Annotated in this window: 65 protein-coding genes and 2 pseudogenes (2 of these 67 only partly in view); 30 read left to right on the plus strand and 37 right to left on the minus strand. The window is 64.5% G+C overall.

The features are described 5' to 3' along the window. Positions 1-305 carry the end of a ribonuclease FAU-1 family protein gene (locus LDH66_RS09380; protein WP_226480788.1) on the plus strand. Its footprint begins 1,135 nt before the window's first position, so 305 of the gene's 1,440 nt are visible here — the last part of the coding sequence; the start codon falls outside the window, past its left edge; the stop codon is at positions 303-305. 336 nt (positions 306-641) lie between these two features. On the opposite strand, the gene LDH66_RS09385 is transcribed toward LDH66_RS09380, so the two are convergent. The 4 genes from LDH66_RS09385 to LDH66_RS09400 form a co-directional block, all read right to left on the minus strand. Then, a complete protein-coding gene (locus tag LDH66_RS09385) occupies positions 642-896 on the minus strand; it encodes a hypothetical protein (RefSeq protein WP_226480789.1) in 255 nt (84 codons plus the stop codon). A 145-nt stretch (positions 897-1,041) separates the two neighbouring features. Continuing rightward, entirely contained in the window at positions 1,042-1,500 is a 459-nt protein-coding gene (locus LDH66_RS09390; RefSeq protein ID WP_226480790.1) for an NUDIX hydrolase, read from the minus strand. Between the two features lie 106 nt (positions 1,501-1,606). Continuing rightward, entirely contained in the window at positions 1,607-2,596 is a 990-nt protein-coding gene (locus tag LDH66_RS09395; protein WP_226480791.1) for a bile acid:sodium symporter family protein, read from the minus strand. A gap of 188 nt (positions 2,597-2,784) precedes the next feature. Beyond that, complete coding sequence (locus LDH66_RS09400) at positions 2,785-2,919, minus strand: DUF7560 family zinc ribbon protein (protein WP_226480792.1); 135 nt, start codon at positions 2,917-2,919, stop codon at positions 2,785-2,787. A 260-nt stretch (positions 2,920-3,179) separates the two neighbouring features. Between LDH66_RS09400 and LDH66_RS09405 the strand changes: the two genes are divergently transcribed. After that, positions 3,180-3,953, plus strand: a complete 774-nt coding sequence (locus LDH66_RS09405; RefSeq protein WP_226480793.1) for an SDR family oxidoreductase — start codon at positions 3,180-3,182, stop codon at positions 3,951-3,953. Between the two features lie 25 nt (positions 3,954-3,978). On the opposite strand, the gene LDH66_RS09410 is transcribed toward LDH66_RS09405, so the two are convergent. After that, positions 3,979-4,413 carry a hypothetical protein gene (locus LDH66_RS09410; protein ID WP_226480794.1) on the minus strand — a complete coding sequence of 145 codons (435 nt, stop codon included), beginning with the start codon at positions 4,411-4,413 and terminating at the stop codon, positions 3,979-3,981. Positions 4,414-4,518: 105 nt separating this feature from the next. On the opposite strand from LDH66_RS09410, the gene LDH66_RS09415 reads away from it, so the two are divergent. The 3 genes from LDH66_RS09415 to LDH66_RS09425 all read left to right on the plus strand — a co-directional run bounded on the left by LDH66_RS09415 (position 4,519) and on the right by LDH66_RS09425 (position 5,559). Then, positions 4,519-4,863 carry a helix-turn-helix domain-containing protein gene (locus tag LDH66_RS09415; protein WP_226480795.1) on the plus strand — a complete coding sequence of 115 codons (345 nt, stop codon included), beginning with the start codon at positions 4,519-4,521 and terminating at the stop codon, positions 4,861-4,863. Position 4,864: 1 nt separating this feature from the next. Further along, on the plus strand, positions 4,865-5,185 hold the full coding sequence (locus tag LDH66_RS09420) for a DUF7521 family protein (RefSeq protein ID WP_226480796.1): 321 nt from the start codon (positions 4,865-4,867) through the stop codon (positions 5,183-5,185). Between the two features lie 104 nt (positions 5,186-5,289). Next, positions 5,290-5,559, plus strand: a complete 270-nt coding sequence (locus LDH66_RS09425; RefSeq protein ID WP_226480797.1) for a hypothetical protein — start codon at positions 5,290-5,292, stop codon at positions 5,557-5,559. 43 nt (positions 5,560-5,602) lie between these two features. Here LDH66_RS09425 and LDH66_RS09430 read toward each other — a convergent pair whose 3' ends face one another. Further along, positions 5,603-6,709 (minus strand): aldo/keto reductase, encoded by a 1,107-nt coding sequence (locus tag LDH66_RS09430; protein ID WP_226480798.1) that lies wholly within the window; start codon positions 6,707-6,709, stop codon positions 5,603-5,605. Between the two features lie 124 nt (positions 6,710-6,833). On the opposite strand from LDH66_RS09430, the gene LDH66_RS09435 reads away from it, so the two are divergent. The 3 genes from LDH66_RS09435 to LDH66_RS23280 all read left to right on the plus strand — a co-directional run bounded on the left by LDH66_RS09435 (position 6,834) and on the right by LDH66_RS23280 (position 8,397). After that, entirely contained in the window at positions 6,834-7,049 is a 216-nt protein-coding gene (locus LDH66_RS09435) for a hypothetical protein (RefSeq protein ID WP_226480799.1), read from the plus strand. Positions 7,050-7,169: 120 nt separating this feature from the next. Next, entirely contained in the window at positions 7,170-8,066 is an 897-nt protein-coding gene (locus LDH66_RS09440) for an acyltransferase (RefSeq protein ID WP_226480800.1), read from the plus strand. A 223-nt stretch (positions 8,067-8,289) separates the two neighbouring features. Further along, on the plus strand, positions 8,290-8,397 hold the full coding sequence (locus LDH66_RS23280) for a DUF7563 family protein (protein ID WP_425492899.1): 108 nt from the start codon (positions 8,290-8,292) through the stop codon (positions 8,395-8,397). 69 nt (positions 8,398-8,466) lie between these two features. Here the strand turns inward: LDH66_RS23280 and LDH66_RS09445 are convergent, their stop codons facing one another. The 3 genes from LDH66_RS09445 to LDH66_RS09455 form a co-directional block, all read right to left on the minus strand. After that, positions 8,467-10,122: a preprotein translocase subunit SecD gene (locus LDH66_RS09445; RefSeq protein WP_226480801.1), complete on the minus strand. Its 1,656-nt coding sequence runs from the start codon at positions 10,120-10,122 to the stop codon at positions 8,467-8,469. Continuing rightward, a complete protein-coding gene (gene secF, locus LDH66_RS09450) occupies positions 10,119-11,003 on the minus strand; it encodes a protein translocase subunit SecF (RefSeq protein WP_226480802.1) in 885 nt (294 codons plus the stop codon). Before secF ends, LDH66_RS09445 begins: the two co-directional genes overlap by 4 nt. A 165-nt stretch (positions 11,004-11,168) precedes the next feature. After that, positions 11,169-11,642 (minus strand): DUF5812 family protein, encoded by a 474-nt coding sequence (locus LDH66_RS09455; protein WP_226480803.1) that lies wholly within the window; start codon positions 11,640-11,642, stop codon positions 11,169-11,171. Positions 11,643-12,196: 554 nt separating this feature from the next. Between LDH66_RS09455 and LDH66_RS09460 the strand changes: the two genes are divergently transcribed. Both LDH66_RS09460 and LDH66_RS09465 read left to right on the plus strand, forming a co-directional pair. Beyond that, positions 12,197-13,492: a glucose-6-phosphate isomerase gene (locus LDH66_RS09460; RefSeq protein ID WP_226480804.1), complete on the plus strand. Its 1,296-nt coding sequence runs from the start codon at positions 12,197-12,199 to the stop codon at positions 13,490-13,492. A 102-nt stretch (positions 13,493-13,594) separates the two neighbouring features. Next, positions 13,595-14,716 (plus strand): CPBP family intramembrane glutamic endopeptidase, encoded by a 1,122-nt coding sequence (locus LDH66_RS09465; protein ID WP_226480805.1) that lies wholly within the window; start codon positions 13,595-13,597, stop codon positions 14,714-14,716. Positions 14,717-14,778: 62 nt separating this feature from the next. Here the strand turns inward: LDH66_RS09465 and LDH66_RS09470 are convergent, their stop codons facing one another. Together LDH66_RS09470 and LDH66_RS09475 are read right to left on the minus strand one after the other, a co-directional pair. Beyond that, positions 14,779-15,237 (minus strand): NOB1 family endonuclease, encoded by a 459-nt coding sequence (locus tag LDH66_RS09470; RefSeq protein WP_226480806.1) that lies wholly within the window; start codon positions 15,235-15,237, stop codon positions 14,779-14,781. 4 nt (positions 15,238-15,241) lie between these two features. After that, positions 15,242-15,487, minus strand: a complete 246-nt coding sequence (locus LDH66_RS09475; protein ID WP_222916334.1) for a PRC-barrel domain-containing protein — start codon at positions 15,485-15,487, stop codon at positions 15,242-15,244. Between the two features lie 235 nt (positions 15,488-15,722). On the opposite strand from LDH66_RS09475, the gene infB reads away from it, so the two are divergent. After that, positions 15,723-17,522 carry a translation initiation factor IF-2 gene (gene infB / locus LDH66_RS09480; protein WP_226480807.1) on the plus strand — a complete coding sequence of 600 codons (1,800 nt, stop codon included), beginning with the start codon at positions 15,723-15,725 and terminating at the stop codon, positions 17,520-17,522. Between the two features lie 96 nt (positions 17,523-17,618). After that, the gene (locus LDH66_RS09485; RefSeq protein ID WP_226480808.1) at positions 17,619-17,822 is read left to right on the plus strand and encodes a hypothetical protein; all 204 of its coding nucleotides are present in this window, start codon (positions 17,619-17,621) and stop codon (positions 17,820-17,822) included. A gap of 4 nt (positions 17,823-17,826) precedes the next feature. On the opposite strand, the gene LDH66_RS09490 is transcribed toward LDH66_RS09485, so the two are convergent. Further along, positions 17,827-18,201 (minus strand): cyclophilin-like family protein, encoded by a 375-nt coding sequence (locus LDH66_RS09490; protein WP_226480809.1) that lies wholly within the window; start codon positions 18,199-18,201, stop codon positions 17,827-17,829. Positions 18,202-18,249: 48 nt separating this feature from the next. Continuing rightward, complete coding sequence (locus LDH66_RS09495; protein ID WP_226480810.1) at positions 18,250-19,179, minus strand: PH domain-containing protein; 930 nt, start codon at positions 19,177-19,179, stop codon at positions 18,250-18,252. A 116-nt stretch (positions 19,180-19,295) separates the two neighbouring features. Here LDH66_RS09495 and LDH66_RS09500 point away from each other — a divergent pair, with 116 nt between their 5' ends. Together LDH66_RS09500 and pyrG are read left to right on the plus strand one after the other, a co-directional pair. Further along, positions 19,296-19,721, plus strand: coding sequence for a hypothetical protein (locus LDH66_RS09500; RefSeq protein ID WP_226480811.1), 426 nt, complete (start codon positions 19,296-19,298; stop codon positions 19,719-19,721). 155 nt (positions 19,722-19,876) lie between these two features. Further along, positions 19,877-21,538, plus strand: a complete 1,662-nt coding sequence (gene pyrG / locus LDH66_RS09505) for a glutamine hydrolyzing CTP synthase (protein ID WP_226480812.1) — start codon at positions 19,877-19,879, stop codon at positions 21,536-21,538. A gap of 303 nt (positions 21,539-21,841) precedes the next feature. Here the strand turns inward: pyrG and LDH66_RS09510 are convergent, their stop codons facing one another. Both LDH66_RS09510 and LDH66_RS23285 read right to left on the minus strand, forming a co-directional pair. Continuing rightward, positions 21,842-22,483 (minus strand): hypothetical protein, encoded by a 642-nt coding sequence (locus LDH66_RS09510; protein ID WP_226480813.1) that lies wholly within the window; start codon positions 22,481-22,483, stop codon positions 21,842-21,844. 285 nt (positions 22,484-22,768) lie between these two features. Beyond that, positions 22,769-23,304: pseudogene (locus LDH66_RS23285) on the minus strand (IS6 family transposase). Positions 23,305-23,400: 96 nt separating this feature from the next. Between LDH66_RS23285 and LDH66_RS09515 the strand changes: the two are divergent. The 3 genes from LDH66_RS09515 (at position 23,401) to LDH66_RS09525 (ending at position 25,426) form a co-directional block, all read left to right on the plus strand. Next, on the plus strand, positions 23,401-23,844 hold the full coding sequence (locus LDH66_RS09515; RefSeq protein ID WP_226480814.1) for a DUF5518 domain-containing protein: 444 nt from the start codon (positions 23,401-23,403) through the stop codon (positions 23,842-23,844). 335 nt (positions 23,845-24,179) lie between these two features. Next, complete coding sequence (gene guaA / locus LDH66_RS09520; protein WP_226480815.1) at positions 24,180-25,097, plus strand: glutamine-hydrolyzing GMP synthase; 918 nt, start codon at positions 24,180-24,182, stop codon at positions 25,095-25,097. Next, positions 25,094-25,426: a DUF7126 family protein gene (locus LDH66_RS09525; protein WP_226480816.1), complete on the plus strand. Its 333-nt coding sequence runs from the start codon at positions 25,094-25,096 to the stop codon at positions 25,424-25,426. Before guaA ends, LDH66_RS09525 begins: the two co-directional genes overlap by 4 nt. 498 nt (positions 25,427-25,924) lie before the next feature. Here the strand turns inward: LDH66_RS09525 and LDH66_RS09530 are convergent, their stop codons facing one another. The 6 genes and pseudogenes from LDH66_RS09530 to LDH66_RS09555 form a co-directional block, all read right to left on the minus strand. Then, entirely contained in the window at positions 25,925-26,671 is a 747-nt protein-coding gene (locus tag LDH66_RS09530; RefSeq protein WP_226480817.1) for a 5-formyltetrahydrofolate cyclo-ligase, read from the minus strand. Position 26,672: 1 nt separating this feature from the next. Further along, on the minus strand, positions 26,673-27,239 hold the full coding sequence (locus tag LDH66_RS09535) for a MogA/MoaB family molybdenum cofactor biosynthesis protein (protein ID WP_226480818.1): 567 nt from the start codon (positions 27,237-27,239) through the stop codon (positions 26,673-26,675). Between the two features lie 142 nt (positions 27,240-27,381). Continuing rightward, positions 27,382-27,666, minus strand: a pseudogene (locus LDH66_RS09540) (transcriptional regulator); the annotation flags it as partial. A gap of 1 nt (position 27,667) precedes the next feature. Continuing rightward, on the minus strand, positions 27,668-28,294 hold the full coding sequence (locus tag LDH66_RS09545; protein ID WP_226480820.1) for a hypothetical protein: 627 nt from the start codon (positions 28,292-28,294) through the stop codon (positions 27,668-27,670). Continuing rightward, positions 28,291-29,292, minus strand: a complete 1,002-nt coding sequence (locus LDH66_RS09550; RefSeq protein WP_226480821.1) for an ABC transporter ATP-binding protein — start codon at positions 29,290-29,292, stop codon at positions 28,291-28,293. Before LDH66_RS09550 ends, LDH66_RS09545 begins: the two co-directional genes overlap by 4 nt. After that, positions 29,280-30,137, minus strand: a complete 858-nt coding sequence (locus tag LDH66_RS09555; RefSeq protein ID WP_226480822.1) for an ABC transporter permease — start codon at positions 30,135-30,137, stop codon at positions 29,280-29,282. Before LDH66_RS09555 ends, LDH66_RS09550 begins: the two co-directional genes overlap by 13 nt. 141 nt (positions 30,138-30,278) lie before the next feature. Here LDH66_RS09555 and LDH66_RS09560 point away from each other — a divergent pair, with 141 nt between their 5' ends. Both LDH66_RS09560 and LDH66_RS09565 read left to right on the plus strand, forming a co-directional pair. Next, entirely contained in the window at positions 30,279-31,304 is a 1,026-nt protein-coding gene (locus LDH66_RS09560; protein ID WP_226480823.1) for a zinc-binding dehydrogenase, read from the plus strand. Between the two features lie 115 nt (positions 31,305-31,419). Then, a complete protein-coding gene (locus LDH66_RS09565; RefSeq protein WP_226480824.1) occupies positions 31,420-31,731 on the plus strand; it encodes a DUF7977 family protein in 312 nt (103 codons plus the stop codon). A gap of 74 nt (positions 31,732-31,805) precedes the next feature. Here LDH66_RS09565 and LDH66_RS09570 read toward each other — a convergent pair whose 3' ends face one another. Then, complete coding sequence (locus LDH66_RS09570; protein WP_226480825.1) at positions 31,806-32,123, minus strand: DUF7853 family protein; 318 nt, start codon at positions 32,121-32,123, stop codon at positions 31,806-31,808. A 229-nt stretch (positions 32,124-32,352) separates the two neighbouring features. Between LDH66_RS09570 and LDH66_RS09575 the strand changes: the two genes are divergently transcribed. Together LDH66_RS09575 and LDH66_RS09580 are read left to right on the plus strand one after the other, a co-directional pair. Next, entirely contained in the window at positions 32,353-33,435 is a 1,083-nt protein-coding gene (locus LDH66_RS09575; RefSeq protein WP_226480826.1) for an alkaline phosphatase family protein, read from the plus strand. Continuing rightward, entirely contained in the window at positions 33,435-34,169 is a 735-nt protein-coding gene (locus LDH66_RS09580) for a class I SAM-dependent methyltransferase (RefSeq protein WP_226480827.1), read from the plus strand. Before LDH66_RS09575 ends, LDH66_RS09580 begins: the two co-directional genes overlap by 1 nt. A gap of 114 nt (positions 34,170-34,283) precedes the next feature. On the opposite strand, the gene LDH66_RS09585 is transcribed toward LDH66_RS09580, so the two are convergent. Further along, positions 34,284-34,553 (minus strand): DUF7571 family protein, encoded by a 270-nt coding sequence (locus tag LDH66_RS09585; protein ID WP_226480828.1) that lies wholly within the window; start codon positions 34,551-34,553, stop codon positions 34,284-34,286. A 192-nt stretch (positions 34,554-34,745) separates the two neighbouring features. Between LDH66_RS09585 and LDH66_RS09590 the strand changes: the two genes are divergently transcribed. Next, the gene (locus tag LDH66_RS09590; RefSeq protein WP_226480829.1) at positions 34,746-34,952 is read left to right on the plus strand and encodes a cold-shock protein; all 207 of its coding nucleotides are present in this window, start codon (positions 34,746-34,748) and stop codon (positions 34,950-34,952) included. A 137-nt stretch (positions 34,953-35,089) separates the two neighbouring features. Here LDH66_RS09590 and LDH66_RS09595 read toward each other — a convergent pair whose 3' ends face one another. Continuing rightward, positions 35,090-35,527 (minus strand): PadR family transcriptional regulator, encoded by a 438-nt coding sequence (locus LDH66_RS09595; protein ID WP_226480830.1) that lies wholly within the window; start codon positions 35,525-35,527, stop codon positions 35,090-35,092. A gap of 259 nt (positions 35,528-35,786) precedes the next feature. Here LDH66_RS09595 and LDH66_RS09600 point away from each other — a divergent pair, with 259 nt between their 5' ends. Beyond that, complete coding sequence (locus LDH66_RS09600) at positions 35,787-36,038, plus strand: ArsR family transcriptional regulator (protein ID WP_226480831.1); 252 nt, start codon at positions 35,787-35,789, stop codon at positions 36,036-36,038. 346 nt (positions 36,039-36,384) lie between these two features. Next, the gene (locus LDH66_RS23290; RefSeq protein ID WP_226480832.1) at positions 36,385-36,669 is read left to right on the plus strand and encodes a HalOD1 output domain-containing protein; all 285 of its coding nucleotides are present in this window, start codon (positions 36,385-36,387) and stop codon (positions 36,667-36,669) included. Positions 36,670-36,686: 17 nt separating this feature from the next. On the opposite strand, the gene LDH66_RS09610 is transcribed toward LDH66_RS23290, so the two are convergent. From LDH66_RS09610 to LDH66_RS09640, 7 genes are all read right to left on the minus strand, one after another. Next, entirely contained in the window at positions 36,687-37,046 is a 360-nt protein-coding gene (locus LDH66_RS09610) for a DUF7344 domain-containing protein (protein ID WP_226480833.1), read from the minus strand. A 67-nt stretch (positions 37,047-37,113) separates the two neighbouring features. Beyond that, the gene (locus LDH66_RS09615; protein WP_226480834.1) at positions 37,114-37,773 is read right to left on the minus strand and encodes a helix-turn-helix domain-containing protein; all 660 of its coding nucleotides are present in this window, start codon (positions 37,771-37,773) and stop codon (positions 37,114-37,116) included. 402 nt (positions 37,774-38,175) lie between these two features. Further along, a complete protein-coding gene (locus LDH66_RS09620) occupies positions 38,176-39,231 on the minus strand; it encodes a glucosidase family protein (protein WP_226480835.1) in 1,056 nt (351 codons plus the stop codon). Then, the gene (locus LDH66_RS09625) at positions 39,228-39,950 is read right to left on the minus strand and encodes a class I SAM-dependent methyltransferase (RefSeq protein ID WP_226480836.1); all 723 of its coding nucleotides are present in this window, start codon (positions 39,948-39,950) and stop codon (positions 39,228-39,230) included. The genes LDH66_RS09620 and LDH66_RS09625 overlap by 4 nt, the downstream gene beginning before the upstream one ends. A gap of 1 nt (position 39,951) precedes the next feature. Beyond that, on the minus strand, positions 39,952-41,322 hold the full coding sequence (locus LDH66_RS09630; protein WP_226480837.1) for a glycosyltransferase family 4 protein: 1,371 nt from the start codon (positions 41,320-41,322) through the stop codon (positions 39,952-39,954). 247 nt (positions 41,323-41,569) lie between these two features. Beyond that, positions 41,570-42,130 (minus strand): NUDIX hydrolase, encoded by a 561-nt coding sequence (locus tag LDH66_RS09635; protein WP_226480838.1) that lies wholly within the window; start codon positions 42,128-42,130, stop codon positions 41,570-41,572. Positions 42,131-42,205: 75 nt separating this feature from the next. After that, on the minus strand, positions 42,206-43,177 hold the full coding sequence (locus LDH66_RS09640) for a diacylglycerol/lipid kinase family protein (protein WP_226480839.1): 972 nt from the start codon (positions 43,175-43,177) through the stop codon (positions 42,206-42,208). Between the two features lie 42 nt (positions 43,178-43,219). Here LDH66_RS09640 and LDH66_RS09645 point away from each other — a divergent pair, with 42 nt between their 5' ends. Then, complete coding sequence (locus LDH66_RS09645; protein WP_226480840.1) at positions 43,220-43,936, plus strand: PHP domain-containing protein; 717 nt, start codon at positions 43,220-43,222, stop codon at positions 43,934-43,936. Positions 43,937-44,018: 82 nt separating this feature from the next. Here the strand turns inward: LDH66_RS09645 and LDH66_RS09650 are convergent, their stop codons facing one another. Beyond that, positions 44,019-44,297 carry a hypothetical protein gene (locus LDH66_RS09650; protein ID WP_226480841.1) on the minus strand — a complete coding sequence of 93 codons (279 nt, stop codon included), beginning with the start codon at positions 44,295-44,297 and terminating at the stop codon, positions 44,019-44,021. 370 nt (positions 44,298-44,667) lie between these two features. Further along, entirely contained in the window at positions 44,668-45,081 is a 414-nt protein-coding gene (locus tag LDH66_RS09655; protein ID WP_226480842.1) for an Lrp/AsnC family transcriptional regulator, read from the minus strand. 102 nt (positions 45,082-45,183) lie between these two features. Between LDH66_RS09655 and carA the strand changes: the two genes are divergently transcribed. Continuing rightward, the gene (gene carA / locus LDH66_RS09660; RefSeq protein ID WP_226480843.1) at positions 45,184-46,263 is read left to right on the plus strand and encodes a glutamine-hydrolyzing carbamoyl-phosphate synthase small subunit; all 1,080 of its coding nucleotides are present in this window, start codon (positions 45,184-45,186) and stop codon (positions 46,261-46,263) included. A gap of 249 nt (positions 46,264-46,512) precedes the next feature. Here carA and LDH66_RS09665 read toward each other — a convergent pair whose 3' ends face one another. The 3 genes from LDH66_RS09665 to LDH66_RS09675 form a co-directional block, all read right to left on the minus strand. Continuing rightward, positions 46,513-47,484 carry an ABC transporter substrate-binding protein gene (locus LDH66_RS09665; protein WP_425492913.1) on the minus strand — a complete coding sequence of 324 codons (972 nt, stop codon included), beginning with the start codon at positions 47,482-47,484 and terminating at the stop codon, positions 46,513-46,515. 381 nt (positions 47,485-47,865) lie between these two features. Beyond that, entirely contained in the window at positions 47,866-49,038 is a 1,173-nt protein-coding gene (locus tag LDH66_RS09670; RefSeq protein ID WP_226480845.1) for an ABC transporter substrate-binding protein, read from the minus strand. A gap of 133 nt (positions 49,039-49,171) precedes the next feature. Beyond that, positions 49,172-49,933, minus strand: a complete 762-nt coding sequence (locus LDH66_RS09675; RefSeq protein WP_226480846.1) for an SIMPL domain-containing protein — start codon at positions 49,931-49,933, stop codon at positions 49,172-49,174. Positions 49,934-50,063: 130 nt separating this feature from the next. Between LDH66_RS09675 and cysK the strand changes: the two genes are divergently transcribed. From cysK to LDH66_RS09690, 3 genes are all read left to right on the plus strand, one after another. Beyond that, positions 50,064-51,026, plus strand: coding sequence for a cysteine synthase A (gene cysK / locus LDH66_RS09680; protein ID WP_264182238.1), 963 nt, complete (start codon positions 50,064-50,066; stop codon positions 51,024-51,026). Positions 51,027-51,266: 240 nt separating this feature from the next. Continuing rightward, positions 51,267-51,596, plus strand: coding sequence for a DUF7577 domain-containing protein (locus LDH66_RS09685; protein WP_226480963.1), 330 nt, complete (start codon positions 51,267-51,269; stop codon positions 51,594-51,596). Between the two features lie 219 nt (positions 51,597-51,815). Next, positions 51,816-52,130, plus strand: a complete 315-nt coding sequence (locus tag LDH66_RS09690) for a HalOD1 output domain-containing protein (protein ID WP_226480847.1) — start codon at positions 51,816-51,818, stop codon at positions 52,128-52,130. A 59-nt stretch (positions 52,131-52,189) separates the two neighbouring features. On the opposite strand, the gene LDH66_RS09695 is transcribed toward LDH66_RS09690, so the two are convergent. Continuing rightward, positions 52,190-52,942 carry a hypothetical protein gene (locus LDH66_RS09695; RefSeq protein WP_226480848.1) on the minus strand — a complete coding sequence of 251 codons (753 nt, stop codon included), beginning with the start codon at positions 52,940-52,942 and terminating at the stop codon, positions 52,190-52,192. 401 nt (positions 52,943-53,343) lie between these two features. Here LDH66_RS09695 and thsB point away from each other — a divergent pair, with 401 nt between their 5' ends. Further along, on the plus strand, positions 53,344-53,829 hold the beginning of the coding sequence (thsB, locus tag LDH66_RS09700) for a thermosome subunit beta (RefSeq protein WP_226480964.1). It continues 1,173 nt past the right edge of the window; only the first 486 of its 1,659 coding nucleotides appear in the window; its start codon is at positions 53,344-53,346; its stop codon lies beyond the right edge, outside the window.

Here is a 53,829-nt window from a genome sequence, read left to right on the forward strand (position 1 = left end):
CCTCGGGCGACGTCGCCGTGACGAAGTTCCGCGAGGGGCGCTGGTGGTATCCGACGACGTACAAGGCCGCCGACGGCACGTCGAAGGGGACCTACGTCAACGTCTGTACGCCGGTCGAGCTGTTCCCCGACACGGTCCGGTACGTCGACCTCTACGTCGACGTGATCCGACAGGGCAACGGGACGGTCGAAATCGTCGACGCGGACGAACTCGAGGCCGCCGTCGACGACGGACTGGTCTCCGAGGACCTGGCCGAGAAAGCGATGGACGTAGCGGAAGCCGTCGAGCGCGCGCTCTCGAAATAGGATTTCGTCTCGATCTGTGCTTTCGATGGGTCTCGCACTCGAGAGAGCCGTGAATGGAACGAGTAGGGCAGGAACGTGATCCCGACAGAGACGAGTGCCCTGCTACCGTGTCAACGGGGAATCGCCACGTCCTCCCCAGCCGATTCGCTCGGTCATTCTTCCCTCGCTCATCCCTCGCGCGGCCTCGTCGGCCGCCCTCACTATCGTTCGGACGGCCGCCAGCACGCGCCACCACACGGCGGTCGGCTGAGACAGAGTGAGATGCCGGTGCTTGTACTGACCGCTGTAGAGTGATGAACTTGAGAAGCGAGGCGATGACGTCCCCCGGTCGCGATCTTATTCCGACCGGTCGTCGGGCGCGTGGATCTCGTCGTCGAGGACGATCTCGAGGCGGCCGTCCGCGAACAGTCGGTCGATCTGGCCGTGCGTAAATTTGCCGTCGCAGTCCTCGCCGACGAACGTGACGAGGCGGTCGGTCTGCTCGACGACGGTCGCGAGCGAACTCCCGGTTCGGTAGTGGTAACGAACGGTCGCTCCGGGGTGGAGCGCCTCCGCGGTGACGCTGAGGTACTCCCGGCGGTGGAGGGTCATTACCCGGAAACGCCCTGAAATCGGTATAGGCTTTCTGGCTGCTGCCTGCGCCGCTTTGATGCGTTCCAACCGGGACCGATCAAACGCGAGGGTCTCGAGGGCTTCGAGAGCGTCGAGGGGCCTCGAAGCGGTCCGTTCGGGTCGCTCAGTCCGAGGCGCTCGCGACCGCCTCGGGTCCGGGAACGGTCGGGAGCAGGCCGACGTACTCGTCGAGGTCGAGCGCGAACTCACCGTCCCCGACGGTCGTCGGCCGAACCCAGCGGAACTCGAACTCGGACCCGTGTTCTCCCCCGCCGTCGGTGACGGTGTGAGTCCACCGATCTCGGGGCTCGTGCACCCTCGAGTGGAAGAAGTGACGCACGTACCGCCTGCCTTCGCGTCGCGTCCAGATATCGGTCGTCAGGCGTCGGGTCCCGTTCAACGTCACGAGGCCGCTCTCCTCGCGGACCTCCCTGAACAGCGCCTCCCGCGGTGATTCGCCCGTCTCGAGCGTTCCCTTCGGGATCTGCAGTCCGTCGTGTCCGGGCCCCTCGAAGACCAAAAGCTCGCCCGTCCCGCGCGTGATGTACGCGCACGCCTTCTGAACGTACGTGACTTCGTTCATGATACCAAGTAACACACTGTTCCGCCGTAAAAACCTATCATAGGTGTGATTAAAGGACTATAAGGAAATCATGTGATCGGTTCGGCCCCCGATATCTCCGAGCGTCTCAGTCGGAGGCGACGGCCGGTTCCCCCTCCCCGACGGGCGCGTCGCCATCGAGTCGCGTGAACAGGGTCGCGAGCGCCGGCCCGGAGACGTTGTGCCAGACGCTGAAGAGCGCCGGGATCAGCGCGGCGCTCGGACTGAAGTGAGCCGTCGCGAGCGCGACCGCGAGGCCGCTGTTCTGCAGACCGACTTCGAACGCGCACGCTCTGGCTCGGTCTTCGGCCATGTTCGCCGCGTGGCCGACGGCGTAGCCGGCTCCCAGCCCGAGGCCATTGTGCAGCACGACTGCGAGGAAGACCAGAACGCTCGCGCCGAGGATCGTCTCGACGCTGAGTCCGACGACGGCCGCGACGATGGCGACGATTGCGACCACGCTGATCGCAGGGAAGATCGAGAGCCCCGCCCGCGCGACCGCCGGCGCGTACTCGTCGAGCACGTAGCGCAACGCGAGACCGCCGATGACCGGGAGCAGGACGACCTGCACGATCGACGTCGCCATCTCGGCGAACGTGACCGTGATCGACTCGCCCGCGAGCAGGACGATCCACGCCGGCATCACCAGCGGCGCGGCGATCGTCGTCAGCGACGTGATCGACACCGACAGCGCGACGTCGCCGCGACCGAGATAGGTCATCACGTTCGACGCGGTGCCGCCCGGCGCTGCGCCGACGAGGATCAGTCCGATACCGATCTCTTCCGGCAATCCGAGCGCGACGACGAGGGCGTAGGCGATCGTCGGCATCAGAATCCACTGGCCCATCGCCCCGATGAAGACGTCCCGCGGCCGCTCGAGGATCCGGCGGAAGTCCTCGGGGGTCAGCGTCAGCCCCATTCCGAGCATGATGATGCCCAGCAGCGGGGTGATGTATGGCGCGATCCAGGTGAACGCCTCGGGCGAATACAGTGCCAGCGGAGAGACGACCAGTACCCAGACGACGAAGTACTTACTTGTGAAATTACCTATCAGTTCCAGGGAGCGCTGTAACGTCATTCTCCCCTCACCACACTGGAAAGCATGCTCAGGCGTCTGTAGGTATGTTATATTAATACTACGGCTTCCGTGTTCGATCGTGTCCGCCTCGATACATGCGGCCGGCCGCAGTCAGCGACGGGCGGCGAGAGGACACGGCGCTCGAGCGACGAGTACGGAACCGCATGCGAGCGTCGATCGCAACGGAATCAGGTCGCGAAGTTGTCTTCGGCCACCGGCCGTCCGCAAACGGGGCAGCCGTTCGCCAGCGTCGCCTCGCGCATCGGGTCAGTCACCGGGATCTCTCGGCGACAGTCGGGGCAGGTAAATTCGTACGGTTTCATGGATCTGGGTGGTGTGCTCGCCGACTAGTTGTTCGCTCCCGTTCCGGATAGGGAGGTAACCCAGATATAGAGGGACGTATATAGGCGGCACGCCGGCGGCCGTATCGCTCACCGCCGAGTTCCGATCACGAGTGCGTGACACGGCTGCTCGAGGCCGACCGCTCGCGGCGACCGGTACGAGAGCGCTCGGACGTGAGTCGTTTCCCTCGCCCGTCTCACGGGTAACTACATTGGTCCTTCGGGACGAATCCGGAGCCGGGATGCCCACTCGAACCCTTCTCACGGGCGCGACCGGAACGCTCGGGACGGCGCTGCGCCCTCGGTTGCGAACTGCGGGCCGCGACGTTCGGGCGGCGAGCCGTTCGCCGCCGTCCGACGGCGATGACGGTGCCTGGATCGCAATGGACCTGACCGACGGGACTGGCGTTCGCGAAGCCGTCGACGATGTCGACGTGGTCGTCCACGCGGCGACTGCGCCCCAGGGCGACACCGAGGCCGTCGACGTTCGCGGCACCGAACGGCTGCTCGAGGCGGCGGCCGACGCCGGCGTCTCGAATTTCCTCTACGTCTCCATCGTCGGCGTCGACAAGATCCCCTTCTCGTACTACGAGCACAAACTGGCGGCCGAGCGGGCCGTCGCGGCCAGCGCGGTCCCGTCGACGATCGTCCGCGCGACGCAGTTCCACTCGTTCGTTGCCGACATTCTCGAGACGGTCTCAAAACTGCCGGTCTGGCCGCTGCCGACGGGAATTCGGCTCCAGCCGATCGACGCGGGGGAGGCGGCGGACGCGATCGTCGAGCGCGCGATCCCCGAGTCGGCCGGCCGAGTGCCCGATATCGGTGGACCAGAGGTACGGACCGTCAGAGACCTCGCGACGACCTACCGCGACGTGCGCGGCCTGCGGCGACCAATCGTCCGCCTTCCACTTCCCGGCGAGACCGCGGCCGCGTTCAGAGCCGGCGACGGGCTCTGCCCGGATCGAACCGTCGGGTCGGTGACGTGGAAGGAGTGGGTCACGGCCAGATACGACTGATCGTTGCACGCGCGCCCCGTCCCGCTCACCAGAGGTTCGCCGCGACGAACGCGATCTGGACGATCACGAGCACCGCGAGGACCGCCAGCACGCACAGTTCGTAGTACCCGCGGTGACGGTCGAACTCGGGGGTGCCCTCGAGGACGGTTCCGAGCGCTCGGAGTCCGAGGTAGGTCGCTGCCACGAGCGCCGGGAAGAGCGCCAGCGCCACGGCCGTCGGCGCGTACTCCGGCCCGTAGTAGGTGCCGACGGTCCAGCGAATCCGAACGCTGTCCCCGAGTACCCGGGCGGACGCGAGACTCACTGCGACGCTTGCAAGCACGAGCAGGACGCCGCCGGCTGCCGTCGGTCGAAGCCGGCCGCCGGCGGGACTGGCACACAGCGCGGCCAGCCGCGTCACGACGCGGCGAAATCGGTGGGCGATCCGTCCGACCGTTTCCGAGCGACGAGTCGATGGCATCGTATTCGTCCGAACGGGACGCGGGACGAAAACCCGACCCGCACGACTGCAGCCGCTGCAGTCGTGGAAATCCCTTTACGTTCGTTCTCGGTACACGTCGGTACCGTGAGTGAGGAGCCGGATGTCGAGACGATCGGGACCCTGCTAGAGGACCCGACAGTGCGAACGATCCTCACCGAGACGAGCCAGAAACCCATGTCAGCGAGTACTCTGAGCGACCACTGCGACGCGTCCCGACCCACGGTGTACCGGCGACTGGAAGACCTCCGCGAGTGCGATCTCCTCGTCGAACGGACGAAGCCCGATCCCGACGGGGGCCACCACCGGACCGTCTACTCGACGAACCTCGAGCGGATCACGGTCGAGCTCCGAGACGACGGATTGCGCCTCCGTATCGACCGCCGCGAGGACATGGCGGACCGGTTTACGAGCTTAATCGAGGGGATGTGACGTGCGCTCGATACCGATCCAGCTCTGGGAGGCGTCCCCGGCCGAGTGGGTCGCGACGTTCGTGCAAGCGACCGACGTCCTGAGTGCGCTCATCGGCCTGTTCATCGCCTATCAGGCCTATCGCGGCTACCGGCGAAACGACAGTCGGCCGATGCTGGTCATCGCCGTCGGCTTCCTCTTTGCGCTCGCAGTCCCCTTCCTCCTCGTGGTTCTCTACGTGCTGGTCCCGTTCCTTTCGGAGACGTTCGTCGCCGTCCTCAGTCAGCTCAGCCAGATCTCGGGACTGCTCGCGATCCTGTACGCGCTCAGAATGCCGGCGTAACCCCGTCTCTTCCACCGGATCTCTTCGGGCAATCGACCGAACGGTTTAGGCGATACGAACAGACAAGGTGAACCGTTAAGTCTTGGTGGGCGTTAGCACGACTAATGAGCACGTTACACGACGAGATGTCCGACGTTCGGTCGGAGGTCGACGACGTGCGAACGCACCTCAGAGAGGAGGTCCCGGACCTGTTCGACTTCGACGTCACGGTCGGCAACATCACGTACAACGCGAACAGCAACAGCGTCTCGGTCACCGTCGAACCGAGCTCCGGAGCGCGAGAACAACTCTCCGATCAGTTCGGCGGCGTGAACGTGAAGACGGAGGGAAGACTCGAACTCGAGTTCCGGTTTACCGAAGCCGCGTCGGAGTAGGCCGGTTCGGCGGACCTGCCGCTCCCGCTCGAGGGCGGTCCGATCAGTCGGCCGCGAGCTTGTCGAGGCCGGCCGACTCGATGTCCGCGCCGTCGACCGACGAGCGCAGCGAGTCCATCCCGTCGTCGCGGTCGATGTCGAAGTCGTTCTCGTACAGCTCCGCGACGCGGGTCATCTCCTCCGCGGAGAGTTTGGGTACGTCGCTGGCGGCCGCCCACTCGTCGATATCGGCTTTCGTGCGGAACGTCGGCGTCACGGTCGCGACGGGATCGTGGCTCAGGAGCCACGCGATCGACGCCTGGCCCATCGTGCGCTCGCCGTCTCGCTCTCGCGAGCCCTGCTCGCTCGAGCCGGCCGCGGAGCCGTGCTCCGCGCGCTCCAGGAACCGAAGCCGCTCGAGTTTCTCCCAGCCGGTCTCGTACCACTCGTCGGGACGGAAGCCGCGGTGATCGCCCTCACCGAGTTCGGTCTCGGGCGTGACCTGCTCGTTTAAGATGCCCGAGGAGTGGGGGACGCGGGGGATCAGGCTGGTCGACGAGCCGGTCCGCTCGATCGTCTCGAGGAAGTGGTCGCCGACCTCCTGCTCGAGCATGTTCCAGACCAGTTGGACCGAGTCGAACTCCTCCTCGATCGCGAGGTCGCCCTCGGCGAGCCAGCCGATCGAGGGACCGAGCGCGAGGCCGGTGGCCTCGATCAGGCCCTCTTCCTCGAGTTCGTCCAGTAGCTCGAGCACGTCGGGAGTGATCTCGTCGACGTCCGCGTTGTGGAGTTGGAGCACGTCGACGGAGTCGACGCCGAGACGGTCGAGGCTCTTGTGGACGGCGTCCCGAAGGTACTCCGGATCCATCTCCTTGGGGAGTTCGCCGTGGCCGGCCTGGGGGTTGTCGTAGAAGTCGTAGCCGACCTTCGTCGCGATCGTAACCTCGTCGCGGACCTCGGCGAGCGCCCGCCCGACCAGTTCCTCGCTGTTGCCGTGACCGTAGACGTCGCCCGTGTCGAAGTAGGTGATCCCCTGCTCGACGGCGTACCGCAGCATCTCGATCGCGTCGTCGTCCGAGCGGTCGCCCCACCAGTCAGTTCCGACGGTCCACGCGCCGAAACCGACTTCGCTGACCTCGACTCCGGAGTCGCCGAGTTCGCTGTGTTGCATGTTCGGCCCTTCGTAGCGGGGGAACTTATGGTGAACGGAACGGTCGAGCGACCGGTCCGAACGGGTTCGGGACGCCGATCGCTCGAGTCGAATCCTTCTTGCCCCGCGGCTGACAACTGTGGGTATGGACGGTTCCCGCGCTCGGCCCCGGCGTTCCGGCCGACTCCTGTTGGCGGTCCTCCTCGCTCTCGTCCCGCTCGGACTCCTCGTCGCGCGATACCTCGAGATTCCCGGGGACCGCGTCACGATCGGCGCTGTTGCGGGGGGCATTCTGCTCGTGGTCGGCGCGCTCGCACTGCCCGCGCTGCTCCTCTCGAGTTGGCAGTCGACAGAGGAGTGACCGCGAGGTCTCGATCAGCTCATCCGAGCCGACCGAACGGGTAACCCTCACGCCAGTGGGTCCGGCAACCGGGACCGCACAACCGAACCCCTATGAACTCGGCGAGCAATACCTCGGAGTATGACAAAGCGGTACGTGTCGCTCCCCGAGGAGGCGGAAACGGGGATGCGCGAGTTCATCGACGAGGTCGATCGACGACTCTCGAGCGACGAGGACACCTGCTCGGTCGTCGAGGACGTCCTGATCGACCTCTCGGGCGACCGCGAGGCCTACGAACGCTGGCAGGACGGCGAGTCCGTTTCGGCGGCCGAGCGCGTCCGTCTGCAGAGCTACGATCCCTGTAACACGACCCTCGAGAGCGAGTACTACGCCGAGAAAGACGAGGAGCAGTTCCGCCGCTCGAAGCACCTCCAGTGGCTCTGGCGACAGTTCGACAGCCTGCCGATCGCGGACAACGTCGAGTTCGCCCTGCGGTTCCGACGGATGCTCGCTGATCACCTTTTCGAGGACTGCGGCGATAACTGTCGCTTCTTCAAGGGAATCTCGTTCACCTACGGTCACAACATCACGATCGGGGACAACACGGTCGTCCACGACGACGTCCACCTGGACGACCGCGGGAAACTCACGATCGGTGACCGCGTCTCGATCTCTGACGGCGTCCACATCTACAGTCACGATCACGACGTCGTCGACCAGACCGAGGTCCGCAACTACCACACCATCGTCGAGGACGACGTCCGCCTCACCTACGACGCGATGGTCCGCGCCGGCTGCAAGGTCGGCGAAAACGCCATCGTCGGCGCGCGCGGCATCGTCCAGAACGACGTCCCCGCCCACCACATCGCGATCGGGATGCCGGCCAAGAGCGTCAAAATCAAACCCGGCTGGGAGGACGTCGCCACGCCGATCGACGACGCCGGCACCAACCGACAGGACGAGCGCCACCTCGCGTACGACCTCCCCGACGACCTCGAGGTCTTCGACGAGTTCCAGCGCGACCTGCAACAGCCCTAGTATCGCCTCGGGAGCAGCCCGTCGGACGGCCGGCGACCGTTGCACGTGCTGACCGTCGTTTCGACCGGCGGGCGAGGCAACGGTTCTGTGATCGGGGTTCTGCGATCGATCTCGAGCACGCGATAGCACTGCGTGTATTCGGTCGAGTCCGTCCTCGAGCGCCGGTTGCGAGCGCAGGCTAGCCGCTATTTATCGTCCCGCCGTTCGGTACGATGGTGATTTGATGCCGATCTGTACTACCTGTGAGAACCCCGTCTCGTACGATTTCGCGCGCGTTTACGGAGAGAACGGAGCCGTCGACTGGTGTCCGCGGTGTCGCAATACGCACTGAGGCGGATTACGGATCGATTGTTCTGAGAAGTTTCGGGCTGAAAGAGCCGACTGACGGAATCGAGACGCGTCAGCGGTCGGTCAGCAGGCGTCGCAGGATGTCACCGTAGGCGGGCCGGGTGATGAGTACCCCGATGAGCACGCCGAGGATGGTGATGATGGCGAAGCCCTTCAGATCCCCGAGGCTCAGGACCGCGAGCGGCGAGAGGGCGACGATTGTCGTCGCCGCGGCGGCACCGATGACCCAGAACGCCTTCCGGAACCGCGACTGGAAGACCCGCACTGAGCTGACGTCGCCTTCGTCCATCACCTCGTCGGCGATGATCACGAGGTCGTCGACCCCGGTCCCGACGACGGCGATGAATCCGGCGACGTGGGAGAGGTCCAGCGGCATGCGTATCAGCGCCGCGAACCCGAGTAGGATCACGACTTCCGCCAGCGCCGTGACGATCATCGGGAGGGCGATGCGCGCGTCCGTGTATCGAGCGTAGACGACGCCGCTGACGGTGAGAACCGAGAGCAGTCCGATCAGCAGCGAGTACTGCTTGAACTGGTCGGCGTGGCCCGGCGTGATCGAGTAGACCTGGGCGCTCTCGGGACTCAGGTCGAGTGGCGCACGCAGGCTCCCGGCCCGGAGGTTAACGGAGAGCGACTGGGCCTCCTGTTGACTCGGCGCGCCCATCTGGAAGGTCGGATCGTTAGTCCAGGTACCGGCGATCATCCCGTCGGCGAGGCTCCCCATCGAGTGGGCGTCGACGACCTCACCGTCCGAGACCGTCAGCAGACAGTACTGTTGGCCCTCGTGGTCGAAGCTGACGGTTCCGTTCGCTTCGGGGAGGTTACACGCGCCCTGTGGCGTATACCCCTCGTCGAGGAAGCCGTATCGATCCATGTCCCGTTGGAAATTCTCCGCGGGTTCACCCTCCTTTACCTGCACGGGGACCATGTATCCCTGGGACTGCCCTTGCGGACCCTGTGGCTGCCGGGGCGGGTCGACGTTGGCGATGTCGTCGTGGGTCAACACTGTCTCGTTCCGCTGGGTCCCGTTTTCGTCCGGGAAGTAGGCGACGACCTCGACGACCCCGCGCTCGGAGAGCAGCGAACGGAGTTCGTCGGAGCCCATGTTGGGGACTTCGACGACGATGTAGTTGTTGCTGCGCGTGGTCTGCTCGTAGACCGAGCCGCCGGAGAGCCCGGCCTCGTTGATTTTCGTCTGGAGCGTCCCGATCATCTCGTTACGGGTCTGCTCGGTGACGCCGTCGCGAATGTCGTCCTCGGACGCGTCGACGTCCGCCGACTGCAGCGCCGCGGCGAACTCCGCTCGTGTCACGTTGTCGGTGAAGACTTCGGCAGTGACGCTCCCGTCGTCGTGGACGGTGACTCGGGCGTCGGCCTGGTCCAGATCGAGTTCCTCGTACAACGTCGACTCGACCTCCTCGATGCGGTCCCCGTCGACCTGTCCGCTGTCACTGACCGCGCCGGTCTCGATATCTTCGGCGGTCATCCCGACGACGGGGGCTCTGATCCGGGTGCCGCCGTCGAGGCTGAGACCGAACTCGAGGTTGGTCGGACCACTGTCGACGCTCTCGTTGGCGGCGCTCTCGTTGGCGACGCTGTCGTCAGCGACGATGCCGCCGGGGACGAACAGCGCGATGACCGCGAAGGCGAGAAACGCCACGAGCAGGAGGACCCGCCAGTTCTCCTTGATGCCGTCTATCGGGCTCATGACCGTACCCCCTCGAACTTGTACCAGCGAAGTAAGCTCAGGTTCAGCATGTAGGTGTTCATCAGGTCGGCCGCGAGGCCGACGAACAGGATGATTCCGATCGATGCCAGGAGATCGATGCCGAGCACGAACGCCGCGACGCCCATCACGAGCATCGCGGCCATCGACGTGACGGTCATCGTGACACCGGTCCGCATCGCACGATGAGTACTCTCGTAGAAGTCACCGCTCCGACGCAGGACGTGGTTGTTCAACAGGATGTCGGAGTCGACCGAGTATCCGATGAGCATGAGCAGGCCGGCCACCGTCCCCAGCGAGAGCGAAATCCCGGCCAGTCGCATGAACGCAAGCGGGATCACGAGGTCGGAGAACGCGGAGATGACGATCGCGATCGACGGCACGAACGTCCGAAAGAGGATGAAGGCGATCGCGCTCATTCCGACGAACGCGACGACGAGGCCGAGCATGGCCGTGCGCTGACTCTCCTGGCCGAAACTCGCCGCGGTCGACGAGACCGACTGGACGATATCGCCGTTACCGGCCGGTTCCAGGTTCGATTCGGCCTGCTCTCGAAGCGTCGCCGAGTCGGAATCGGAGAACTGCACGATGTACTGGTTGTCGGTTCCCGTTCCGCCGACTTGTCGCACGGTTTCCGGTTCCGCGTCGAACGCCGCCCCGATATCGTCCTGGGGCGTCGACGTCTGCACCGTCAGTTCCGTCCCACCGGCGAAGTCCATTCCCATCGGGACCGGCGAGCCCAAGACGAGAAACGAACCGACGAGGACGAGCAGTGCCACTGCGAGGACCGCGAGCGGGACCGCCGCGAGCTGGCGGTTACTGTACCGGGTGTATTCGATCTCCGGTACGTCGAAATACGCCATATAACCGACCACTGGTATCCCCCCGAAGTAAGCCTTCTCAATTCCGACAGTCTGACCCCCACATTACGTGAGTGAGTCTCTGACGGTGAGGTCCCGGTGACCGCGCCGGCATTCAGTTCCGCAGACGGCACCGACGGGTCCGGCCGGTACGACTCGTGACCCGGGTTAGTCGGGGAGGTATCGCACGCTCAGTACGCCGTCGTCGGCCGACCGCCGCACTTCTACGCGGACCGCCTCGAGCCGGGCCGCTCGCGAGATCGTCTCCTCGTCCGCGAGCACGTCCTGCGCTGCGGGCTCGACCTCGCCCTCGGGCACGCTGAAAACGTGTATCTCGCCTGTCCCGGCCCGTTCTTCCTGTACCAAGTCGCCGAGGTCGGCCTCGGCCGCCAGTTCCTTCTCGTGCGTGGTCGGCTCGAGGTCGCTGTCGACCAGCTCGATCGTGCGCCTGTCCGCGACATCGATCACCTCCCAGGTGACCTCCATCGGTGGCTCGGGCGCGACGGTCGCCTCGAGGACGTCGTGGACCTCGAGGCCGGGGTTCGATCCGAGGGTGTGGACCTGTGCAGTCTCGACGTCGCGAACGACCGCTGATTCCGCTTCGGCGTGCGTGACGACGAACGTGCTCGTCTTCTCGGTCATGGGCGGTCGTAGGCGGAGGATCGGTTTCCGGATTTCGGCTTTCGATCACCGGTGGGACTCGAGGTTCGATGCGAGTCGCCGCTCAGTAGGCGTACGAATAGAACGATCGGATTTCGGGGAGAGAGGTCCCACATCGATACCCTGCCCCCGAACACTACCGGTGATGACACGCGTCCTGCTATCGTGGCGGCAGGGAATCGCCACGCCCTCCCCAGCCGATTTCTGCTCACGGGCGCGCAGCGCCCTCTGCTCACGGGCCGACGGCCCGTTCGCACGGTATGCGGGACCGCCGGTCCCGCACTATTCGTATGGTTCGCGGAACCTTCGGTTCCGCGCTAACGCTCGTTTCACTCGCTCATCCCTCGCGCAATATTGGCGGCCCCCCTCACTGTCGTTCGGTCGGCTGACAGCGCGCGCCACCGCATGTCGTCGACGAGTCCGAAGTGAGACGTGCTGTACAGGGTCGAGCGACATTCGAGTGCCGTCCCGCAGAACGCCTTCCGTCGCGACCCCGTCACGGAACGCCTTTATCGCAGGCGGTTGCGCCCTTGCGTATGAACGTCGATATCGGTAACGCGCTCGCGTCCGTCGCGTCGCCGGGCGTCTCGAGGGAGTCCCTCGAGCGCTTGGACGAGCAGGTGGCGGCCGCCCACGAGCGCATCGAGGCGGGAATGGCGAACGGAGAGCACGGCTACGAGGCGCTGAATCTGCCGGAACGGACTGATCCCGACGAAATTCGGGAAGCTGTCGAGCCGGTCACCGACGCCGAGGCGCTGATCACCGTCGGCATCGGCGGCAGTTCGCTGGGAGCGGCGACGATCGTCGACGCTCTGGAGTCGGACACCGAGACCGTCTTCCTCGACAACGTCGATCCCGAGTGGGTCTCGAGCGAACTCGAGCGACTGCCGCTCGAGAGCGCGGCGATCAACGTGGTCTCGCGGTCGGGGACGACGGCGGAGACGCTGGCGAACTTCCTCGTCGTTCGCGAGGCTTTCGAGGACGCCGACGTCGACTGGACCGAGAGGACCATCGTCACGACCGGCGAGTCCGGCCCTCTCCGCGACCTCGCGGACCGCCATGAGCTGCCGTCCCTGAAAGTCCCGAACGGCGTCCCCGGCCGCTTCTCCGCGCTGTCGGCCGTCGGCATGGTCGCGGCCGCAGTCTGTGGCCACGACCTCGAGGCGCTGCTCGCCGGCGCGGCCGCCGAGCGCGAGACGCTGTCGGGCTCGCTGTTCGACTGTCCCGCGTACGCCTATGGCGCGACGACGTACGCGCTGGATCAGCGGGGTGCCGGCATCAATGCGATGATGCCCTACGCGGAGTCCCTCGAGACGTCCGCGGAGTGGTTCGCCCAGCTGTGGGCCGAAAGCCTCGGAAAGGACGACCTCGGCCAGACGCCGGTACGGGCGCTCGGCGTCACCGATCAGCACTCGCAACTGCAGCTCTACCGCGCGGGCCCGCGGGACAAGCTCGTCACCTTCGTCACGACCGAAGAGAGCGCGGACCGACCGATTCCCGCCACCGACGTCGAGGACCTGGCGTACCTCGGCGACGCGACGCTGGGCGAACTGCTCGAGGCGGAGTTCGAGGCCACAGAGGCCAGCCTCGCGGCCGCCGGCCGGCCGAACGTCCGCGTCGAACTCGAGCGCGTCGACGAGTACGAACTCGGCGGGCTGCTGTACGCGATGGAAGCCGCCTGCGTGCTCGCGGGGGAACTCTACGGCGTGAACACGTTCGAGCAGCCGGCCGTCGAGTGGGCGAAGAAGGCGACCCGCGGGTTGCTCGGCGGCGGCGACTTCGAGGAGGCCGAGGCGGTCGCCGAGAAGACCGAGCTCCGGGTCGAGCGGTAGTCGACGACTGAGTGCCGAGTTACCCGACCCGAATCGGCGGTCGGAACGGGCCCCCTCGTCCGGTTGCGGTGTGCCTATGAGTCCGCGCACGAATAGTGAAATATGAGCGAGACTACACGGGCCGACGACGCTGGTCCGGTCGCGTCCGACGTGGTTCCCGGCATCGGAACCGTTCTCTCGGCGGTCACGATGGCCGCCATGCTCGCCCCCGTTCGCAGCGGCGTCGACGCTCCGGTCGTCCTGGCCGGGGCCGGGTTCGCCCTCGCCGCCGTCCTCGCGTTTCTGGCCCAGCGCCACGGCGGTCTCGAGGGGCGAATCGCCGGCCTGATCGCCGCCGGCTCGAGCGTCGCCGTCGTCCTGCTCGCCGGCTACGCGTTGAATCAGGGGGTCACGGCAGCGGCCACGCTGCCGACGGGGTCAGTGTCGATACCGATCGTTTTCGTCGCGTTCGTCACCGGTGGGCTCACCGCCGCCGCCGGAGTCGCCGACTACTACGGGATCAGTAGTGCGGGTCTCAAGCGGCGGAGTCTCCAGGTGATTATGCTATCGGGCGTCGGCGTCGCCGGACTCCTCGTCACGCCCTTCGTCGTCGCCATCCTCGCGATTCCGGTCCGCCCGCTGCTCGAGCCGGTCTCGCAGATCGAGAACACCGTTTTCACCCAGGTCTGCATGGCCATCGGCACGATGCTCGTCGCGGGGGGGTATCTCGCGATGACCGACCGCGACCTGTCCTTTATCGATCTCCGACGGCCGACGCTGCGGGACGTCGGCTGGACCCTCGGGGGACTGCTCGTCCTCTTCGGGGCGCTCTTCGTGATCTCCGCGCTCATGCAGTCGACAGGCGTCGAGAGCGCCGAGCACTCGACGACCCAGCGGGCCCAGGAGAGTCCGCAACTCATGCTCGTCCTAGTGCCGCTGGCCGTCCTGATCATCGGCCCGTTCGAGGAACTGCTCTACCGGAACGTGATCCAGAAGTCGCTGTACGACACGTTCTCGCGGTTCGGTGCCGTCGCCGTGGCCAGCGTCATCTTCGCCCTGGTACATGCACTCGCGTACGCGACCGCGGGACTGGGCGAAGTGATCGCCAGTCTCGGGACCATCTTCGGACTCGCACTCGTCCTCGGGACGATCTACGAGCGGACCGACAACCTCCTCGTGCCGGCGCTGATCCACGGGCTGTACAACGCGCTCCTCTTCGCGAATCTCTATTTCACCTACGGCTGATCGAGCGATCGACCTCGCCGGCGGCTACCGAATCGAACGATCAGATAAAACGTGACCGCGGACTACGACGGGTTCTTCCGAGCCAGCTCCGATCCGCAGATCGGACACCGGTCTTTCTCCTCGTCGAACTCGCGGCCACAGCCCTGACACTGATACTTCCAGTGGCGCTGTTCGTCGATTCCCTCCCGAGCGATCACCTCGACCGCGACGTTGAGCTTCTCAGCGACGTTTTGCATCGCGTAGTCGTCGGTCACCAGGGTGGCGTCGAGTTCGAAACTCGCCGCGACCAGCCGAACGTCAGTGTCCGAGAGGACCTCGAGGTCACCGGATTCGCGCGCCGCGCGCTCGACCTTCTCGGTGGTATCGCCGTTGGGAATGTGAATGTGCATCCCGGAGCCTTCCATCGCATCGTAGCGATAGGCGCTCTCGTCCTCGAGTTCTTCGCGGACGAGGGGAATAGTCGCAGTCTGTTCTGTCGTGTGGAAGTCGTGGATAAACGCCGAGGAGTCGAGAACGTACATACCGTTAGCGCTGAACGACGATGTAGTCTTTCACCGCTTGAACGCGGTTAACGGGAACGAGAAAGTGACCGGCGTCGTCGAGTTCGAAGTCGACCGCCCGCCGCGACAGTTCCTCGTCGGGCTCGATAACGAGATCGTGGAGTTTGCCGGATTTCAGATCCATCGTGATGTTGTAGAGCAGTCCGAGCTCGGTGCCGTCGGACCCCATGACGGACTTCCCCGAGAGGTTTTCAGCGAGTATATCGCTCATGCATGCCTGTACTTACTAATCGGTATTAAAGACCACGGGGTCTGTGCATACGGGCGTCAGACGTTGGCCGAGACGAGCGGGCATCGCTCTCGGCGACGCAGTGGGTCGTCGACCGAACCGCTGTCACTGCCAATTGTGCCCCGTCCGTTGGACCGGATCGACGGACCGACGATGACGATGGGTTTAACTACGGCGCTACGGAGGTTTTAGGTAAGACCTTCTCGGGTGGTTCATCATGTCGGACACGGATACACGCGACCCCACATCTCTCAGAACGCCGATCGTCGCCGTCCTCGGACACGTCGATCACGGCAAGACAAGTCTCCTCGACAAGATCCGCGGCTCCGCGGTCATCGAGGGCGAAGCAGGCGCGATCACCCAGCACATCGGCGCGACCGCCGTCCCGCTGGACATCATCTCTACGATCGCGGGCGAACTCGTCGACCCGGACGACTTCGACCTCCCCGGCCTCCTCTTCATCGACACGCCGGGTCATCACTCCTTTACGACGCTGCGCTCCCGCGGGGGCGCGCTGGCCGACATCGCCATCCTCGTCGTCGACGTCAACGACGGCTTCCAGCCCCAGACGCTCGAGGCGCTTGACATCCTCCGGCGGTCGGAGACCCCGTTCATCGTCGCGGCGAACAAGATCGACACCGTTCCCGGCTGGAACCCCAACGAGGACTCGCCGATCAACGACACCTACGAGGCCCAGTCCGAACGCGTGCGCGAACGCCTCGACGAGAGCCTCTACGAGATCATCGGCAACCTCTCGGACGAGGGCTTCTCCGCCGACCTCTACTGGCGGGTCCAGAACTTCCAGCGCAACGTCGGCGTCGTTCCCGTGTCGGCGATGACCGGCGAGGGGGTCCCGGACCTCCTGACCGTCATGATGGGCCTCTCCCAGCGCTACATGAAAGAGGAGATGGAGATCGACGTCGCCGGCCCCGGCGTCGGCACCGTCCTCGAGGTCAAAGAGGAGAAAGGGTTCGGGACGACGATCGACACAGTGCTGTACGACGGGACGATCCGGTCGGACGATCAGATCGTCGTCGGCGGGCAGAACGAACCGATCGTCACCGATGTGCGCGCGCTGCTCCAGCCGCGGCCGCTGGCCGAGATCCGGACCGAGAGCCGGTTCGAGAAAGTCGACGAGGTCTCGGCCGCGTCCGGGATCAAGGTCGCTGCACCCGAACTCGCGGACGCGATGGCCGGCGCGCCGGTCCGGGTCGTCCGCGACCGCGACGTCGACGAAGTCATCGAGGAAGTACAGGCCGAACTCGCGGACATCGCCGTCGACACCGCAGAGCAGGGCGTCGTCGTCAAGGCCGACACCCTCGGCAGTCTCGAGGCGATGGCTGACGCCTTAGACGAGGCGGAGGTGCCGATCGTCCGCGCGGAGGTCGGCGACGTCGCGCCGCGGGACGTCTCGGTGGCGTCGACGGCCGAGGACGGGAAACAGAAGGCCATCCTCGGATTCAACGTCGACACCCTCGACGACGCCGAGCAGCGCGCGGAGATCGAGGACGTGACGATCTTCACCGACGAGGTTATCTACCAGTTGATCGAGGAGTACGAGGAGTACGTCGAAGGAATCGAGAAGGCCCAGCAGGACACCATCCTCGACAACATCACCCGGCCCGCTCGCTTCCGGATCCTGCCGGATCACACCTTCCGCCAGAACGATCCCGCGGTCGTCGGCGTCGAGGTGAACTCGGGGACGATCCAGAACAACGCGAACGTCGTCAAGTTCGAGGGCAACGAGCCGAACCGCGTCGGCCAGGTCAAGGGGATCCAAGAGCAGGGCGAGGACGTCGACGAGGCCCGCGCGGGCAACCGCGTCTCGGTCGCCATCGACGGCCCGACCGTCGGCCGCCAGATCGAGGAGGACGACGAACTCTGGATCGAGATCCCCGAGAAACACGCGAAGATTCTCGAGCAGGAACTGGCCAGCGAGATCCCCGGCGACGAACTCGAGGCGCTGAACATGTACCTCGACAAGCAGCGCAGTCGGGACCCCTTCTGGGGCAAATAGCGCGCTCGTTTCTCTCGACACCGATTTCGGCCGGTATCCGACCGCAACGGTCGCTATCCTTATCCTATAGCCGTTCTTATGTCTCTCGTGAACCGGATGGTCTGGATACTCGTCGCAACGTACGTCGCGCTCGGGACCGCGCTCTTTTACGGGCTCGCGGTCGAGTCGACGACGGTGTTTCTCACCGCCGCCGGACTGCTCGCGCTGCTGGCCGTCCCGCAGTGGTTGCTCCTCTCGGGGCGGAAGCGGCGACACGGCCGGTCTACGGATCCGGAGCGGCTCCCGCGCAATCAGAGCTGAGCGGTCACTCCGCGCGCTCGAGGCGAACCCGCGCCCCGCCCTCGAGGTCCGCAAGCGGCTCCGTATCAGTAACCCGCGCGACGACGGTCACGGGCGCGGCGGCGCGGGGCTCACCGTCGTCGCTGGCCGGCGTCGGGCCCCAGAACAGACACAGCTTCCCGCCAGCCGGCCAGTAGGCGATCGAACCTTTGGGTACCGCTTCGCGGGCGTTTTCCGGCGGTACGTCCAGTGCCAGATCGAAATAGAGCTCGTCGCCCCAGCGGATCGCGTCGCCCGCCGCGGGCAGCGCCGCCTCGAGCGCGGCCCTCGTTTTCGGTGCGTCGTCGGTCCACGTCGCCGCGAGGTCGCGGTCGGCGACGGTGACTTGGAGGTCGCTCATGGGCGCGTCGACGGACCGGCGACACTTCTCGGTGACGACCGCGGCCCGTCAGCCCGCGGTCTCGACGGCCCTCGGATCGCGGCGCTCGGCCCGTTCGCGGGCGCGCTCGAGCGCCTCGGAGACCGCTTCGGCGTCCTCGATTGCCGAGCGGTCACAGCGGAGGTCGAAGAAACCGCTGTCGAACCCGAACCGCCGTCGTTCGACGACGAGTTCGTCGTCGGTCAGCCGGACGCCGTCGACCGTCTCCCAGGGGACGAACCCCTTCCAGAACGATCGGTCGACGACGAGACCGGCCTCGTGAGCGCGGATCTCCGGCGGGTTCCAGTGGTCGGTCTCGTCGAGGTCGTACCAGCCGTACCGCCGCGAGAGGATCATGACGGCACCGTAGAGGATCCAGAACGGACCGAGGACCCACTCCCCCTGCCAGACGCTGACGACGCCCGCGAGGATCATAAACGCCATAATTACGGTGTAGGCCGGCTCACCGGTCCAGCCCCCGCTTCGCTGCCACGGCCAGGTCGCGGCCGGCTCGTCGGCGGTGATCGCGTCGACGTACCGGTTCTTGGCCATCCGATCGAGGCCGAACCCCGAGACGGCGGCCAGTGCGGTCAGTACGACCGTGACGATGACGAAGCGGCCGGTCGCGTCGACAGGTGCGAGCGCGGCGAGGGACAGCGCCGCCGCGAACGCCGCCGCCGGGACGTAACAGGCGAGGCGTCGCCACCGGCTCCGGCCGATTCGCTCTGGGAGGCCACGCGCCCGCTTCGCGTAGATGTGGCCGACGATCGCGACGGCCGTCACCGTACTCGGGAGGACGCCGAGCAGCGTCGCGGTGGCCACGTCGCCGAGCAGCCCCGCGATCGCCATGATCCCGGTGACGACGATCCCGAGGTAGAACCCGAAGCCGGCCTGAAAGCCGATGTCGGGCTCGTTCACCGCAGGGGCCACCTGCCGTTCGTGAGATGTCACGCTGTTCACGTATTCGTCGTCGGAGCATAAAATAAACACGGTGTCCTCACTCTGCTGACACGCTCCGTCGGCTCCCCAGCGACCTCCGGTATGTGAGTTAACGTGCCGCACGTAGTACTGCCTGTATGCTGGTACAGCTCCGCCAGTACAAACACGAGGAGGTACAGTTCGACGATAACAGGACGACCGGCGAGTCCCAGACCGAAGACACGGTCAATCCGGAGGCTGAAGACTACTTCGGCGAAGAGATGGAGGATCTCGACGTCGAGACGTGGGATACCGTCGAGCACGAGGGCGATCCGATCCAGCGGCGTTCGCTCTCGATCGACGGGGTCACCGCCGTCTCCGTCCCGAAGCAACCGACCAACGAGGACGATCCGGACCTCCCCGGGCAGACGATCCAGTTGCGGATGGGCGGCGGCATCGAGCACGTCCCGCAGGCCGAGATCGTCGAAGTGCAGGATCTGGCGGTCGAGGAAGAGGAAGCCGAGGGGAAGGCGTCCCAGGACGGCGAATCCTACGGCAAGGAATCGATGGACGAGGAACCCTGACCGGCGCAGTCTTCGGCGGACACCATCTTTTTTCGACGACTGTGGACCCGGCGGGCGAGCCACTGCGTGGCGACCACACCGACGAGGAATGATAACCTCTGTCGGAGGCACCGCAGTCCCGAAATCGTTTTCAAGCGGTCGCGCGCACACTCGGTATGCCGACGGAATCGGACACTCATTATGACCCCTCGCTGGGGAACAAGTTCATCTTCGTCACCGGCGGCGTCATGTCGGGACTCGGCAAGGGGATCACGGCCGCGAGTACCGGCCGTCTCCTCAAAAACGCCGGGTTCGACGTCACCGCGGTGAAGATCGATCCGTATCTGAACGTCGACGCCGGGACGATGAACCCCTACCAGCACGGGGAAGTCTACGTCCTCGAGGACGGCGGCGAGGTCGACCTCGATCTCGGGAACTACGAACGGTTCCTCGACATCGACATGACCTCGGATCACAACATCACCACGGGGAAGACCTACCAGCACGTCATCGAGAAGGAGCGAGCGGGCGACTACCTGGGCAAGACGGTCCAGATCATCCCTCACATCACCGACGATATCAAGCGGCGCATTCGGGAGGCCGCCGAAGGCACCGACGTCTGTATCATCGAAGTCGGCGGCACCGTCGGTGACATCGAGGGGATGCCCTACCTCGAGGCCCTGCGCCAGTTCGCCCACGAGGAACCGGAAGAGAACGTCCTCTTCACGCACGTCACCCTCGTTCCGTACTCGAAGAACGGCGAGCAGAAGACGAAGCCAACCCAGCACTCGGTCAAGGAGGTCCGTTCGATCGGCCTCCAGCCCGACGTGATCGTCGGCCGGTGTGAGGATCGTCTCGACCCCGAGACCAAGGAGAAGATCGCGCTGTTCTGTGATATTCCGACCGAGGCCGTGTTCTCGAACCCGGACGTCGAGGACGTCTATCACGTCCCGCTGATGGTCGAAGACGAGGGACTCGACCAGTACGTCTTAGAGCACTTCGGACTGGCTGACGAGGCCCTGCCGGAGGGCGAGCGCGCGAACGACTGGCGCGAGATCGTCACCACAGAGAAAAACGGCGAGATCGACATCGCGCTGGTCGGGAAGTACGATCTCGAGGACGCGTACATGTCGATCCACGAGTCGCTGAAACACGCCGGCTTCGAGGTCGGCAGCGACGTGAACGTCCACTGGGTGGCCGCCGACGAACTGAGCGAGGGTCACGACGGGCAACTCGCTGGAATGGACGGCGTCATCGTCCCCGGCGGCTTCGGGATGCGCGGCTCCGAGGGCAAGATCCGAGCCGTTCAGTACGCCCGCGAGAACGGCGTCCCCTTCCTCGGGCTCTGTCTGGGCTTCCAGATGGCCGTCGTCGAGTACGCCCGGAACGTGCTGGGTCTCGAGGGCGCACACTCCGCGGAGATGGAGGAAGACACGCCGCATCCGGTCATCGACATCCTGCCCGAACAGTACGAGGTCGAGGACATGGGCGGCACGATGCGACTCGGCGAGCACACGACCGTGATCGAACCCGAGACGTTGGCCTACGAGCTCTACGGTGACACGTCCTGTTCCGAGCGCCACCGCCACCGCTACGAGGTCAACCCCGAGTACTTCGACCAGTTCGAGGACGAACCGCTCGTCTTCTCCGGCACCGCTGGCAACCGGATGGAGATCCTCGAACTCGAGGACCACCCGTTCTTCCTCGGGACGCAGTTCCACCCCGAGTACACGTCCCGACCCGGGCAGCCGAGTCCGCCCTTCCTCGGGCTGGTCGAGGCCGTCCTCGAACAGGCCGACGGCAGTGAGACCGCTGCTGAACCAGAGGCACAAACCTGATAGATATAGTAGCCACTGAATGTCAATTCACACCTAACTGCACGACGAGGTTGTGATTAGTGTGTAAATCGTTTCGGTGACTACTATAGTTAACTCCAACTCGGTCATCGACGCGCGGACCGGCTATGGAAGAACGATCACGGCTTGCACGTTATTATCACTAGGAACTATTTTGTCTTACGTTCTATATTATATAGTTATATTTCAATATTCTGTTAGCTATTTTATTGTGATTGTCTTACACGATAGCGAAATAAAATAAACGATTTTGGTTATTACTACGGGGATGGATAATTCAGAGAACTACACAGCGGGGTTTTCGATCTCAAAGTCCCACGACGCAGTCTCCCAGCCACTTCTCAGATCGTAATATTCAACAGAGAGTTCGATCCCCCAGGATTCGATAGGTCCAGTCAGAGAATCTTTTCCATAGGCTCGCACCGACGCCTCAATTTGGAGCGGTCGAACACCACCAGAGAGTGTCTCTTTGCCGTTGCATTCATCGTTCATTCCGGTAGAGTACGACTGTCCCAGCGCCTCAACTTGGAAATTCCAATTACACGTTCCGGCACAGTGATCCAAGTGCAACTTGAACTCGACCCCCCACTTCTCAACGGAACCACCCCAATCGAGTTGGTCCCCACTACAACTGAGGTGATCATAGAGGCCCACTTCATTATCCTGTTTCTTATTGAAGTCTCCGATGTTCCACTTAGCATCACCTGCTGACTTGAGCGTGAACCAGTCGGGCGTTTCCTCACCACTCGTTACGTAACCGGATGTTCCTTCGGCGAGCGTTAGTTCCTCGTCAGTCTGTTGGTTTCCAGTCTTGTCGGCTGCTGCAGTACCGCTAGCAACTCCTATTATCCCGAGTCCGCTGCCAGTAAGCAATCGAAGGGTGTTTCGCCTAGTCGGTTCGGAGGATTCACCATTGTTTTCTTTCATCGCAATTGGTTATTTCCAATGGCACTTAATAAAGTTATTTATATACAGAATTTATTATTTTCTAATATTTATTCCCCTCACTCATTTGGGGTAAGGGGATGTGTGCAGCTAGTAACTTGAGAAGAAATGACTACGCTGCATGGTACTATCTAGTTGTTCGATCCATTTCCTGGCGCTTGTCCGACTGCTAACCTACGAGTTATGGAAAAATTCAATCCCCATTTTGGGAGGATGAGGACCACTTTTCTATGTGATTTCAATCAACATAGTTGAGGTAGGTCATGTTTAGTTTGTAGCCTTCTGCCAGATGGCAACGGTTTGAAGACACGATTCTGCGGTTAATGGTTTAACGTAGCTAGACAGTTTGACGGTAGATTTTATGAGAATTAACGTCTAGAATTATATATTTGATAGCATTCTGATTGCCTTGTTTCTAGTATTGATATCGGAGTCTGTATCGACGGAGTGTTGTCTGGGGATGCTGTTCATCATTGACGAGAAACACAGCGTTTTCGACGTCATATTTCTCGATTGATTCTCGCAGAAAGCGTTCAGCCAATGTTGTCGTAGTCGTTGAAAATAACCGTATATGGAGATTTTGGTCGCTTCCGACTTCACTGCAGCGAACAGCCAATACTGGTGACTGTCAATGTGAATCACACTTTCGTTGAGCGCAACGTGACTCGGATTTCGAAAGCAATAGTTGGGCAAGATAAAGCCGAATATCAGGGCGACATCAGCTAACGCAGTCTCCGCTCTCGCCCCACCATACCCAACCCGATCCAGTCGCTACACCCATTGAGGTGGGCGATTTTTGGCATAGAGAGCCACAAAATCGTTCCCTTTCTTTTCCGCTTAACTAAACACGGCTATTTGCAGTGCAAAAATATATAAGTCAAAAAACCAAATTCGAAAATATGATTGTGTCTATAAAAACCAAAATCATTCAGTGGCTGCTAGACGAAGATGTATCGGTTGCGACAGTGCTCGGGTTCCTCTCTATTCCTTTTACCCTGGCTGTCTCTCTAAGTACGGGTGCGTCCCACTATGATGCTGGCCCAGTAATGCTTGCTGGGTTCTTAGCGGGGCTATACTACAGCAATCAATCGACCGCTGTCGTGCGTGCTGGCCTGCGAACCGGCGTTATCGGAAGTCTCCCCGTGATTTGGGCCTCTACCAGTTTCATCGCATCTGGATGGGAAATATCGTTTAGCTACGCCGTTCTCGCGGTCGCGTTCGCGTTGCTTTGGCACCTTTTTGCCCTCGTGGCTTGTAGCTTCTTCGGTGTCGTCGGTGCGCTGGTCGGCAACATCGTCGGTCGTGTTCCTCCGTTTCGTCGCATCGCACCGAAGACCGTCTGACCTGACGGTTCAGAATATCGCCGGATTGTCCCTTCCCGTCTGCATCGCGGTTCTCGCCGGTTTCACTCTTTCACTCGCTTCGAACCGCGTTCTATCGGAACCGCACACTCCCCGCGCGATTGAGTGTGGTCTGATCTACAGTGACTCCTATGGGTTTGTTACGCTTCCACGTCGTTCGAACACTCGAGCCGTCAGTTTGAAATATCCCTGAGAAGGGGTCGACTGATGATTCAAAATCGTTTTGTCTGTGCCGTCCCGAAACTTGCCATGGCGATTACGTTCGATAAGGCTATTCTGTACGGAACTGCGGTCGGACGACAGGAGAGTGACCCCGAATGGTAGAGACAGACACGTTCGTCCCCGACGCAGTCGCAGAGATCGACGAAGAAATCGGCGATGCGAACGCCGTCATCGCCCTCTCGGGCGGCGTCGACTCCTCGGTCGCCGCCGCCCTGGCCTACGAGGCCATCGGCGACCGACTCACGCCGGTCTACGTCGACACCGGTCTGATGCGGAAAGGTGAGACCGAGCAGATCCGCGAGACCTTCGACTACATGGAGTCGCTGCGGATCGTCGACGCGAAGGACCGATTCCTCGAGGCGCTCGGGGGAACCACCGATCCCGAGGAGAAACGCGAGATCATCGGCGAGCAGTTCATCCGGGAGTTCGAGCGCGAAGCGAAAGACGCGGACGCGGACTTCCTCGTTCAGGGGACGATCTACCCCGACCGAATCGAGAGCGAGGGCGGGATCAAGTCCCACCACAACGTCGGCGGCCTCCCCGAGGTCGTCGACTTCGAGGGGATCGTCGAACCCGTCCGCGACCTCTACAAGGACGAGGTCCGTGAGGTCGCGCGCCACCTCGGCCTCGACGAGCTCGTCGCCGAGCGGATGCCGTTCCCCGGTCCCGGCCTCGCCGTGCGGATCATCGGCGAGATCACCGAGGAGAAACTCGAGGTGGCCCGCGAGGCCAACCACGTCGTCGAGGAAGAGCTCGAGGAGTATGAGCCCTGGCAAGCGCTCGCGGCCGTCATCGGCAAGGCGACCGGCGTCAAGGGCGACAACCGGGTCCACGGCTGGGTCGTCTCCGTCCGCTCGGTCGAGTCACGCGACGGGATGACCGCGCGCGCTCAGGAGATCGACTGGGAGACGCTCCAGCGCATTCAGTCCCGGATCACGGGTTCACACGAGAACGTCGCCCGCGTCGTCTACGACGTGACCCACAAACCGCCCGCGACCATCGAGTACGAATGAGTTCCGGTACGACCGCCGTCGTCGCCGGTCTCGACGAGGACGGTATCGGTGCGGCACTCGAGAGTGAAGGCGTCGACGTGACTCGAATCGACGGCGTCATCTCCCGCCCGCAACTCGAGGAGGCGGGCGTCGTCACGGCCGACCTGTACGTCCTGACGGACGTCGGCCAGGCGACGACGATCCCGATCGTCTGCGATCTGAACGACGATGTCCGGACCGTCGTCTACGCGCATCGGACCGTCCCCGAGTTCGTCAAGGGACAGCTCGATATCGCGATCGATCCGCAGTTGATGGACGCGAGCATCGTCGCCGACGAACTCGTCGACTGACGCCCGCGGGCCGCCGCCGGCCGTCGGCCGCTCCGACCCGGCGCTCGCGAAACCGATTCGGTCGCCGAAATCGTTTCTTTGTTCCGTACAGTCACTCGGACAGCTACGACTGCCGTATAAACTTTCTCGAGGGAGATTTCGGCCGAATAAACTCGAATTGAATTCGGTGGAATTCGGCGTAAGACTGGTATACCATCACCCCCGTTCAAGTTGGATCGGCCGCTACATCTCGATGGAGGTCGACGGGCAGACCCCACCGATGGCACCCACCACCTGCTCCCGCGACTTCCAGCAACCCCACCACAGCACCCTTCCCCCACCACTGCCAACCGATTTCGCTGACGCGGGCCCACCCCACCGGCTCGCGTCGCACCCTGCGATTCTGGCATCGGAACGCGGCGTTTTCCGCCGCGTTCCGGGGATGGATCCCCCTTCTGTCGACGTCCATCTCCGAGAGATAGATCTCTAGCGATCTCCCCTCGAGTCACTCAGTCTGCGCTACGAGTTTCGAAGCCGTTCCAAGACCGGAATCTCCGCGAGTCGCTCGTCCGTGAGCAGGTCCCAGTCAATGCCGGTCGGCTGCGCGCTCCCCTCCGGGCGCATCACCCGCTCGGGCGTGACGACGAGATCCATTACGACGTCGTGCTCCTCGACGGCGACCGACTCCTCGATCAGCTGTCGCTCGTGGACCGTCGTCGCGACGGACGTCGCGTCGTCGACGAGGCCGAGTTCGCGGAGCACGGCGAACTCGAGGTCGCTGTAGCCCTCTCCCTTTCCGATTCGACCGCCGTCCGCGGTGACCGCGACGCTCCCGGAGACGATCAGGTCGACGCGGTCGACCGCCTCTGGCCCGACCTGTTCGCCGTGTTCCGACGAGCCCGAGACGGTGGTCGCCGCGTCGTAGTCCTCGAGTTCGTCCGGATCGAGTTTCAGGAAACACCGCTCGTCGGCGAGCCGCGGCACGGCCATGTAGACCGTCTTCCCCTCGCGTAACGCCCGCCGCCGGACTGGCAGTTGCGGCGCGTCGGGATTGGCCTTGATCGTCGTCGCCTCGGTCCACTCCGGTTGCTCGGCCAGTCGGTCGGCGGCCTCGCTCGCCCCGGCGAAGTTCGGAATTCGACCGTGGGGCGGGAACGGAAACCGGGCCTCGCCGCTCTCTTCTAAGTCGTCCCAGACGCGCTCGCGGACGGATTCCTTGTCGATACCGTCGGTATCGTCGCCGTCGTCACCGTCGGCAGAGCCCACGTCAGGCACCTCCGTCGGCCACGTCGGCGTCGGTCGGTTCGCCGTCCTCGTCCGGCTCCTCCTCTCGTGCGAGTTCGACGAGCGCGGGCGCTTCCGACAGGACGATCTCCTCGAGCGCGAGGCGGACCGCGTCGGCGTGGCCGGGCAGACAGAAGATCGGCGTTCCGTCGGCGACGCCGGCGAGCGTTCGCGCGGCGACGGTCTTCGATCCGACCTGCTCGTACGCCAAGAGAGTGAATAGCTCGCTGAAAGCGGTCAGTTCCTTCTCGAGTAACGGCTCGACGGCGTCGATGGTGACGTCGGTCGGTTCGACGCTGGTCGCACCGGCGGTGATCACCGCGTCGACGTCGTCGCGGTCGATCAGTCGCGAGACGATCGACTGGACCTTGTCGTGGTCCGCGCCGACGTGTTCTCGCACCGTGATCTCGTTGCCGTCGCCCTCGAGCGCCGCGGTGACCGCCTCGCCGGCCTCGTCGGTATCGAGGCTCCGGCTCGAGGAGATCGTGACGACGCCGGTACAGAGCGTCCCGTCGCCGGATTCGGCGTCGCTGGCATTCGTCTCGTTCATACGTCGTCTTCGAAAGCCGACCGGTAAAAACTACGCACACGCGCTATGCACTGGGGTCGAGACTCGGACCGAGATCGGAATCCGCGTCGCGATCCGCGCTGGATTCGGGGTCGTACGCCGGCTCCGACTCCGACGACGAGCCGGTATCGAGGTCGTCGATGAGCGACTCGAGCGTCTCGATGTGATCTTCGAACAGTTCCTCGCCGTGCTCGGTGAGTCGGTACGTCGTCCGGGGCGTTCCGTCGACGAACGCCTTGTCGACGGCGACGCAGTCCGCCGCTTCCATGCGATCGATGTGGCTGGCGAGGTTCCCCTCGGTGACCTCGAGCGTCGACGTGAGTTCGGTAAATCCGGTCGCGCCGTTGGCGTAGAGGTGCGCGAAGATGCGAAGTCGCGTGGGCTGGTGAACGAGTTTGTCGAATTCCATCTTAGTAGCGTGAGAGGACGGCGTAGGTTCCGACGTGGTGCAGTGCGATCCCGGCTCCAAGGGCGGCGTACTCCCAGCCTTCGAGGAGGGGGACGTACGGAATCGCCGCGGAGAGGGCCATGATCCACGCGCCGCCGCCGACGAACGCGTACCGATCGACGGCCCTGATGTCGTAGGCGGCGAGCAACTGACCCATGAGGACGTAGCCGACGCCGACGACGGCCCCCGCCGAGACGAGCGCGAGGCGGACCGAGTTCGTCGCGTCGAGCGCGTCGAATACCGGACGGAGTCCGACGATCAGGACGCCGAGCCCGGCCAGTACGGCGAGGAGCCAGCGCTGCTGGCTCGGCAGTCCCGTGGCCGGCGGCTCGTAGCTCGACTTGAAGCGTCGCTTCGCGAGTTCACAGCAGCCGATCACGCCGGCGAACGCGACGGCGATCCACGGCCGGAACCCCTCGCGGAGCCAGAACTGGACGACGGCGAAGAGGATCCCGGTACAGAGCCCCTCGACGATCCAGAACCGCCACCAGTAGGGATGCTCCGACGCGAGCCCCATCGCTCCCTTGATATCCGCGAGTTCGGTTTGAAGCACGTCCGCGTCGACGTCCTCGGATAGCTCTCGGCTCATCGTGGATCGGCGGCGGTCGTCGTCGACGGGTCGTTCGTATAGTACGTAAAGAGGTCGGTATAGGTCGGCTCGACGATCGAGAGCGCCGCCCGATCGATCCCCGCAGCGTCCGCGAGCGCCTCGAGTGACGGTTCCGGATCCGCGGCCGCCTCGAGCGAGGGGGGCGCGTCTGCGGGAGTCGCGACCGACGGTGCCGCGTCAGCGTCGTCTCCGGTCGCGTCCCCGTCTCGCAGCGGGACGAAGCCGCGGACGCTCCCGGCCACTGCGAACGGCTCCCCAGCGACGATATCGGCGAGCGCGCTCGCGTTCGATGCGCCCGTCTCGATGACCGGCGGGACCGACGCGAGCAGTTCGTCCGGCGAGCCGGTCGCGACGATCCGACCGTCCGCGAGGAAGGCGATTCGATCCGCGATATCGGCGTTCATCGGCCGGTGGCTGGCGACGACGATCGTCTTCCCGTCCGCCCGTTTCTCCCGGAACAGGTCGTGGACCGTCGGGATCGTCCCGAGGTCCAGCGCCGCGGTCGGCTCGTCGAACAGGTACAGCGGGGCGTCGATGCTAGCGGCGATGGCGAGTTCGAGTTTCCGAACCATGCCGCCGGAGTAGTCGGCGACGGATTTCTCGAGGTCGTCAGTGATTCCGAGCCGCTCGACGTGTGCTCGCCAGTCGTCGGTAAACGCCGGATGGAGCCGGCGGTAGAAATCGACGTTCTCGCGGCCGGTGAGGGACTCGAGTGCGAGGGCGTCCTGTAAGAGGAAACTCGTCGTGTCGGCGCGGGCCGTCGCCGGCTCGCCGAAGACGTCGACGCTGCCCGCGGAGGGACGCTCGCTGCCGGCGAGACAGGAGAGCAGGACCGACTTCCCGACTCCGTTCGGTCCCATGAGAACCAGCAGTTCACCCTCTTCGACCGTGAGGTCGACGCTCTCGAGGACGCCCTCCTCGCCGAAGGACTTGCGGACCCCATCGGCAATCGCGACCGGATCGCTCACGGCGACCACCCCTGATCGTAGAGCGTCCGGTTTACGAGTAGCGTCCCCGCGAGGACCGCGAGAGCGGCGTAGCCGCCTAACAACGCGATGAACGTCGGGTCGGTCGGCATCGCGGGCGGTGCGACGCCGAGTTCGGTCCAGCTCTCGGCCGGAACGAGGTGCGACACGAGCAGCCGCGTCGGGAGCGTGTTCGGGAGGTAGTTCAGCACCGGCCCGTCGATCACCGACTGCGCCGGGACAGCCCCGTTGAGACCGGTGAGGACGAACGTCATGACGGCGACGAGCGTGGTCGCCATCGACGCGATCCGTTTGTTCCCCGCGACGACCACGAACGGGATCGCTGCGACCATCCAGAAGAGGCAGGTCAGCACGCCGGCGGCCAGAACGATCGGTACCGATTCGGGACCGCGGAGGCCGTAGGACGCGCCGGTAGCCAGGCCGGCGACGATCGTCGCGGCGAACGCGCCCGCCGCGAGGACGAACCCGGCGGCCATTCGACCGATCAGATCGGCCGACGACGAGATCGGCATCGAGCGATAGGCTTCGTAGCGTCTGTCCTCGAGATCGGTCGCGAGCTGATTCCCGAAGACGAAGAGACAGACGAACATCGATCCGAGGATCCCGATTCCGATGGAGACGGTCGCGTCGGACGCGGCCGACCCGCTCGTCCCCTGTATCGCCCGGAGCAGGTACATGATCGCGGGAAACGCGATCACCCACGCCAGCATGAGCCGACTGTTTCGAGCCTCCTGGAGACTCCGCCGCGTGAACGCACCGGCCTGCTCGAGCCAGACCCGCCGTCCCCCGCTCGACTGCCGTTCGGTCCCGTACCCCTCCTGTATATCGGTTGACATCGTTTCGCGTCGTCCCGACGAAGCGCTGACAGATAAGAGTTTGTGATACAAAGTCACTTTCCGTCACAAACTGATCGACACCCGAACGTCGAATGCTGGTAGCCCAACTGTTATGGACGGCGTTTCCGTTGGCCTGCGTATATGCAGGCAGTCCAATTCGCGGACCACGGCGACACGGACGTCATCGAATACGGCGAGTACCCCGACCCCGAGATCGACCGGGACGAGGTCCTGGTCGATATCAAGGCGGCCGCGCTCAACCACCTGGACATCTGGACGCGGCGGGGAATGCCGGGGATCGACCTCGACATGCCACACATTCCGGGTAGCGACGGTGCCGGTGTCGTCGAAGAGGTCGGCGAGGACGTGACCCGCTTCGAGGAGGGCGACCACGTCGCGCTCTCGGCCGGCGTCGGCGATCTGCGGATGGACGATCCGACGCTCGACCCACACTTCCACATCATCGGCGAGCACGTCACGGGTGTCCACTCCGAGTACGCCGCGATCCCCGAGGACAACCTGATCCCCGTCCCCGAGCACGTCGACTGGGAGGTCGCCGGCTCGAGCTGTCTGGTCTTCCAGACCGCCTGGCGGATGCTCATCGAGCGCGCCGAACTCGAGGCCGGCGAGACGGTGCTCGTGCTCGGCGCGAGCGGCGGGGTCGGCCACGCCGCCCTTCAGATCGCCGACTACGCGGGCGCGGAGGTGTACGCCACCGGCAGCACCGAGGAGAAGCTCGACTACGCCGAGGAACACGGCGCGGACCACGTCTGTAACTACGAGGAGGAGGACTTCGCGGACTGGGTCCTCGAGGAGACCGGCGGCCGCGGCGTCGACGTCGTCGTCGAGCACGTCGGCGCGCCCACCTGGCAGAACTCCCTGAAGAGTCTGACCAAGGGCGGGCGGCTCGTCACCTGCGGCGGCACCGGCGGCGGCAACCCCGAGACGGACATTCCGCGCATCTTCTGGAACCAACTCGAGATCATCGGGTCGACGATGGCGACGCCCGATCAGGTCGACGACGTGATGGAACTCGTCTGGGACGGTACGTTCCAGCCCGCGATCCGCGAGGAGCTGCCGATGAGCGAGACCGCGCGCGCTCACGAGATCATCCAGAACCGGGAAGGGTTCGGCAAGGTCGTCGTCCGGCCGGACAGCGAACTCTGACCGGCGGCGAACGCTGCGCGGGCGCGACCGCTCCCGTTCGTCGACCCGATCACGACCGGACCTGTCAGGTCGGTCAACCGTGAGGGCTTTGTCGATGGGGTCGAAGGATTCGATAGTGAGCTCGAGCGACGACGGCGGCTACGTCCACGATCCAGCGGCGTTCGACGCCGACGCGGCCGACGAACAGGACGACGAGCCGGCCGATGAGAGGGACGAACCGCCACATCCCGCGACGGTCGATCGCGAGTTCGACTGGCGCGGCTGGATCCTCATCGGCGTCCTGTGCTTCGCGTTCCTCGTCGCTCCGACCGCGATCTACCTCGTCCCGCCGGGTGCGGAGGGCTATCGCTTCGCGCTGTTGATTCTCCCGTTGGCTCCTGCACTCTTGCTCGCGATCACGGCCGTCTGGGCGACGACGCGGCCCTGAACGCGGCCGACGGCGAGCCGATCGACTGGTCAACGAGAAATCCGGCGAAAACGAAACGGCGAGCGATGCGTGAGCTACGCCTGCGCGTCTCGGACGTCCTCGAGCGACTCGAGGACGGCCGCGCCGTGGTCGATATCCCGGTCGGGCGTCTCCTCGTGGTCGACATACGCGGCGAGCGCGTCATAGATGTAGTCGGCCTGGGCGGCGGTGAGTCGGTCCGTGTCGCCGTCGGCCTCGAGTGTCTCGATCGCCTCGAGTACCCACTCGGCCGGCCGTTCGTCCGCGTCGAGTGCCTCGTCGAAGCGGTTCGCGAGGACGTGGTGGACGACCCATCGTTCGTCTCTGGAGAGCGTGACTTCGTACGTCTCGGTTTCCGGTGGTGAGGAGCTCATTTCGTCAGACGGGACCGGGTTTGTCGGTCCTCGATCAACGCTACGAACACCTGCATAATAAGCCTTGTTACTAAATGGCATAGTTGCTGCCTTCGGTCGATACGTACCGGGCGGTGGGAGAAGTCGAGCGCTCGACCCGTTCTCTCGTGTCGCGGGCGCTGACAGTCGGTTCGGCGATCAAAAGCTACTAACAGAATCGCGACCAGAGAACAGACAGGAGCCGACGCTGATGGATATCGCGACGTTATCCGGGAAGATCGCGACCGGACGCATCGGACAGACGCTCTCGCGGCTCGTCCCCGCTACGCCGATCTGGGAGCGCGAGTGGGACGTCTGTTGCGTCCTCGACGGCTGCCGGCTCGATCTCATGCGCGAGGCGGCCGCGGCCGGCCACGAGACGCTTCCCGGCCCCGACTCGGTGGGCTCGCTGTGGTCGGTCGGGTCCCAGTCCGCCGAGTGGATGGACCGGACCTTCGCCCCCGAGCACCGCGAGGAGATGGCCCGCACCGCCTACGTGACCGGCAACCCCTTCTCGTCGCAGTCCTGCGAGCACATTCTCGTCACCTCCGACGACGTCCTCCCGCTCGAGCCCGACGATTTCGGCGTCTTCCACGAGGCCTGGCGGGACGACTGGGTCGACGACGACATCTCGACGATCCCGCCCGAGCCGCTGACCGACGCGGCGATCGCGATCTGGCGGAATCGCCATGAGTTGGGGATCGACCGCATCCTAATCCACTACATGCAACCCCACGCCCCGTTCCGGTCGCGGCCGGGCTGGTTCTTCGGCTCGGCCGATATCGAACACTGGGGGCAGTTCACCGACGGGGAGGACGCCGACGACGACGTCGACCTCGAGGACCTCACTCCCGCGGAGCGCGAGGCGCTCGAGGCGTTGGCAGAGGCCGAGGCCGAGAGCGACGACGAGACGGACTCGATGAACGACCCCTGGCTGCGCCTGCGCGACGGCGACCTCTCCCGCGAGGCCGTCTGGGCAGCCTATCGGGACAACCTCGAGTGGGTCCTCGACGACGTCGCACGCCTGCTCGCGAACTGCGACGGGCGGGTCGCGATGACCAGCGACCACGGCAACGCGATCGGCGAGTTCGGCGTCTGGTCGCACCCGCCCGGCACGCCGGTGCCCGCGCTGCGGCGGGTCCCCTGGGCAGTCCGCGACGGACGGGATCGGGAGACCTGCGATCCCGATCTCCCAGAGGGGATTCGCGAGCGCGACGCGGACGATGCGACCGGCGCAGACGGTGCGGACGGCGACGAGATCGAATCGCGCCTCGAGGCGCTGGGCTATCGATAATGGAATCGAGCACGCTCCGAGACGCGATCTACGCCGTTCGGAAGGTCCGACTCGGGCTCGAGCGCCGCCGGCTCGACTACGGCGAGGAAACCCGCGAGCGAGCCGACCGACTGGCCGAAATTCTGTCGGCGTCCGTCGCCGAACTTCGGGAATACGAGCGCGAGTACGACGACCTCGAGTGGTTTCACGAGAGCTACGCCGATCGCGTCGCCGAGATTCACGAGGCCGGCGTCGCCACCGACACTACCCACTGGCGCGACGGGGTGACGCTGTACGTCGTCTGTCGCGCGCTCGAGGTCGAAACCGCGGTCGAGACGGGCGTGTTGTTCGGTTCGTTCGACGCGCATATTCTGGCCGCGATGGAGGAGAACGGTGGCGGGGCGCTGCACTCGGTCGACCTGCCGGGCGGACCGCCCGGTCCCTTCGAGTACGGCCACCTGATTCCGGATCGGTGTCGGGACCGCTGGCGGCTTCATCAGGGGGATGCGCGAGCGGTGCTTCCGGGACTGCTCGAGGATGTCGGCCCCGTCGACCTCTTCCTTCACGACTCGGACCACCGGCTGCCCCACATGCGATTCGAGTACGAGACGGCGCTTCCGCGGATCGCGTCGGGCGGTGTTCTGGCGAGTCACGACGTGCGGCTCTCGAGGCTGTTCGATCGATTCACCGGGGAAAACGGGTTGCAGTCGTGCGTGGTCTGTGATACCGGGATCGCGCGGCGACCGCGACAATGACCGTCTCGAATCCCTCGAGGGCAGCGGAGAACCGATCGCGACGCTCGCGGCTGCCGGGGCGAACCTTGCGACTGGCTCCGCAAGCCGAACGTGAGTGCGTGAGGGTGGTGTCGGTCAGGAAGTGGTCGGAGTACCGTTCCAGCCGGGGTCGTGACCGGTGCGGTCGATACGGTCGGACCGGCACGCTGGGCAGAAGTCAGGGGTGATCGATTCGCCGCGAGGGACGTACACCGCGCCGTCGCACTCCACGCACGCGTCCGCAACGACCGTTACGCAGTCCGCGCAGACGTTGAAGTCGTCAACCGTGAGGTCGCGCAGCGGTTCGAGTTGTTTGTCCAGTTCGTACTCGTCGATGACCGACTGACAGCTGTGGCACGGTTTCATGGCGATGCGTGTGTACCATGTGAACTCATCACTAAATATCTGTCTCCGATACCTGTCAGGCTATCGGTAACTGGCGCTCGAGGCTCCGCCGTGAATCGGCCGCCCCACCTCGACGGCCCGCTTCCGGCAGGGAGTCGTGGTACCGCAACTCTCGGAATGGTTATTCGGGTCCGGCGACTCCGTTCGTCCGTAATGGCAAACGGTACGGTTGACTTCTTCAACGACACGGGCGGCTACGGTTTCATTTCGACTGACGCGGACGAGGTAGACGACGACGAGGACGTGTTCTTCCACATGGAAGACGTCGGCGGCCCCGACCTCGAGGAAGGGCAGGAAGTCGAGTTCGACATCGAATCATCCCCGAAGGGACCCCGCGCGACGAACGTCGTTCGTCAGTAATCGCGTCTTCCGCCCGTCGTTCACAGCGATGGTCGACGATTCAGTTTTTTCGGAGTCACGCGCCGTAGCCGGGGCTCTCCGTCGGCCGAGACCGAGAGCGGTCGCTTCGAACCGATAGTCCCCGGATCGAGCATCCGTCAGCCGCTCCGGCGATCCTCTCGAGCGGCCGGCTCCGTTCCCTCATCGACCGCGCTGTCCCGCAGCTCACAGAGGGCCGCGAGGCGGTCGGCGCGCTGGACGAGCAGCGCGCGTCCGGCACCCGTGAGTCGGTAGGCCGTGGTTCGGCCGGGGCGTCCACCGCGCGTCGCGACGAGGTCACGGGCGACCAGCGCGCGCAGGGTCGGCTCGAGCCGGGCGCGGCTGACCGTCGGATACCGACGCTCGAGCGTCGCGATGAGCCCCGCGGGAGACCGCGAGCGGTCGTCGCGCTCACAGCGGGCGATGGCTTCGAGACAGTCGCGTTGGAACCCGGTGAGGTCGACCCACGCGCGCCGGTCGTCCGTTATCGGGTCGTCTGAGGGCGATGCGTCTGCTCGAGCGGGAGGTTCAAGGTCCCGCGAATCGTCGTCGTGCATGGCTTCCGGTGGAGTACGGAAGCCACGCGGGCCAGTGGTAGTGACACCAGGTCCGCATTCTCTCTCGAGGACCAAATCGGGCAGTCGTGGGTCCAGTTGGCTTCCGTTGGTTCGATTAAAGAGGAGATAGCACTTAGAACTAGTGCATCGAATAAAGCACTGGAAGGAGCTAAACAGCACATAAACACTATCGAATCGGGCGTTCTAACACGGTGTTTCGTGTGTTCACGGTCGAATGCGACGGCCACGGGTGGACTGGATGACGAGAGCCGATGACGCGATCCTCGAGTTCCTTCTCAACGAGGGGAACCGACCCCTCGTTGCCAATCCGTCTACCGTCGAGGCCAACATCGATTACAAAATCTCGCACGTGCGGCGCAGACTGCGGGCACTGCAGGATGGTGGGCTCGTGGAATACTACGATGAGGATCGAGGTCTGTATCGGATCAGTGAGCGGGGTCGGGATTATCTCGAGGGGGAATTAGAGAAGGATGACCTCGAATCATCATAACGAACTCGTACACACGACTTCTGAAATCCTATTTTTTCGACTTCCTGAATAGGCTATTTCCGACCACAACTAGCGGACCGTGTTGACCATCCCGGGCGGGGCGACTGCTCAATCAATGGATCAACTTGCGATATACACACGACGAATCTCGGCTCGTGTGCATATGCAGGAATCTGATTCTATCGACACGCAACCTCAGGGGGTTGGATCGAAACAGTGATTCACCATCTTCTATTCACTCAGTGGTTGGCTGAACGCCTCGATAACTACGTGTGTGCACCGATTCACCCATCCCAACACACATTCACAGAGGATATATCCGTCTATATCTGCACAAATAGATGTCATGAGCGCGTCATCCGATGATAATATTGAAATCGAGTATACGGTTCAAGAGAACGAATCAATACCTATCGCGATAGCTCAAGCGGTCAGTTCGTTCCATCAATGCGATCCCCTCGATCTGCCCCCATTATATAACTCGATCGAGGCAGACACGCTCGAGAAGTTGGCCAACCCCCCGGATGCCGCGAGCGGGTCGAAATCCAATATTCAAATCGAATTTGTCTTTGCCGAATGCCATATTACCGTTGAGAATAACGATCGCATAGTTCTTCGTCCGACAGACTAACTTCGGAGCGACCATGATTATAGGTCTACAGGCGGTTCAAGATCAGGATCTGCTTTGATGATCGCCGAGAGCTGCGGCTGCACCTGCTCGAACTGCTCGGTCGGTTCCACAAGCCCTCGCTCCTGATCGTAGTCAACGAGTACAGACGCCTCCATCTTCGGAAGGTGTACGTGGTGAAGCAAGAGTTGTATCTCCGATAGGTTCCCCTCAGACATCTCCGTCACAGGGACGTGATGGTTGTGTTTGACGATGGCCTTCGTAAGATCGTTCACCGTCAGGGAGCGCTGCTCGTTTGCGAGTGTTGCGAGAGCGATACGACGGTGTCGATCCGCACACAGGTCGAGTACCGTGTCGAATGTGACTGGCTCCTGATTCATTACAAGGATTTAGTCGACCGCCACTCTTCGCGCTGGCTTTTGAGTACTCAATATGCTTTTAAGTGTCCTATCGAGAGGAAGCCGATATGTCGGATAGTGTCTCCCCCAGAATGTGCTTGATTCCACGCCGGAGTCTGGATGCGACGGCCTGGTGTGAGATGCCGAGTTCGTCGCCGATTTCGTCCATCGTTGTCTCGCGCGGGGACTCGAAGTAGCCGCGCTCGTAGGCCAGTACCAGCGCCTCTTGCTGGGTGTCGGTCAGCGCTGCCTCGGTAGCCGTTTCCACTGGCGTGAGCGCGTGCAGTTCTGTGAGCGTGATCGGGATATTCAACTCCTGACAACGGGATTGGAAATCAGCAATATCGTTATGCGCGTTACCACGAATATCGAACGTCCACTGTTTGTCCGTCCCGACAGCTGCGATGAGCGCGACCTGCGTCTCCGTCAGCGTGGTTAACACGTCGTCGTAATCCACCGCCCACTCGACGCGCAACAGATGCTCGTCTTCGACGGAGTCAACGAACTGGATTCCCTTCACGCCGGGATGCTCCGAGAACGCATCTTCGACATCGTCAACTCTGGTTCCCCGAACCCAAAAGTAGGGAATCACCACGTCTTGGGCGGGGATGATCCGCTCCAGTTCGACCGACACATCTGGCAATTGTTCAAATACCGTTCCCAGTGGGAACTCGTCCGATGGAACCGTAAATGAAGCTTCCGTAGCCATCATCCAATCCGTGGTTCCCTGATCGTAAATACCCTTTACGGGACTGTGCAACTAAGTCACGAACAGATGTTGCGTTTCGTGTTCGGCACCGACTCGATATATCTTTACCCTGTACTTACCGCTCAGTCACAGTCTAATCTCTCCCCTCCTAAGCGGACTCGACAACGTTCGTTATCGAGATCCCATCTCTACCTAATGGTGGAATAGAACCGCTGAAGCGTCTGGTTCCGGACAGTTCGTCTTACCCTCAGCGCGGCGCGCGCTCTGCGCGCCGCGCAATTGCCCTGCCCCCTTAGGGGCACAAACGTGAGTCGGGCACGCAATCTGAGATGATTTCCTGATTCCCTGTCGTAGTCTCGTTCCCGAACTTTTCGGCGTATTTCGACGTTCGTTCGGATTAGTTCATTCGGATAGCGGATCAGTAAACAGATCCGCAGCCCCCGACAGCCCCGACAACGCATCGGCAGCGAGCACCGCAGCCCCGCCGGTCCACGTCGGCCGCTCGCCGGGCCAGAACGCCTCGTCCTCGAACTGGTAACCCGTCCAGAAGACGCCCTCGTCGTCCGTCCACTGGAACAGCCACTCGTAGATCTCACGCGCACGCTCCACCCTCCCCACCGCGGCAAGTGAAACCACGAGTTCGCAGGACTCGGCGACGGTCACCCACGGCTCGTCCGCGACGCAGCGACAGCCGAGTTCTTCCTCGAGAAATCGATCCATACCGGCCTCGATCCGGTCCCGCGCCGAGTCGCCGGTCACCACGCCACAGAGGACGGGATAGAACCAGTCCATCGCGTACCGCGATTTGCTCTCCCAGGTGCGGTCGAATCGGTCAGGTCGCTCGCGGATTGCCACCCCGAGGTCGGCGCGGGCCTCGAGCCAGCGGTCGCGCGCGTCGGTGTGGCCGAGGACATCCGCGATCGCCGCGCCGCAGGCCAGGCTCTTGTAGAGCGAGGCACAGCCAGAGATCAGGGCGTCCTCGTAGACCTCGCCGTCCGCGCCGACGGTCCAGTAGATCTCGCCGGTCGGGGCCTGCTGGCGGCACGCGAACGCGAGGGCGTCGCGGACGGTGGGCCACATGGTCTCGAGGAACTCCCGATCGCCGGTGCAGCGGTAGTGGTGCCGGACGCCGACAGCGACGTAGGCGCTGCGGTGGGTCTCCTTGCGCGGCTCGTCGCCGGCGTGGGCCCCGTCGTCCTCGTCGGCCTCGCCGTAGGTCGCCCACAGCGCCCCGTCGTCGTGCTGGGCGTCGGCCACCCAGCGGTACGCGCGACGGGCGGCGTCGTGACGGCCGGCGACCGACAGCCCCATCGCGCTCTCGACGTGGTCCCAGGGGTCGGCCGGCCCGTCGGGATACCACGGGACGAGCCCGTCCGAGCGCTGCACGCGCTCGATGTAGTCGACCGCGGGCTCGAGCCCCCAGTCGCCGAGCGAGTCCGCCGACGGACCGCTACTCACGCTCCCGCCTCCAGCTCGAAGTAGTAGACGACGCTCTTGCCGACGACGGGATCGAGCGCCCGCTCGAGCAGCCGCACGGGCCGGGGCGACTCGAGGACGTCCCACTCGAGGAAGCGGTCGTAGGCCCGCAGCGGCAGCGGCGGCTCGCCCCGTTCGTCACGGTCCCACCAGAGACACTTGAGCCACCAGTAGGGCGCGTGCAGGGCGTGAGCGAAGTGGCTATCGACCCGTTCGAATCCGCGGCGCTCGATGGCGGTCCGTAACTCCTCGCGGTCGAAGATGCGGACGTGTCCCCCCTCTACCTCGTGATACTCGTCGGACAGCGCCCAACAGACCCGTTCGGGCCCCGCCCTGGGAACGCTCACCGCGAGCGTGCCGCCGGGCGCACAGACCCGTCGGAGCTCGTCGAGGGCCGACTCGTAGTCGGGCAGATGCTCCAGGACCTCGGTACAGCAGACGACGTCGAACGCGCCGTCCGCGAAGGGAAGCCTGAGCGCGTCCCCCGAGAGGAAAGAGACCGGCACGTCCGACTCCGGGGCGATGTACTCCTCGTAGTCCTCCCGGGCCGCGGTCAGGTTCGACCGCTCGAGGTCGAGACCGACGACCGCCGCGACGTTCTCGAGGGCGGCGGCGTGGACGTGCCGGCCCTCGCCGCAGCCGACGTCGAGAACGCGCATTCCGGGGGTCAGTGTCAGCCGGTCGAAATCGATCGTCTCCACGTCAGGTCCCCCGTGACTGCGTTTCGATGGCGTCGCGATACGTATCCACCGTCTCGCGGGCGGCCCGCTCCCAGTCGAACTCCTCGACGATTCGGTCCCGTCCCCGCTCGCCGAGTCGGCGGCGGCGCTGGTCGTCCGCGAGCAGGTCGCGGACGGCCTCGGCCAGCGCGTCGGCGTCGCCCGGCTCGACGAGGACGCCGGCGTCGCCGACCACTTCGGGGAGCCCCCCGCCGGTGGTAGCGACGACCGGCACGCCACAGGCCAGCGCCTCGCCCGCCGGGAGCCCGAAGCCCTCGTAGATCGAGGGGACGACCGCGACGTCGGCGGTCCCGTAGAGTTCGACCATTCGCTCGTAACTGATCTCGCTGTGGGTCTCGATCGCGTCCTCGATTCCCAGTGTCGAGATCAGCCGGTCACAGTCGCCGCCCTCGTCGAACTCGCCGATGACGACGAGTTCGGCGTCGATCTCCTCGCGGACGGTCGCGAACGCCTCGAGCAAGTGCCGAGCCCCTTTCAGCGGAACGTCGGCGCTGACAGTCGTCATCACACGCGGACGATCGGCGCTCCGATCGACGGGTTCGAACAGGTCTGTGTCGATGCCGTTGTGGACGACGCGGATCGACTCGGGATCGGCTCCGAAGTCGGTCACGGTGCGGTGTTTGGCCGACTCGGAGACGGTCAGCACGTGCGGCAGCTCCTGTACTACCTCACGTTGCATCCGGAGAAATCGGTACCACCGGCGGATCAGCAGCCGCTCTCCCCAGCCGTCGGCCGCGGCCAGCGCGGCGTCGCGGTCGACAGTGATCGGATGATGAACGGTCGCCACGACCGGGTGGCCCCGCTCGCGGAGGGCATGGAGTCCGTGACAGAGCGACTGATTGTCGTGGACGACGTCGTATGCGGGCCGGTGCTCCTCGAAGTAGTCGACGACCTGCCGGCCGAAGACGTAGGGGTCCGGAAAGCCGCCGGTGAGCGCGCTCAGCCATTCGTACAGTGCGAGCGGATCGCGGAGATAGGACGGCTCGAACTGTCCCAGCCGGTCGAGTTCGTCGACGATATTCTCGCCGGGCAGTTTCACCAGCCCCACGTCGTCGTCGAGTTCGGGGTACGGTTTCCCCGAGATCACGTCGACGGAGTGGCCGAGATCGGTCAGCGCTCGGCTCAGATACTTGACGTAGACGCCCTGTCCCCCCGAATACGGGTTCGATCGATAGCTCAATAGACAGATATCGAGCGGCTCGTCGGCGGGCCGCTCCACACCGGGCGACGGCTCCGACTCCGCCGTCGCTTCCGTGGCGGTCGACCCCCCTGCCGACGCGGACGACGTAATCATACTCCCCCGGAGAAGCCGTCTGAGCGTACCCATGACCATCGCAGTCTATCCTGGATGTGTGGGCACTCCCTCATAAACCTCCCGCTCGTGTACTGTTTCCGGACAGTGTTCAGTCGCGAGAAGTGGCTCTGTTCAGCATCGTGTCCGGCCGAAGAACCACTGTCTACGCGCTCGAGCGGCCCGTTTCGGTCGGGCTCGTCTCTGACTGACGCCGTTCTCGCGCCGGGTAGTTCGACAGCGTGTCGAACGGATTACTGATTCGGTTCGAATCGATTCGCTCGCTGCTTTACCGGACGTCCCGGCGCATCGCGATCTCGAACCACGGGCAGAGTCGCAGCTGTCGGTACCACTCCGGGTTCGAGTGGAGCCGCTCGTAAGGGGCCCACATGAGGCCGGCGACCTCCTCCTCGTTGGGATCGAGACTGCGGTCGGACAGCGTCAGTTGCAAGACGGCACAGACCTCGTGCTCGACGCCCGCGTTCTCGAAGTAGCGCTTGTACTCGAAGCGGTCAGTCAGCTCCAGGTCGTCGTACTGATCGGGCGTGATCCCCAACTCCTCCTCGAGTCGCTGGCGGGTCGCCTCCTCCTGGCTCTGGCCCTCAACGGGGTGAGAGGCGACGGTGCCGTCCCAGTAAGTGCCCCAGAGGCGTTTGTCCGGCGCTCGCTGGGCGAGCAGGACGTTCCCCTCGCCGTCGAAGACGAGCGAGGTGAAGGCCCGGTGACGAATACCATCGCCCGTGTGGGCGTCGAGGCGGTTGACGAGCTCGAGTTCGTTGTCGTCGGCGTCGACGGCGATCACGTCTTGCCCTGCGTTCTCGTGTTGCAGGTCCTCCTCCGGCGTGCTCATACCCGCACAATTACGGTGACTCTTGAAACCAGTATCGTCTCGCCTCGGCTGTTTCGAATCGATACCGTCGGTGAGCTACTGATTCGCGGGCGTCTCGAGCGGCCACAGCTCCCCGTCGTCGGGTTCCGACTGATAGTCGTCACCGACGGGGAGCGTGAGCGCACCGGGATCCGTCTCGAGGTGAAGGTGTTCGGTCTCGAGCATCTCGCCGTCGAGGCTGTACTCGATCGAGCCCTCGCGGCTCTCGATCGTCAGCGACGGCGTTCGCCGGCGGACGATGCACGTGCTGTCCCCGCCGAACAGCCCCTCGAGGGCCGCGCCGCCGAGTAGGTCGGTCGCCGCGGCGTCCTCGACGATCGTGACCTCGAGCAGGCCGTCCTCGACGTCCGCCTGTGCCGTTCGCGCACCGGTGAATCGTCGGCAGTTCCCGATGAGGACGAACAGGGCTTCGCCCTCCCAGGCCCGCCCCCGCTCACCGCCCGGTGCCGGGGGTGCCTCCACCCGCAGCGGGAGCGATTCGAAATCGCCGACCGTCTCGATGGTGTTTTTGACGTACGCGAGCACGCCTAACTCCGCCTTGCTCTCGGGAGTCGTCTCGCTGCTCGCCTCGGCGGTGATCCCGCCGACACAGGAGTTGACGAAGAGCCGGTCGTTCGCCGTGCCGATATCGATCGACCGTCGCCGGCCGTCTTCGATGACAGTAAAGGCGTGCTCGAGTCCCTGCACGCCGATATTCGCCGCGAAATTGTTCCCCGTCCCCGCGGGGACGACCGCGACGGTCGTCGTCTCGAGGGCGTCCGCGGCGGCGACGCCGTTGACGACGGCGTTGAGCGTGCCGTCGCCGCCGGCCGCGGCGACGAGGTCGGCCCCAGACGCAGCGTCGCGGGCGAGCCGGTTCGCGTCGCCTGCTTCCTCGGTCTTTCGAATATCGAAACCGTGGTCGTCCGCGAGTTCGACGACGTCGTCGACGTGATCCCCGCTCCCGCTCACGGGATTAAGAACGAGAACGCGCTCGCTCGCCTCCGCAGGTGTCATACTGCAGTGCATGCCGGCCGCACGCAAAAGGGTCTGCCCGGCGTTTGCTCTCCCATGTTCGCGGTCGATCTCCACGCGCATACGCGGTTCTTTCACGGTCGGCGATCGCTCGGCGACCGATACGACCCGCTCGGCGTTCGACTGCTCACCGAGATGGCCGAGCGACGCGGTCTCGACGGCGTCGCGACGACCAACCACGATTACTACACGCCGTTCGATCCGTCTCCCGACGTCGAGACGCTGCCGGGGATCGAGATCACGACCGACCGCGGCCACGTCCTCGTCATCGGCCCCGACCCGCCAGCGGCGACGAAACCCGGCGCGCTCTCCCCCGCCGAAGCCGTCGCGCTGGCACACGACCGCGACTGCGCTGCGATCGTCGCTCATCCCTTCCGGAACAGTACGGTCCGCGAACTCGAGGACGTCCCCTTCGACGCGATCGAGGTCAACGGCAAACACCCGCGCTCGCAGCCGCTCGTCGAGGAGTTAGCGGCCGGACGCGACCTCCCGCTGGTCGGCGGCAGCGACGCTCACTACCCCTTCGAGGTGGGGCGAGCGTACACGGTCGTCGAAGCCGACCGGCTCACGCCCGCGTCGATCGTCGACGCGATCCGCGACGGCGACGTCAGCGCGCGCGTCTCCCGCTCCGGGTTCGATCGCTTGCTTCGGCGCGGCTACCGGGCGATCCACGACCGGAAACAGGTGATCGACGCGATCGAACGGCCGACGCCCGGCGTGGGGACGCCCCCCGGCGAGGAGGAGTCCGACTGAGAGATCGATCGCGGTACGGCCGCCTGACAAACCGTTCTGCGGTATCGAACGGCGGTACGCGGGGAGCGACGGGCCGGCACTGTCACCCGCCAGGTCGCCTGAACGTGTAGACCACGCCGTCGGCGTCGATCGTGACCGATCCCGCGTCGTGATCCACGATCAGGTCGACTTCTCCTCGCCGCTCGAAGTCGTGGAGCGGCATCCCCGCGCTGACGCGTCCGGTCCGCGAGACCTCGAGGTGGGCGGAGCCGAAGTCGATTCGAATCCGGTCGTCACCGGTAGTCACGTCTCCGGCCTCGCCGAACCGGCGCAGTTCGTCGGTCACTGCGTCCCAGTCGCTGAGCTGAATCCGGCTTGTCATCGGTTCGTAGACGACGGCCACGAACTAATACCGCCGGGCGACAGATTCAGGTTCCCGGTTCGGGACTACCCCGCACGGATTCGTCCCATCTCAGGTCCATACCGCCTACCGACCGTTCGATCTCCTCGAGGCGACCGTCGCCGACGCTCACGCGGCTATGTCGGACGAGCGCGTCAGCCGAAGCGCTCGTCGACCGCTATCCGGTGCGTATCGACGCCGACGACAGTCTCTCGGTCGGTATCGAACTGTTCGGCAGGGCGTTCGCCGAACCTCGCTCGTTCGAGCCGGCGTACGCCTTCAGCGAGGGACCGACAACCGGCGGCTGCCGGATCGATTCGGGGAACTCGACTGACGCGTTCGACCGCTCGTCCTACCCGAGTTCTTCGTCCAGAATCAGCCGCGTCTTCGTGCTCATGACCTCCTCCTGATCGCGGGCCTTCGTGATGAGGTCGTTGACCCCGCGCGTGTCCGCGGCGTCGACCACGAGGACGACGTCCTGCTCGCCGGAGACCATCCAGACGAAGTCGACCTCGTCCCACTCGGCCATCCGCTCGGAGACGCCCTTGGTGTCGACGTCGACTGCGACGCTGATCTCGAGCATCGCCTGGACGTTCCCCGTCCGGGTCGAGATGGTAAAGCGTTCGATGACGTCGTCATCCATCATCCGCTCGACGCGGTTGCGGACGGTCCCCTCGCTCGTCCCGACCTCGTCGGCGATCTCGGTGTACGGCGTTCGGCTGTCCCGCCGGAGGATATCGAGGATCTGTCGGTCCAAGTCGTCCATTGAGATGCGTACCTACGCGTGACCCGCACTTACCGATTACGAAAATCGTAACTGAGCTTCGAAGACAACACTTATGATGGTAGGTCCGATACGTAGATCGTAATGACGGAAGCCTACGTCGCACTTGAAGGCGGCCACGTACTCGAGGGACGTGGTCGCGCGTCAGGAACGGCCCGCGGTGAAATCGTATTCACAACAGCGTATACCGGCTACGAGGAAAGTCTGACCGACCCCTCCTACGAGGAGCAGATCCTCACGTTCTCGTATCCGCTGATCGGTAACTACGGCGTCCGCGAGGAGCGCTTCGAGGACGAGCGCGTCCACCCCCGTGGCGTCGTCGCGAAGGAACTCACCGAGGACGTCGTCGACTGGCTCGAGAGCGAGGGCGTCCCGGCGGTCGACCACCTCGACACCCGCGACGTCGTCACCGACATCCGCGATGGCGGTGCGATGAAGTGCGGAATCGCCGTCGGCGAGGACGTCACCGAGGAGGACGCCTTAGAGCAACTCGAGCAGTGCAAGGCCATGAGCGACCACACCGACATCGGCGCGCAGGTCAGCGTCGACGAGCCGGTCGTCCACGGCGAAGACAACGACGGCGAGACCGTCGCCCTGATCGACTGCGGCGCGAAGGGCTCGATCATCAGTTCGCTGCTCGAGCGCGACGCGACGGTTCACGTCCTGCCGTACGATGCGAGCGTCGCCGACGTCGAGGCCGTCGACCCCGATCTCCTGTTCATCTCGAACGGCCCCGGCGACCCGGTCAACTTCGAGCAGGCGATCACCCTCGTCGAGGAGTTCGTCGAGGACACGCCCGTCGCCGGCATCTGTCTCGGCCAGCAGATCGTCGCCGAAGCGCTCGGCGGCACCACCGAGAAGATGACCTTCGGTCACCGCGGCGTCAACCAGCCCGTCCTCGATCTCGAGTCCGGGCAGGTCGTCATGACCACCCAGAATCACGGCTACACCGTCGCCGACCCCGGTGAACACCTCGAGATCACTCAGATCAACGTCAACGACGACACGCCGGAGGGGATCGACGGCATCGAGTACGACGTACTCACCCGTCAGTACCACCCTGAAGCAAACCCCGGTCCCGAAGACACCCTCGACTTCTTCGACGACGTGCTCGCCATGGCTTCCGGGCGAGCGGACTCGCGAGCGGTTCCGGCCGACGACTGATCGTCGGTCACTGACCGCTTTTACGGCTGTTTTCACCGTTTACTGGCAACCGACCGACGCCGATAGTGGTGTCTCTATTTCGATCTCGAAGCGAGACGCGATACCGGGCGCACTCGTTAGAACAGTGAACGGCCGTTGATGGCGACGGCGAACCGCCGTCCGCTCGAGTCGATCATCGATTCGATGGTATGGACGCCGCCCTCGAGGCGGTGTGCCCGTCCGTCGGGGTCGCGATCCGCAGTCTCGGCCTCAGAAGCCCCCGGTGACGATGTTCGCGACGCGCTCGCGATCGAACAGCGTTGCGTCCGCGAACGCGTCGGGGTAGATGTCCTTCGCGGCGAGTTCGGTCTGGTAGAAGTTGATGATCGGCCCCTGATCGAGGTAGCCGCCGTTGTAGACGGCCTCCTCCTGTATCGCGGTCACCTCGCTCGCGGCCGCATCGTCCTGCAGCGGTTCGATGATCGATTCCCGGAACGCCGACTCGGAGACGCCTTCCTGCCCGCGAACCAGCAGCACGTCGGGATCGACCTCGAGGATCGTCTCGAGATCGACCGTCCCGCCGTCGCCCATGTAGTGCCCCACGTCGCTCGCCACGAGCGCGTCGGTCAGGCCGAGATCACGCCACTGCTTGGTGCTGACACCGCCGTCGTCGAACCGGTAGGGATAGAACTCCGTCGGCGGCTCGTCGGCCGGGTAGACGAGCATCGCGGCCGGTCGCGCCTCGGCCGGCGGGAGCCGCTCGTCGATCGTCGCGAGCATCTCGTCGTGGAGGTCGACGAACGCCTCGTAGCGCTCGCGTTCCCGGAAGACCTCGGCCAGCAGCTCGAAGGCCTCGTAGAGGTCGTAGTAACGGTAATCGTGCCAGTCGTCGCTGCGCCGGCGGATGAAGTTGCCGAGGAAGGGGCCGGTGGCCGATTCGATGTCCGCGACGTCCGCCTCGCTCCAGCCGTACCAGTTGATCAACTGATTGGGCTCCATGAAGTGGATATCGGCCGCCATCTCGTAGAACACCTCCTTGTCCACGCCGTCGTCGTTCAGCTCTCGGATCCCGTCGACGTCGTACTCGACCCCCGGCAGCTCGTCGTAGGCCTCCGTCGCGTGACGGTCGTGGCCCTGAATTCCGAGCGTCTCGCCGCCGCCGAGTGCGAACCCCATGTCCGCGTAGCTCGGCAGTAACGCGGTCCACCGCTCGGGAGCCTCCTGGAATTCGACCTCCCCCATCGGCTCCATCGCGACTGTGTACGTGTCGCTGCCCGAGTCGCTAGTGCCATTGCCGCTCGAGTCGCTGGGTCCGTCGTCACTCACACACCCTGCCAGGAGCGCGCCGCCGATAGCGGCTCCCGTCCCCACGAATTGCCTCCGCGTCGTCTCGGTACGTCGCATTGCCGCCACTTTTTAGGCTAGCCTAAAAGTTGTGCCGGTTCGATCGCGAGTACTTCAGCGAGACTGACGAGAATAGGTGACGGATTCCGACGTCGGTCCGACCGCAACAGCGCACCGACCGCAACAGCGCACCAACCGCGACGGCGCACCGACCGCTCGACGACGGTGTCGAGTCAGCGATCAGCGCGGCCGGTCTCCCGGTCGCCGTCGGCACCCAGCCTACTGTCCGGTGACAATGTCGGCCACGCGCTGGCGGTCGAACAGCTGCTCGTCGGCCGGAATCTCCGGATACGGATCGCCCGACGAGTAGTCGGGCCACTCGCCGAACTGCTCGGGATAGAGCTGTTTGGCCGTCATCTCGAGTTGGAACAGGTTCATGATCGGTCCCTGATACCGCATGCCGCTGGCGAGGACTCGGTCGTTCCGTACCGCGGTCAGTTCGCTGCCGGCTGCGTCGTTTTCCAGCCGCTCGCGGACGTTCTCGACGGCGTACCGCGGCGTGATGCCCCAGAGGTGAAGGATGATGTCCGGGTCAGCCTCGAGCATCGTTTCGTAGTCGACCTCGCCCCAGTCACCCGACCACTCGACGTCGGCGAGCGCGTCGTGAGCGCCGAGCGGTCGCGTTTCGGCCTGCCAGAAGCCGGGCGTGTTGAGGTGATAGGCGTAGAACACGCCGTCTCCCAGCGTGACCCTGGCGACGGTCGGTCGCTCGCTCTCGGGCGGGAGGTTCGACTCGATGTGCGACCGCGTCTCCTCGTAGAGGGCGGCGAGCGCCTCGTAGCGTTCGCGTTCCCGAAAGACGGCTGCCACCTTCTCGAAGAGTTCCCAGAGGGTGTAGTACTCGTAGCTGTCGGCGTAGGCCGGTGCCGGGTCGCTGTGGACGCCGCTGTGAAAGTTCCCGAACCACGGGCCGATCGTCTCGGTAATTTCGTCGACGTCGGACGCGGTCCAATCGTCGTCGGTCTTTACCACGTACGACGGATCGAGGAAGTGAACGTCGCTTTCGAGGGCGTACAGCTGCTCCTCGCTGAGCCCGTCTGTGAGGGGGTTCTGTAAGCCCTCCCACTCGAAAGAGACACCCTCGAGGCGCTCGTAGAACGCGTTCATCGTCGTCCCGGACATGTCGGGAGCGAAGAGCGTGTTCACCGCGTCACCGTGGCCGAGCGCGACTGCCATGTCCGCGTACTGGGGGAAGGCGACGAACGCCGTCTCGGGGACGCCGTCGAACTCGACCTCGCCCATCGGGGCCATCGAAACGGTGTACGAGTCGGTTTCGTTCTCCGAGTCATCGCCGCTCTCGCTGATACAGCCGGCGAGCGCCGCGCTCCCGGCCGCGATCCCCGTCGCGACGAACGATCGGCGACTTCGATCTGAGTGCCGTGTCGAGTCCATACGGTTTAGGCTCACCTAATAATTCAAAAGCCGTTCGGTTTACGGCCGGCTAACGTGTTCTAGCAGAGATACGATCGCCACCCCAGCACCGATCGAGACCGATGCGGTTCTCGGTGACGATCGTCCCGACGCGTTACTCGGGGAACGAGTACGTCACCGTCGCACTGGCGCTGACGGTGACGGGATCCGCGTCGATCTCCGTCGGCGGCGCTGCGCCGCTCGCCCCGTCTTCGGCGGCCATGGTCTCGTGTCGAACCGAGTGCACCCGGACGTCACCGGTCGTGACGGCCGTCGTCCCCGCGAGTTCGACCTCGCGGTTGTCGGCGATGTGACTCGCCTCCTCGTCGGCGTTCGCCAGCGCGGCGTCGATCGCGTCCTTTCGGAGTTCGGACTGGGTCTCCTCCTGAAGCGTGAAGTTCACCCGTCCGACGGTGTCGGCACCGGCGTCGACCGACGCGTCGATGACTTCACCGACGCGGCCGGTGTCGGTGAGCGTCACTTCGAACGAGTGATACCCCTCGAACCCGTCGGTTTCGCCGTCGCGTCCGCGTCTCGGATGGATCCGGTACCGTCCTTCTTCGACGTTCTCCTCGGGAATGCCGAGGTCGTCGAACGCAGTGCGAAGCCGCTCGGCACCGCTCGAGAGCGCGTCGGTCACCTCGGCGGCGGTCTCGCCGGACGCTTCGACGCCGACGTCGACGATCGCCTTGTCCGGGTCCGCTTCGACCTCGCCGCTGGCGCTGACCGTGATCTCGCCGTCGTCGCTGCTCCCGTCGGCCGCCGATCCGGGGTCCGTCGAGTCGGTCTCGTCGCTACTGAGCGGGCTTCCCGCACAGCCTGCGACCGCCGCTGCGAGTCCGACGCTCGATGTCGCGAGGAACTGTCTTCGGTCCATAGGTGACCGATGGGAGGGTAGTGAAAAGAACCTACCCCAAGCTCAAACGGGTCTTTGAGTCTCGCGGACCACCGAGCACCGAAGACGTTCGGGGGAACTGGTAGTGCGGTCGTCGCCCACGGTCGACCTAATGGACGGAACTGTCGACTCAGTGGCCGAGATCGATGCCGCCGACTCCGTCGACGAACTGATCGGCGAGACGCCCCTGTTGCGACTGGACGCGTTCGCCGACAACTGCTATGGGAAGATCGAGTCGCACAACCCCTACTCGGTCAAAGACCGGATCGCGCGGGGGATTCTCGACGCCGCCGAGCGAGACGGCGCGCTCGAGCCCGGTGGCACAGTCGTCGAGTCGACCAGCGGCAACACGGGCATCGGACTGGCGGCCGTCGCCGCCGCGCGCGGGTACGACTGCGTGCTGACGATGCCGTCGTCGATGTCGACCGAGCGCCGGCAACTGCTCCGGGCGCTCGGGGCCGACCTGGAGCTCACCCCCGCCGAGGACGGGATGGGCGGTGCCAACGACCGAGCCGAAGAGATCGTCGCGGACCACGAGGACGCGATTCTGGCCAGCCAATTCGAGAACGAGGCCAACCCCGCGGCCCACCGGGAGACGACGGGACCAGAGATCTGGAACGCCACCGACGGCGCGGTCGACGCGGTCGTCGCGGGCGTCGGCACCGGCGGGACGATAACCGGGATCTCGGAGTACGTGAAGGGAGATCGGGGCGAGACCGAGTTCACGTCGGTCGCGGTCGAACCCGCCGAATCACCGACGCTCTCGGAACTCAGTGCCGACGGGCACGACATTCAGGGGATCGGCCCCGGCTTCGTCCCCGATATCCTCCGGACGGAACTCGTCGACGAGACCCGTGCCGTCGCGGCGGCCGACGCCAAACGCGCCGCCCGGAAACTGGGCCGCAACGAGGGGCTGCTGGTCGGTATCTCCTCGGGCGCGGCACTGGCCGCCGCCGCCGACTACGCGACTGAACATCCCGACGAACTGACCGTCGTCGTCCTCCCGGACACTGGCGAGCGCTACCTCTCGACCGATCTCTACGATCTCGAGGACCCCGACGATCCCTCGAGCTGACCGGAGATCTCCGACGACCCCACAAACGCCGTACCACGCCGATCATGGTGACCGACGGCGCGCTCGCGTTCGCTGACCTACCCCTTCGAGACCGGAGCCGAGAACCGGAAGAAGCGAAGGAGTCGAGAGCCGAAAAAGCGGGAGCGACCCGCAGCGGCAGCGAACGGTCTCGTCATCCTGACTCTCTCCGTATCGGAACTCGGGGAATATCCAAGTGCCTCGAGAACGTACCACATGGTGATGGAGCTCTGGGGCTGGCTCATCGGCTACGTCGTGTTGTTCGCCCTGTTACACCTACTACTGTATTACCTATACGCCCGCCGTGACGACGGCGACGGCGAGCATGCACCGTCACTCGCCGATCCCAATCGTGCGAGCATGCGGTCCTCGCCCGGGCCGGACCGCTACCCCCGCGCCTCCGAGGACATCGGTGACGCCGACCGCATCGACGACGACCGCGAACCCGACTTCGACGGGGAGACGGTCCGGTGTCCGCACTGCGGGGCGCGAAACGAGGCCGATCAGACGTTCACGTACTGCTGGAACTGTATTTCCGGATTGCGGCAGTGACGGGGGCTCGAGCGGGCCGTCAATCGACGATGCGGCCGAGCCGCTGGTGCGTTTTCCGCGACGCGGCCGAACTGACCTGACCCCCGCCGATCCCACCTGTTATAATTCGAGAATTTCTTCAAAAGTTAGTATTATACCCGTTCGATCCGACGGGTTCGGCCAGTAATGAACGATTACGCTTTTAGTCTCGAAGCAGAGAGTGGGAAGCGACGAACAGTTATGAACGGATACGCTCCCCCCGCCTCGCAGTCCCGCTCTCCATCCCTGTATCGTGCCACGCACGACCCGAACGGGCCGGCGACGCTCAGTACCACCGTCGTCCACGCGCTGGCCGACTGCATGGGCGTCGACGTGACCGACAGCCGCCTCTCGCTGTACGATACCGTCGATCCGGACGCCTTGAACGAACTCTTCCGACCGCGCCACGACGGCACGCCGCGAACCGGCGGGACGCTCGCCTTCGTCGTCGACGGTCACCACGTCACGGTCAGGGGCGACGGCGAAATCCTGATCGAACCGCCTGCACGGCGCTGACTATCGGTCCATTTCTGTCGCTGCGAGAAGGCATCGCTCTCTCCTGTGCCCGTCTCGGTCTACGCCGAGAGCGCCGTCGAGAGTCGCTCGAGGTGATCGACGCCGACCACGGCGACGACGTCGCCCGGCTCCGCTCGGATCTCCTCGAGGCGCTCGATCATGCAGTGTTCGCGCGTGTCGTCCCGGTAGGCCAACGCGGAGCCGTCCGTCTCGACGCTGCCCAGCAGCGCCTGCACGCCCGCGACGTGGGAGCGCTCGTGAGCGGCCTGCCGGGCCGGTGGATCGTCGGGCTCACAGTCGTACTCGACCCGATCGCCGGGGACGACGGTCATCGAGGTCGCGTGGGTCAGCGTCGCGGCGACCCGACAGGCCAGCGCCTCGCGGGTCGCGCCGCCGACGCTCGAGAGGACGCGCCGGGCCGTCCCGGGCGAGACGCGGTCGGCGACCAATCGCCGCACGAGCCGTCGCAGAAAGGAGACGTTCGGCGCGTCGATGCCGACGGGATCGGCGTCGGGGACGGCGCGGATCGCGGCGCTCATTTCGCCGCCGAACCGCGGCGATACCGGCTCGTCCGCGTCGTTCTTGTGCGCGTACACGCGATACAGCGGTAACGCGACGGGCGGAAGTTCGAGCGCAAGCGTCTCCGGTTCGACACGCTCGAGGACGCGTTCGACGCGCGCGATACTCGCGGGATGGTCGTGGACGACGCCGAGGAGAACGAGGTCGCCGGCGGTGCCGGAGAGCCGGCGACAGAACTGGGAGGTAATTCGCGGGTCGTCGAACGATTCGGTGAAGGACGGGGAGTCGTCCATTGCTCGAGTGGTAATACGTGACTACCGGGATAACCCTTCTGTTGTGTTGACTCGGGTTCGAGTTCCGGCTCGGGCGGTCGATCTATACGCGACTGGGAACTGTTTCGGCGGAACAAATCGCTCGTTGTCGGGTCGGCGAGGACGGTGCTTCCGCCGACGAGCGCGGCGATCGGGGACTGACGGCCGCCGCCACATCGTCTTCATATATAAAAGCACCGTGCCCCTGTTCGACTGAGAATGTATGACGGACGAAATTTGGCGGCTGAATCCGAGGCGGTCGCCCCGCACTACGGCGTTTTTCGTCGCCAAACCGTGCCTCATACTGCCGGCGTCGTTCGACCAGATTCGGAAAACTTTATGTAGAATCACAATCAATCAACCACTCGACTATGAGTCAGCGAATGCAGCAGGGGCAGCCGATGATCGTAATGAGCGAGGACTCCCAGCGCGTCAAGGACAAGGACGCGCAGGATTACAACATCAGCGCCGCCCGTGCGGTCGCTGAAGCCGTCCAGTCGACGCTCGGTCCGAAGGGCATGGACAAGATGCTCGTCGACTCCATGGGATCGGTGACGATCACCAACGACGGCGTCACCATCCTCAAGGAGATGGACATCGACAACCCGACGGCCGAGATGATCATCGAGGTCGCCGAGACCCAGGAAGACGAAGCTGGCGACGGCACCACGACGGCCGTCGCGATCGCGGGCGAACTCCTCAAGAACGCCGAGGACCTCCTCGAGCAGGACATCCACCCGACGGCGATTATCAAGGGCTTCCACCTCGCGAGCGAGCAGGCCCGCGAGGAGATCGACGACATCGCGACCGATATCGACACGAGCGACGAGGATCTGCTCCGGAAGACCGCCGAGACTTCGATGACCGGC

It is taken from the genome of Natrinema amylolyticum, assembly GCF_020515625.1.
GTDB lineage: Archaea > Halobacteriota > Halobacteria > Halobacteriales > Natrialbaceae > Natrinema > Natrinema amylolyticum.

Coding starts and splice junctions, on each gene's coding strand:
- LDH66_RS09600 (WP_226480831.1), top strand. CDS start 35,787: ATGACGAGAGCCGATGACGCGATCCTCGAGTTCCTTCTCAACGAGGGG.
- LDH66_RS09385 (WP_226480789.1), bottom strand. CDS start 896: ATGACCCTCCACCGCCGGGAGTACCTCAGCGTCACCGCGGAGGCGCTC.
- LDH66_RS09455 (WP_226480803.1), bottom strand. CDS start 11,642: ATGACCGAGAAGACGAGCACGTTCGTCGTCACGCACGCCGAAGCGGAA.
- LDH66_RS09400 (WP_226480792.1), bottom strand. CDS start 2,919: ATGAAACCGTACGAATTTACCTGCCCCGACTGTCGCCGAGAGATCCCG.
- LDH66_RS09395 (WP_226480791.1), bottom strand. CDS start 2,596: ATGACGTTACAGCGCTCCCTGGAACTGATAGGTAATTTCACAAGTAAG.
- LDH66_RS09510 (WP_226480813.1), bottom strand. CDS start 22,483: ATGAAAGAAAACAATGGTGAATCCTCCGAACCGACTAGGCGAAACACC.
- LDH66_RS09425 (WP_226480797.1), top strand. CDS start 5,290: ATGAGCACGTTACACGACGAGATGTCCGACGTTCGGTCGGAGGTCGAC.
- pyrG (WP_226480812.1), top strand. CDS start 19,877: ATGCCGACGGAATCGGACACTCATTATGACCCCTCGCTGGGGAACAAG.
- LDH66_RS09675 (WP_226480846.1), bottom strand. CDS start 49,933: ATGGACCGAAGACAGTTCCTCGCGACATCGAGCGTCGGACTCGCAGCG.
- LDH66_RS09535 (WP_226480818.1), bottom strand. CDS start 27,239: ATGAACGAGACGAATGCCAGCGACGCCGAATCCGGCGACGGGACGCTC.
- LDH66_RS09580 (WP_226480827.1), top strand. CDS start 33,435: ATGGAATCGAGCACGCTCCGAGACGCGATCTACGCCGTTCGGAAGGTC.
- secF (WP_226480802.1), bottom strand. CDS start 11,003: ATGGCGTATTTCGACGTACCGGAGATCGAATACACCCGGTACAGTAAC.
- LDH66_RS09445 (WP_226480801.1), bottom strand. CDS start 10,122: ATGAGCCCGATAGACGGCATCAAGGAGAACTGGCGGGTCCTCCTGCTC.
- LDH66_RS09665 (WP_425492913.1), bottom strand. CDS start 47,484: ATGGGGGAGGTCGAATTCCAGGAGGCTCCCGAGCGGTGGACCGCGTTA.
- carA (WP_226480843.1), top strand. CDS start 45,184: ATGACGGAAGCCTACGTCGCACTTGAAGGCGGCCACGTACTCGAGGGA.
- LDH66_RS09555 (WP_226480822.1), bottom strand. CDS start 30,137: ATGTCAACCGATATACAGGAGGGGTACGGGACCGAACGGCAGTCGAGC.
- LDH66_RS09575 (WP_226480826.1), top strand. CDS start 32,353: ATGGATATCGCGACGTTATCCGGGAAGATCGCGACCGGACGCATCGGA.
- LDH66_RS09645 (WP_226480840.1), top strand. CDS start 43,220: ATGTTCGCGGTCGATCTCCACGCGCATACGCGGTTCTTTCACGGTCGG.
- LDH66_RS09410 (WP_226480794.1), bottom strand. CDS start 4,413: ATGCCATCGACTCGTCGCTCGGAAACGGTCGGACGGATCGCCCACCGA.
- LDH66_RS23280 (WP_425492899.1), top strand. CDS start 8,290: ATGCCGATCTGTACTACCTGTGAGAACCCCGTCTCGTACGATTTCGCG.
- LDH66_RS09390 (WP_226480790.1), bottom strand. CDS start 1,500: ATGAACGAAGTCACGTACGTTCAGAAGGCGTGCGCGTACATCACGCGC.
- LDH66_RS09460 (WP_226480804.1), top strand. CDS start 12,197: ATGAACGTCGATATCGGTAACGCGCTCGCGTCCGTCGCGTCGCCGGGC.
- LDH66_RS09655 (WP_226480842.1), bottom strand. CDS start 45,081: ATGGACGACTTGGACCGACAGATCCTCGATATCCTCCGGCGGGACAGC.
- LDH66_RS09515 (WP_226480814.1), top strand. CDS start 23,401: ATGATTGTGTCTATAAAAACCAAAATCATTCAGTGGCTGCTAGACGAA.
- LDH66_RS09595 (WP_226480830.1), bottom strand. CDS start 35,527: ATGCACGACGACGATTCGCGGGACCTTGAACCTCCCGCTCGAGCAGAC.
- LDH66_RS09560 (WP_226480823.1), top strand. CDS start 30,279: ATGCAGGCAGTCCAATTCGCGGACCACGGCGACACGGACGTCATCGAA.
- LDH66_RS09585 (WP_226480828.1), bottom strand. CDS start 34,553: ATGAAACCGTGCCACAGCTGTCAGTCGGTCATCGACGAGTACGAACTG.
- guaA (WP_226480815.1), top strand. CDS start 24,180: ATGGTAGAGACAGACACGTTCGTCCCCGACGCAGTCGCAGAGATCGAC.
- LDH66_RS09640 (WP_226480839.1), bottom strand. CDS start 43,177: ATGCACTGCAGTATGACACCTGCGGAGGCGAGCGAGCGCGTTCTCGTT.
- LDH66_RS09695 (WP_226480848.1), bottom strand. CDS start 52,942: ATGGACGACTCCCCGTCCTTCACCGAATCGTTCGACGACCCGCGAATT.
- LDH66_RS09430 (WP_226480798.1), bottom strand. CDS start 6,709: ATGCAACACAGCGAACTCGGCGACTCCGGAGTCGAGGTCAGCGAAGTC.
- LDH66_RS23290 (WP_226480832.1), top strand. CDS start 36,385: ATGAGCGCGTCATCCGATGATAATATTGAAATCGAGTATACGGTTCAA.
- LDH66_RS09525 (WP_226480816.1), top strand. CDS start 25,094: ATGAGTTCCGGTACGACCGCCGTCGTCGCCGGTCTCGACGAGGACGGT.
- LDH66_RS09470 (WP_226480806.1), bottom strand. CDS start 15,237: ATGTACGTTCTCGACTCCTCGGCGTTTATCCACGACTTCCACACGACA.
- LDH66_RS09490 (WP_226480809.1), bottom strand. CDS start 18,201: ATGAGCGACCTCCAAGTCACCGTCGCCGACCGCGACCTCGCGGCGACG.
- LDH66_RS09545 (WP_226480820.1), bottom strand. CDS start 28,294: ATGAGCCGAGAGCTATCCGAGGACGTCGACGCGGACGTGCTTCAAACC.
- LDH66_RS09570 (WP_226480825.1), bottom strand. CDS start 32,123: ATGAGCTCCTCACCACCGGAAACCGAGACGTACGAAGTCACGCTCTCC.
- LDH66_RS09435 (WP_226480799.1), top strand. CDS start 6,834: ATGGACGGTTCCCGCGCTCGGCCCCGGCGTTCCGGCCGACTCCTGTTG.
- LDH66_RS09615 (WP_226480834.1), bottom strand. CDS start 37,773: ATGGCTACGGAAGCTTCATTTACGGTTCCATCGGACGAGTTCCCACTG.
- LDH66_RS09670 (WP_226480845.1), bottom strand. CDS start 49,038: ATGGACTCGACACGGCACTCAGATCGAAGTCGCCGATCGTTCGTCGCG.
- infB (WP_226480807.1), top strand. CDS start 15,723: ATGTCGGACACGGATACACGCGACCCCACATCTCTCAGAACGCCGATC.
- cysK (WP_264182238.1), top strand. CDS start 50,064: ATGGACGGAACTGTCGACTCAGTGGCCGAGATCGATGCCGCCGACTCC.
- LDH66_RS09650 (WP_226480841.1), bottom strand. CDS start 44,297: ATGACAAGCCGGATTCAGCTCAGCGACTGGGACGCAGTGACCGACGAA.
- LDH66_RS09610 (WP_226480833.1), bottom strand. CDS start 37,046: ATGAATCAGGAGCCAGTCACATTCGACACGGTACTCGACCTGTGTGCG.
- LDH66_RS09475 (WP_222916334.1), bottom strand. CDS start 15,487: ATGAGCGATATACTCGCTGAAAACCTCTCGGGGAAGTCCGTCATGGGG.
- LDH66_RS09685 (WP_226480963.1), top strand. CDS start 51,267: ATGGAGCTCTGGGGCTGGCTCATCGGCTACGTCGTGTTGTTCGCCCTG.
- LDH66_RS09630 (WP_226480837.1), bottom strand. CDS start 41,322: ATGGTCATGGGTACGCTCAGACGGCTTCTCCGGGGGAGTATGATTACG.
- LDH66_RS09440 (WP_226480800.1), top strand. CDS start 7,170: ATGACAAAGCGGTACGTGTCGCTCCCCGAGGAGGCGGAAACGGGGATG.
- LDH66_RS09485 (WP_226480808.1), top strand. CDS start 17,619: ATGGTCTGGATACTCGTCGCAACGTACGTCGCGCTCGGGACCGCGCTC.
- LDH66_RS09405 (WP_226480793.1), top strand. CDS start 3,180: ATGCCCACTCGAACCCTTCTCACGGGCGCGACCGGAACGCTCGGGACG.
- LDH66_RS09635 (WP_226480838.1), bottom strand. CDS start 42,130: ATGAGCACGCCGGAGGAGGACCTGCAACACGAGAACGCAGGGCAAGAC.
- LDH66_RS09690 (WP_226480847.1), top strand. CDS start 51,816: ATGAACGGATACGCTCCCCCCGCCTCGCAGTCCCGCTCTCCATCCCTG.
- LDH66_RS09500 (WP_226480811.1), top strand. CDS start 19,296: ATGCTGGTACAGCTCCGCCAGTACAAACACGAGGAGGTACAGTTCGAC.
- LDH66_RS09590 (WP_226480829.1), top strand. CDS start 34,746: ATGGCAAACGGTACGGTTGACTTCTTCAACGACACGGGCGGCTACGGT.
- LDH66_RS09465 (WP_226480805.1), top strand. CDS start 13,595: ATGAGCGAGACTACACGGGCCGACGACGCTGGTCCGGTCGCGTCCGAC.